This is a genomic window from Acinetobacter sp. MD2(2019) (assembly GCF_035615615.1).
GTDB lineage: Bacteria > Pseudomonadota > Gammaproteobacteria > Pseudomonadales > Moraxellaceae > Acinetobacter.
Genome location: NZ_VTDU01000006.1, coordinates 57,672 through 115,342, shown reverse-complemented (window position 1 = coordinate 115,342; position 57,671 = coordinate 57,672). Strand labels below are relative to the sequence as shown.

Here is a 57,671-nt window from a genome sequence, read left to right as displayed (position 1 = left end):
CCGCTGTTCCCAATTACCCCCATTTTAGGTTTTGTTTTCTGTGTCATTACGGGTATTAGTATGACCCAAGACAGCTCAATGCTGCCGGGCTTTTATAGCTGCATTATTTTTATTGCACTGTGTTATTTAAGCCATTTTGTATTTTATAAAAACAAGAGCTCTAACTAATTGTTAGACATTTGTTTTTTATTATAAAAGTGTAGCTAAGTGCTACACTTTTTTTATATGGGCTTATACTTTCAATAAAGTTCCCCCCATAGATTATTTGAATTTTGTATGAAAATTATTTTTATTCATGGCATCAATCAACAAAGCCTCGATGCGCACAGCTTTCAATCTTACTGGCTAAAAGTGTTTAATCTTGGGCTACAAAAGAATAATTTACCCTTAGATGTAGATGATCTTCAACTCGCCTTCCCTTTTTATGGCGATATTTTAACGCAACATAATCAAAAAAATGCCTTAGATATTAATACCATGCTTCCAAACTGGTCTTTTTTCGACAAGCTTCCTAAACTGCGTGAGCGCAATAGCCACAATATTAAAAAAGCCTTAGAAATTCCGCTACTGCCGCATTATGCCCAAGACCAACCCTATTCACTCAAAAATAAATTTTTCTTACTTTCACAATTGGCAAAAGACCGTGTTTTAAAAGAAATGGTGATTTTATTGAACCATTTTCCAGATTTTCACGAATCCTTAGTGCAAAAATTTATTTCTGAAGCCTATTTGTATTGGTATGACCCAACATTTAAACAACAAGTGCATGAACGTATTTTGTCGTGTTTTGAACCAAACGAGAAACACATTGTAATTGCGCATTCACTCGGTACGGTCATTGCCTACAATATTTTGCAAGAACTACCAGAACAGTACCAAATTGAGCGTTTTATTACATTGGCCTCACCGTTACCATTTAATGTGGTACAACGCCATCTTGAGCCTCCTATGCAACGTCCAAAGACACTATCTGGCGATTGGTATAACTTCTTTGCTCAAGATGATTATCTAACAACATTCCCAATGCAAGCGCCACTTTTTGATTTTCAACCTCCCGTGCACAATCAACTGATTACCACCTTTATTGATAAACCGCATGAAATTATGGGATACCTACAACATCCTTTGGTCATTCGCTGCATTCTTGAACAGTTATATGACTTTAGTTTTCATCCCGAATTTCAGTAAGTCAAATTTTTAAATTTGACTTAAATCATTAAAACTGCTGATATTTTCAGCAAAATCCATTTTTTTGCAGACAATGTGACATTTTTTAGGCACTCAAACCCCAAATATGCTTTTTATTTAAAAAAGTGTTTGACAGCTTTTTAGATTCACCCTAATATACGCCCACCTTCTGATGTGTCCCTATCGTCTAGAGGCCTAGGACATCGCCCTTTCACGGCGGTAACCGGGGTTCGAATCCCCGTAGGGACGCCACTTAAATTCAGAATACTCTAGAAGTCCCTATCGTCTAGAGGCCTAGGACATCGCCCTTTCACGGCGGTAACCGGGGTTCGAATCCCCGTAGGGACGCCAAATTCAAAAAAGCCCAACTATTTAATATTTGGGCTTTTTTTATGGCTTTAAACTTTTGCCGATTATCTTTAATTCGGTTATATCTATCAATTGGTTTATGTTTATCTCCGTAACCTGCTCTTTATCTATTTTAAAATTGATTATTTTCTTACATTACCGAGAGCGCTTAGCCCTTTAAATTAACCGTTCAAAGGGCTTGTATGACAAATTATAATAAGCCGAAATCTGATCGAATTTGGCTTTTTTCTGGTGTGCGGTTATATCGAATGACTCTAAATCCGGCTTCATTAACCAATGCATCTCTATTTGCATCGTTATTTTCACGCCCTTTATGTGATGAGTCATCTAATTCAACAATTGCCACAACATTAAAATTTTTATCAATAACAACGAAATCAGCCACTTTACGATTGAACAAGTTTCTTGTTGCATAACCTTTTGCCGTCATAAATGAACTAAATGCAACCTGTGCCAAAACACCATATTCGGGTAACGATTCGATTAAACGTATGAACATAGGTTGTTCATTCATGGTTAATGGTCTTTTTCCTGTTATCGGTGTGCGATTTCCTTTGCTACCTTGTTCATTTTTTAAGTTTTTCAAAAAAAATAATACAGCCCCAATAATTACTAAAAAAATTAGCATCCCCATGATGTTTACTCACTTATCAAAATTATCGCGAGCATTCTAAATGAGCTAAGCTATTATATTCAAAGTAAAATCAAATTTATTTGCTTTAATTTCAATTGATAAACATACTTTCCATACCGACATGGCCGTGAATTATGATGCCATTGAAGCAAAAATATTGAATAAAAATACGCAATACGATTTAAAGAAATCCAAATAAAGTCTCCCCCCCAAAATACATACTTACAGAATGGCTGTTTAGCTGTTAGAAAATCAACGGCCAAAATTCAAGTACCAATAAAAAGCCAGAAGCATCACTGCAAGGACGATTAGATCGCGGAGCATCATCACTTTAAGAATGCTTGGTTTACCTTCTGGTGCGTTAACCAGTTGCATCTTGTGTTCTTCTGCATGCATATTAGGATGTTTATTTTTAATTTTTTTGATGCAATTTACACAAAAGCGATAGTACAAGTCATTTCCAAAAAATCCAGAAAACACGCAAATAAGCAGACCAACGCTCAGCTCAAATTTCATGATTAATAGAATGCCTGCAAACATGACAAGGTTGCCCCACGTGCGCATGTTGCGATAGTAAAACCATGTAAATGTAAAAAAGAATGCGCCGATATTCAAAGAAGTGAGTTTACGCTGTCCGTACACACCGTCTTTAAACCATTTATGTTTGTAATATTCCTCATAATCGCTACCAATAAAATGATAAAGATCATCTTCGGTTACGCTAGAGTCAAAATCATTTTGTCTTGTGAGTACTCCAAATAGTTCATTGATGCGATCACGAATGTTGTTAAGATCTTGAGATAAAGACATATTTTAGAGATTCCTTTTTGGATTTTTATCATTCGTTCATTTAGTTTATTGCTGTTAAAAATCAAAAGACGCTGTACATTGCATCCTAAACTGAAAACTTACCACCGAGAAATCAATAAAAGAAGAATAGGAACTGAGCATGTATTTGGCAAGCGAAAAACTTTTAAGATTTTTGCTTCCGCTTTTAATCGACAAAAAAAATCTACCGACAGATAATCGGTAGATTTTTTAAAGCTTCAATGAATGTGCAGCATTTTAATTAGAACTGCAAAACATTCGCATTCACTTTAGTCCAAGTAATTTTTGCATTGGATAAATTCATATTACGCATGCTTGCAGACAATGGTTTCGATGCATTGGTCCCATTAAAAATGAATTTAGACGCACCATTCACCGTCACGTTGTTATAGTTCACATCGTGCCAATTGGCTTTGGTGCTGCCCGATTTTTTCTCATAAATCGTATCCATTACAATTGCATTAGGCACATTGGTCATGGTCACGCCAGTATAATTTACATTAGAGACTTCGCCTGAAGCAGAAGCATCACTCTTAATGCGTAAGCCATTGGTGGTACCGTTTAGCGTCAAGCCTTTCACATCAATGTTATAAACACCGTCTGTGGTTTCACTACCAATAGACAAACCATGACCCGCGCCAAAGTTATTGTCAATAAAGCTCATATTGCTTGATGAACCAGCGCCAGCATTGGCTTTAATTGCAACGTTGTCATCGCCAGTACTAATATAGCTATGCGCTACAGTCACGTTTTTCGATGAAATTGGATCGATACCATCGGTGTTACGCGCTGTTTTTGGCGTATTGATGGTGACTTTCCACGCAGTTAAACCATCACCTTGTTTAAACACCACATGGAAATTTGGTGAATCTTTTAAGGTGATTTTATATAAGGTAATATTTTTGCCTTTGTTAATTTGAACTAAGCGTGGTGCATTTTGCTTGCTGCCAGACGTTTTGGCTTGTTGCGCCAATGTCCACCAACTCACGTTTTTGTCAGTTAATGTCGCACCGCCTTGCCCATCAATGGTCCCTGCACCATAAATACCTGAATTTACATTAGAGTTCATCGTAATGAGTGCCGAGCAGCCATTGCCTTTTTTATCTAAGGTACCGCATGTGCCACTACCGTTATCAAAAGCACTGGCTTTATTTAATGCGCGTAAGCTTGCACCTTGATCGACCCATAAGCTCACGCCCGATGGAATCACTAACGCACCAGAATAAAAACTCCCTTGCGAGCCATTGGCAACTAATTTCACCGCTTGACCATTTGAGCAACTATTTAACGCTTTTTGGATGATTTGCGTTGCATCGTTACCGGTTGCTTTTAAAATTGTACATGCAGTTGGAATAACAGGTTCCGTCACTGTTCGGGTATCTGCAGCGAGCGCAGAATGCATGCTGGTTATGCTGGCGCACAACACAATCCCTGTTGAATAAATACGAGCATAATTAAACATAAAAGGAGATTCTCAAAAGAATAATAAGAGCGCTTGATCTTAGATTCACTTCTGATATTTTATTAAATATTTTTGTTATCTATTTGTTATTTATCATGAAAATTTATCATATTCAAATTATTGATTGCGTTAAATCACACATAACAATTTAAATTAAAAAAACCTCACTTATTTCGCATTAAATATTGATTGGCAAGCAACAATTGCTTGGTATATGCCATTTTTGGCGTATTAAACAATTGCTCAGTCGGTTGAAATTCAATCACCTGCGAACGATTCAGCACTAAAATATGTTGGCACATGGCCCGAACCAATTGCAAATCATGACTAATCACTAAATAGCTCATCTGCATTTGTTGTTGTAATCGTTTTAACAGCTGGACAATACTCCGTTGAGTGGTTTGATCTAACGATGATGTTGCTTCATCTAAAATTAACAACTTGGGTTTTAAAATTAATGCTCTGGCCAAAATTACCCGTTGTCGTTGTCCGCCAGATAATTCATGCGGATACCGATTCAAATATAAACTGGATAATTCAACCGATTCTAAAGCGGCAATCATTTGTGCATGACGTTGCTCTGCGGTTAAATGCTGAGTTAAGCTTAAGCCTTCATCCAAAATTTGTGCAACACTTAAGCGTGGATTCAAGCTGCTGTAAGGATCTTGAAAGACCATTTGAAATTGCGTGCGCTGTGGTCGTAATTGTTTTTCTTTTAACTGATTTAAATCTTGCCCTAAAAACAAAATTTCGCCCTGACTGATGACAAGCCTTGCAACCGCCAATGCCAATGAGGTTTTTCCCGAACCACTTTCTCCCACAATGCCAATGGACTCGCCTCGGTTTAGTTTTAAATCCATTGGTGCTAAGGCAATATGCGGCTTAGAATGTCGTTTAAACCATGTTTTTGTGTGAGGAAACTGAACCGTTAATTGTTTTAATTCTAATAATACATGCGATGGCGAATGAATTTTTTCGGCACGTCCAAAGTCGTGTTGTAAAAACTGTTGTGTATCGCTATGTTTGGGCTGAGAAAAGACGTCTTGCATCGGGCCTTGTTCAAGCGTTTTTCCTGCCTGCATCAGCAATACATCATCGGCATAATGTCGCACCAAAGCCAAATCATGGCTAATTAAAATAAGTGCCATATTGCGTTGTTGTTGCAACTGTTTTAATAAATTTAAAATTTGTATTTGCAGCAAGAAATCTAAAGCGGTGGTGGGTTCATCGGCAATCAGCACATCGGGGTTTTGTGCCAATGCCACTGCAATCATCACGCGTTGCCGTTCTCCCCCAGATAATTGATGCGGATAAAGCTTTAACTTTTGCTCGGCATTGAATAATCCGACCTGATTTAACAATTCAAGAACACGTTGTCGCACCGCTTTGGGCTTCATTCCATCATGTAAAAGCATTTCACCAATTAAATGTTCAACTCGGTGTAGTGGGTTCAGCGCCATGATTGGGTCTTGAAATACAAAGGCAATTTTTTTACCTCGAATATTTTCCAACGCTGTTGCAGATAAGCTCAGCAATTCGGTATTTTTAAAATATGCTTTACCCGAAACCTTTAATTGTTTTGGCAGTAAGCCTAAAATAGCCAATTGACTGAGCGTTTTTCCCGAACCACTTTCGCCAATAATCGCCAGTGTTTGCCCTGTATTTAATTCAAAATTTAAATCATCGACCAAAACTTGTTGTGCATGGTGTACGGTTAAATGTTCGACTTTTAATAGCACAGTATTAGTTTTGTTTTGGGTCAAAGGCATCACGTGCCGCATCTCCCATACAGATGAGTAAGGATAAAACCATGCTTAGCGTTAAAAATCCTGCAACGGCCAACCACGGGGCATGCAAATTATTTTTCGCTTGTAATAATAATTCGCCTAAAGAGGCGCTATCTGGTGCTAAGCCATAACCTAAAAAATCTAGTGCCGTTAGTGCACTAATATTGGCCGCAAAAATAAAAGGCAATTGCGATACGCTAGAACTGAGCACATTGGGCAGAATATGCCGCCAAATAATAACGTATTCAGCCACGCCTAAGGCTTTTGCCGCACGAACATAGTCTAGATTTCGACTACGTAAAAACTCAGCACGCACCAATCCAACCAAGGCCGTCCATGCAAAAAACAACATAATGAGGAATAACCAATAGATGTTTGGACTAAAACTATTCACTAAAATCATGACCATAAACAGCATGGGTAAACTGCCCCAGACTTCTAAAACACGCTGCCCGATTAAGTCGACCCAGCCTGCGTAATAGCCTTGTATCGCGCCAATCAATATGCCGAATACGCTTGAGGCAAGCGTCAGCGCAAACGCAAAAAGAATTGAGATACGTAAACCATATAAAATACGTGCCAAAACATCTCGACCTTGGTCATCTGTCCCCAACCAATTTTCTGCACTTGGTTTTGAAGGCACAGGCACATTCAAAGCCAAATTAGGCGTATCAGCAGCATAGCGAAATATTGGCCAAATCATCCATCCCTGTGCTTGAATTAACTGTTGCACCGCAGGGTCTCGGTAATCGGTTTCTGTGAAAAACACACCGCCAAACGTTGTTTCAGGATAAGCCTTAAACACTGGAAAATAATAGTGCTGCTGATAATGCACTAACAGCGGTTTGTCGTTGCTTATAAAGGTCGCGCCAAATGAAAGCAGCGAGATGCAAGCAAATAACATAAAGCTCAAAAAACCCAATCGGTTTTGCCTAAAGCGTGTAAAACCTGCATGCAGAATGGGTGACATTTAACTATTGTCCCCTATTGAATGAAAATGCAGCCGTGGATCAAGCCACAAATACAGCACATCCCCACATAAACGTAGGAGCATGCCGGTTAAGGTACAGACAAACAATAATCCAAAAATAACGGGATAATCTCGTTGCGATACGGCTTCAAATCCAAGTAAACCCAAACCGTCTAAATTAAATAAGATTTCAACAAATAATGTGCCTGCAAAAAAAACACCAATTAAAGTTTCAGGTAAACTGGCAACCAATACTAAAATCGCATTTTTAAAAATATGGCCAGTCCATACGCGGTTTTCGGTTAAACCTTTGGCACGAGCAGCGATTACATATTGTTTGTGCATTTCTTCAATAAATGAATATTTGGTTAAACCACTTAAGCTTGCTAAGCCGCCCAAAACCATGGTCAATAATGGCAGCGCCAAATGCCAAAAGTAGTCTTTTATTTTTCCAAAAACACTTAATTGGGCAAAATTTTCAGAAACTAAACCTTGTAATGGAAACCATTGAAAATATGAGCCGCCTGCAAAAAACACAATCAGCAAAATGCCAAAAACAAGCATGGGCACGGCGTAACTCATGGCTAAAAACAAAGATGTGGTTTGGTCAAAAATCGTGCCTTTGCGTTTGGCTTTTTGTATGCCTAAATAAATTGCCAAAGCATAAATTAGCAGACTGCTCCATCCACCTAACGACAAAGTTACAGGCATTTTTTCCCACAATAATTCACTGACTTTTTTGCCTTTAAAAAAGCTCTCGCCAAAATCGAAATGTGAATACGCCTTTAGCATCTGCCAAAAACGCACATACGCAGGTTGATCAAAGCCATATTGCGCTTTAATTTTTTCAATAATTTCTGGGCTTAAACCACGTGCGCCCTGATAATATTGCGCGGGGCTAGTTGTGCCGTTTTCATTGTTGCCCAATACACCAAATTGACCTTGTTCAATCTGTTGAATGCGTTGTTCTACAGGGCCGCCGGGTGCAATTTGCACAATGCAAAAATTAATCAGCAAAATAAAAAACAGCGTTGGAATCATTAACACCAGCCGTTTAAAAATGTATATCGCCATAATTTTTACCAAGCTTGGGTTAATGTTGATGCAAATAGTGCTGTATTTGCGCCTGTGCTGTTGGATCAGACCACCAATAATCTATGCCTGCCGATAACTTTGGCCGGCGCTGTGGCTGACGATACATATTCCAATAGGCATACCAAATTTCGCCGCTGCCATAACTGAGTATTTGATAATACCCCGCCCTTAACAGCCGATCTAACACATGCGTGGCAACCAGCAATTCAGCTCTATTTTTCGCATGCAGCATGGCTGAAATTGCAGCATCTATAGCCGGATTTTGTATTCCGGCATAATTATAATTTCCAATTTGTGTTGCAGCTTGGCCGCCCCAAAACTGCATTTGCTCACGCGCAGGGGTCAGACTTTGTGGCATATTATTCAAGCTTAAATCGAAATCGTAACGGCGCATTCGCTCTAAATATTGAGGCATATCTACCTGACGCAAATTGACCTGAATCCCCAATTTTTTCAGGTTACGCACAAAAGAGATTAACATGGTCGATGGATCATTTGAATTTAATAAAAATTCAAATTTCACCGCTTTGCCTGTTACGTCGAATAATTGCCCGTGTTGAATACGATAGTCCGCTTTATATAAAAGTTGTTGAGCCAAAATCAGATTTTTGCGATTAAAGCCTGTCGCATCAGACACAGGATAATGCAAATCGCTCAGTACGCCTTGTCGCATCACTGGATTTAATTTTGCCAACCACGGCTGCAATAGTTTCAACTCGGCGGGGCTAGGTTTACCTTTTGCTGCAAGTTCACTGTTGGCAAAATAACTTTCTAAGCGACGATATTGACCATAATATAACGCTTTGTTTTGCCATTCAAAATCGTAAGCGTAGGTCATGGCTTGGCGCAGATAAATATCATTCAGCGGGGCGCGACGTGTATTAAACACAATAGCCGGTGAACTAATTGGGTTTTGGTGAGAAAACGAATATTTCACCACTTTAGCTTGGCTAAGCGCAGGAAAATGGTACGCTGTGGCCCATCTACTCGCGTTATTTTCTTGTTGCAAAGTATATTCGCCGGCTTTAAAGGCCTCAAATGCCACATCTAAATTACGATAATAATTATATTGCAACTGATTAAAATTATAACGCCCGCGATTGACCGCTAAATCTTTACCCCAATAATTCGGATTACGCTTATAACGAATGCTACGTCCAGCATCAATATGCTCAATTAAATAAGGCCCTGAACCTAAAATGGGAAGCAACGACACCCGCTTAAAATCTTTATGTTGCCAGTCCATACGCGAATACAACGGTAATGTTGCCAAAATGGCCAACATTTCGGGATGATGTGCAGATTTAAAATAAAACTTAACCGAATATTTATCCACAACTTCGGTTTTGGCTAAGTCAGACAAATACATTTGCAAACCGAAATTCGACTGGGTTTGGTAGGTATCAAAACTGAATTTCACATCATTAGATGTTAAGGGCTGACCATTACTAAAATGGGCTTTGGGATTTAAATGAAAAATAACGGAGTCAAGCTGTTTGGGGTCGAAGCTTACCGCTTTAGCCACCAAGGGATAAAACACATTCGGCTCGTCTAATGATTTGCTCATCAAACTGTCGAACAACAAATTCACCCCTTCGGTTGAACTGCCCAAACCATTCATGCTGTTTAAATTATTAAATGTGCCAATACTGGCACGAATTAAATAACCGCCTTTAACCGCCTTGGGGTTGGCATAAGGCATTGCAGACAAGTGGCTATAGCGTGCAGAACCATCTAAGGCAATATAAGGTGTTGTGATCACTTTTGCCGTTGTCACTGAACTGAACAACAGCCATCCAGCAGTCACAACACCCCATATTTTCATGCCGACTTAACCATGCTGGTTTATTGATTCGGCACTTTTAAGGTTGTGCCTAAACGTAACGATGCACTCGGTTCTAAATTGTTCATATCCGCTAAAGTTTTAACATCGACATTGTATTTCGATGCCAAACGAATCAGCGAATCCCCCGATTTCACCTTGTAGCTTACAGTTAGTTTTGGCACATTAATTTTTTGTCCACGGCGTAAACTTGTTTTTGCGCTTAAACCATTTAAATCGGCCAAATCTTTAACACTTAAACTGTATCGACTCGCCAAACTGGTTAAGGACTCACCCGCCTGAACCGTATAGCTTTCGGTATTTTTCGGCAATGTGCTTGCCGCCGATTTTGAACTTGCTGTACTGGTGCTCGATGAGCGATCTGGCGCAGAGGCTTTATCTTCAGTTAATTTTAAAGATTGACCTGAATGCAACTTCGCAGATACTTTTAAGCCATTTAAATCGGCAAGATAGGCTTGTTTAAGATAATATTTTTTCGCAACACTGGCTAAGGTATCGCCAGATTTCACCACATAAGTTGAGCTATTGCTGTCATCGCTTTTATCGTCCGCAGGTAAATCTCCGGTTAATTTCAAACGCTGACCAACACGCACGCCCGAATTACGTTTTAAACCGTTTAACTTGGCAACATCGTCTAAATTTAAATTATATTGGCTAGCAATATTGGATAAATTATCGCCACTTTTAACCGTGTAAACATCGGGCACATTGGTGCCTTCAGGCACTTTCAACACCTGTCCAACACGTACATTGCTGCTGGTTTTTAGGTTATTGAGCTGGGCAAAATCGGCCAAAGACATTTTAGATTTTGCTGCAATGCTATTTAAAGTATCGCCACGTTGTACTTTATAGCTTTCTGTGGCAATTTTTTCAGCGCCACGTTTGCTGGTATCTGCTGTGGTTTTTTCAGCCTCTACCTCTTGCAACGGCACATTAATTTTTTGCCCAACCATTAAGGCGCTAGATGCAGATAATCCAGTGTTTAGATCGACCAATTCAGGCACAGATAACGCATAACGATCGGCAATTATTTTTAAATATTCGCCACGTTTTACCACATAAACTTTGGTTTTAACTTTACTCGATTTATTGTTTGCAGTCTGCGTTACAGGCGTGCGAGAAGATGTATCGGAGGGTGCTTTTAAACTCAGTTTTTGCCCAACCAATAAATTACTACTCACACTTAAATCATTCCAATCTGCCAACTGTTTGACCGTTAAGCCAAACTGTGAAGCAATACTGGTCAAGCTTTCGTTGGCTTTAACTGTGTAACTGTCTGGCACGGTATTTTTTGTGCTGCTATTGGCCTGTGGCTTTGCATCGTACAAATATAACTTGGTGCCTGTAAATAACGGCGCATCTGGATCAATCTGGTTCCACTTGGCAATATCGCGCCATGCCACACCGTTTTTCATTGCAATAATGGCTAAAGTGTCGCCCGCAATAACCGTATACGTGGTTCTTACACCTTTAGGTGCAACCACAACCACATCGGTATCGGTTTTAATAAAGTTTTTGCCTTGGTTCCGTTGTACATCTGGCGAAGTTGCAGGGGTCGCATCCACCAATTGCTTAGGATACGCAAAGCTCTTGCTGACTTCTTTACCCTGATTTTCCGCAACCGATAAACTGGTTTGAATGGCGGTTAACTTAATTTTTCCATCGTATGGATCGACAATTTCTGTCCCCGTTGGTGCAATGGATTTAATTTCATTGACCACTTGCTGTTGCTCGGCAGTCGATGCTACAGGATCGATTACTTTTTTGACCGTTTCATTTTTTAAATTGTCTGCGCGAATTTCAGACTCAATCCGCGTGCGCTCTTGCGATGAAATTGGCGGTTCAACCGAAATTGGCTTTTTCACCTCAGTTGCAGTTGCAACAGCAACAGGAATACGCGGTGCACTTGGCACATCGGCATTATTGGCAAACATTGCTAAAGCACTGGCATCTTGCGGTGTGTTTTTAAGCGCAGGTTTCACCGGATTAGCTGTACTTGGACGACTAATCGCTGCGGCTAAATTCGGATTGGTGCTCGGCGTGGTTGTAATCGGTGGCGGTGTCGTCTTACTTGGTGTCAAAACCGTTACATTCGATGTGGTTGCAGGTGAATTGTTGGCAAATAAGCCAGCACTTGAACCACTATAATTGGTTTTAAGCGCCGTGAGTTTTTTATCTACCGCTGGGCTAATATCCGATGGAATTAAAATGCGACCCGGACTTGCAGGGTCGATATTTTCGCCACGATAACCCGGATTTAATGAATACAATTCGGTACGGCTTAATCCAGTTAAGCTCGAAATATCATTTAAAGAAGCGCCGGCCGGCACTTTAACTTCACGAAAGTGTGGTCGGTTAGCAATTGGCGGTAAATTTACCCCATAAGCGCGCGGGTTTTTCACAATTTGCGCAACAGCTAAAAACCGCGGCACATAGTTCATGGTTTCGGCAGGCAGTTTTAAAGACCAATAATCGGTCGGTAAGCCTGCGGCGGCATTACGGTTAATCGCTTGTTGCACACGCCCCGGCCCCGCGTTATATGCCGCCAGTGCCAACTCCCACGACCCAAATTGATTATATAAACTGCCAAGAAATTCATAAGCTGCGCGAGTCGATTCAACCACATCACGGCGCGCATCATAAGAACCCGTTTGCTGTAAGCCGTAAATACGACCTGTACTTGGAATAAACTGCCACAAACCTGCAGCCGATGCAGAACTGGTCGCAGCTGGGTCGTATGAACTTTCAATCACTGGTAACAGTGCCAGTTCGGTCGGCATACCACGACGTTCTGCTTCTTTTACGGTGTGATATAAGTAACGACTGGCACGCGCACTTAAACGATCTAAATAAGGCTGCCGTGAAATAAACCAACTGCGCTGTGCATCAATACGTGGGTCCCAATGGTTTTCATCCATTTTAAAACCCACAGCAATCCGCTTCCAGACATCACCATGTTTTAAAATTAATAGGCGATCGCCTTCAACCGCACGCATGTCGGTTGCAGACAATAAGTCTTGCAAGGAATCTAAAGAAGATGCATCTAAATAATCACCACTACCCACTTGTTTGGATTTGGTTGGATTGGTTGTACTAGTAGTAGAACTACATCCTGTTGTAAATGCTAAAGCAGCGATTGTTGAACTTAAGAATGACAGTTTAAAAAATTGCGGTACAGACAGTTGCCACAATCCTGTGGTTGGTTTAAGCATATACGGTTCCAAACAAAGTCGTAAGAATTATAAGATTCACATAGCGCCATTGTATTGCAGCATATGCATCAGACAAGAACATAAATACTTCTGTTTTAGACATAAATGTTACAAGAAATTAAAAAATATCTATGAATGCTCGAATACAACGATTTTCGGTTTAGAATATTGCGTTTTCCTCTTGAATTGAGTTTGGATTTTGTATCATGTCACAAACAATCACACTATATGTTGATGGCGCTTGTCGCGGTAATCCCGGTTTAGGTGGTTGGGGTGCATACATTACCCATGCCGACCACGAACAAAAACTCTATGGTGGTGAAGCACACACGACCAATAATCGCATGGAACTAACGGCGGCGATTGAAGGCATTTTGGCGTGTAATGTGGATGCAAAACTCATTATTTGGACCGACTCTAAATACGTTAAAGATGGCATTACCCAGTGGATTCATGGTTGGAAAAAGAAGAACTGGAAAGATGTTAAAAATCCAGACCTTTGGCAAAAATTAGACCAAGTTTGTCATGGACGAGAAATTGAGTGGAACTGGGTTAAAGGACACGCGGGACATGCCGGCAATGAAATGGCAGATCATCTTGCAAACTTAGGTGCAGACCAAACCCACAAGCAGAATTCGACAAAGGAGAACAGCATGCAAGATACAAAAAAGCCTGAGTCGGATTGGTTGCTAGATGACCCTTTTGGTTTTGATACCAACGAAGATGCGCTTGCCGATGAAGAAATTGAGCTAAATACCGAAGCCGAAGCCGAAGCCGAAGCCGAAGCCTTGATAACAGCACCGGCAGCAGATGCAACTCAAACCAGCAGCATTCACCCTGCCATTAAGCTTACGCCTGCAAGCTACGAAGTGCATGGAAAACGCCAACTTATTTTGGATACAGAAACCACCGGTTTTTATTATCAAAATGACGACCGCATTGTTGAAGTCGGCGCGATTGAAATGATTAATCGCAAACTCACTGGTAGCTCAATTCATATTTATATTCGCCCAGACAAATCGGTTGGCGATTCGGTGGAAATTCACGGCATTACCGATGAATTTTTAGCAGATAAACCCGCCTATGCCGATATTGCAGCAACCTTATTTGACTACCTAAAAGGCGCAGAAATTATTGCCCACAATGCCACATTCGATATGAACTTCTTAAATATGGAGTTTCAACGCGTCGGCTTGCCAACGCTCTCATCGGTATGTGACGTCACTGACACTTTGGCACTGGCAAAAAGTAAACATCCGGGGCAAAAAAACTCGCTCGATGCCTTGGTACGCCGCTATGAAATTCCTGCGCGCGATCGTACTTATCATGGCGCACTCCTCGATGCCGAGATTCTCTCTGACGTGTATTTAGCCATGACGGGTGGTCAAGTTTCCTTTGATATGGACGCGTTGTCACACCACGAGCAAAATTCAAATCATCATGAGCAAAGCTTCACTTTAGATTTAAATTTGCCGGTCATTGAAGCATCAGCACAAGAACTTGAAGCACATCAACAATGGGTTGCACAATATGAGCAAAAACATGGCAAGCCGTGTTTCTTTGCAGAATAAATTCGCGTGAAAAGGCTTTAACTGGCGCTGCATTTAGTTATATGATTACTCAAAGTAGGCAGGAGAATTAAATCCTGCCTCATTACATGACTTAATCAAAAAACAGGGGTAGATTAATGTCTTATCAATCAGCGATTCATTTTGATTCAACCACATTACTGATTATAAAAAAAGAAATTGATAACTCAATAACACTTGTTGAATCAGCAGTGAATACACTTGTTGAAGAACAACAATTGCCATTTGGGATTGACGATGCATTATTGCAATTACAGCAATGTGGCAAAATTTTACACTTAATTGAATTGCCACTTTTAGCAAAAATGACGCAGTACAGCGCCGATTTAATGCAAAAAATTATGCAAGATCCACAGCACATTCAAGCCGCCGATGTTAAAACCTTAGGCGACGGCTTTGCTGTATTAAAGCGCTATATCGAATTTAGCTGTTTAGAGCAAGTGACCATTCCACAACTATTATTAGAAACGCTCAATCATTTAGAACTTGCGCTGAATAAACCGATGACTCGTGAAGGCCACCAAGTAGCGAGCCTACTTGAATGTGTTGAATTACAGCTCGATGTCGCGCCTGTCGTTCAACCACAACCGAGCCCATCGGTACATGCGCTGTATAAGCTGTGTTTATTGCATACATGCAAGCAAAAAAATAATGCGCTAGACTACGTCGGTTTTAAACTTGTTGGGCAGCATTTGGCATTTTTGGCGCAACATACCGAACACCAAATGTATTGGTCGCTGGTAAAGCTTGCGTTACAACATTTGGAAGAAAGCCAAATTCATCCATCTCGATTAAGAGCGCTGATTCAGCTAGAACAAAATATCGGGCGGTTTATTCAAAGTCCGACTTCTTTTGAAAGCAGCGTCGCAGATTTAGCCGATATAATTACAATTTGTCTTTCGCAAGATCATGCACATGCAGAGCAATTACGTCACCAATTAAATTTAAACGATGATATTTTGTCGGATAACCAATTACATTTTTATCGTAAAAAATTATTGGCTCCAGATCAAAAAACCATTCAAACCATTTGTAATTTATTAGACGCTGAAATTACAACGGTACGTAAAGAAATCGAATTTAATCATTTAAATTTAAGTGAAGAGCGTTTTAGCCATTTAAAACAACAGGTACAGACAATTATTGATATTTTAAAAATACTCAATATGAACAATACTGCCGCAGATATTCAAAAGCCATTTGAACAGTTGAATCACGCATCCGCGCTGCAAAACGAAGACTTAGCACAAATGCTAATGAACAGTTTATTGCAAGCACTGAACGACTTAGGTTTACTTAACCGTCAATCTCAATCGGATTTATTGCAATATCGTGTGCATAACAAGACTATTGCGCTCGACCGCCTAGACAATGCCCACGAAAGCTTGGCATTAGAACTCAAAGCGGTGATTGAGCTTGCAACACAAAGCCTTTTAAGCTACGAGCAAGCACCGAGTGCAGATTTACTAGAGAACCTACCTAATTTATTTAAAGAAATGTCAGGAGCGCTTTTGTTTATTTTAAACAACGCCAAAGCCGCGCAAGCCTTTAGTAATTGTGCCCAGTTTTTAGAACAGCAAATCAACGAGCAACATGCACTGAATCTTACACAAATTCAATATCTATTAGATGTGTGTGCCAGTGCGGACTTGCTCTTAGAAAATCGTGCAAATCAGCTCCCTGTGATGCCGCAGATGTTTGATGTTGCACTTGCGCATAGCCAACAACTTCAAAGTGCCGCTTAAATGACCCAGCTTTCTCTTGCCTATATCTTTCACGAGCAAAAATTGCTTGTCGATGATCAAATGCAATTGCCTCAAGTTGAAAAACTTGAGGATGATTTAAGTTTTCAATTGGGCGATCAAATCATCGCTCGAGATTTAAAACCCAATGAAAATCCCCCGCAAGGCTTCAGCTTTGTTCCGATTCGGCAACTGATTCCACAGTGGAACAACAGCCAGTTTGAACAAGCCAGCCGTGCCATGCAATTGCTTGAATGGCGACGTAATCATCGCTTTTGTAGCCATTGCGGTCATAAAACGGAAATTCATGCACGCGAATATTGCATGGTCTGCACGAATTGCCGCTACCACCAATATCCACGCATTAATCCATGCATTATCACCATCATCACCAAAGATGACAAAGAAGTTCTTTTGGCGCAGTCGGTGAAACATCAAGGCAAAATGTATAGCTTAATCGCAGGATTTGTTGAGGTCGGTGAAACGCTCGAACAAGCGGTTGAACGCGAGGCATTTGAAGAAGTTGGCGTACAACTGAAAAACATTCGCTATTTGGGCAGCCAACCGTGGCCTTTTCCAAGTAATTTAATGATTGCGTTTCATGCAGAATATGCAGGTGGCGACATTCAATTACAAGAAGAAGAAATCCGCGATGCGCAATTTTTCCCGTACGATCAACTACCTGAAATTCCAAGTGTCGGCAGTATTGCACATAAAATGATTATGCACATTACCCAGAAAAACCTGCGTTAATTTTTAAAAATGACAATCACTGCATGGCTTGCGTGCAGTGATTGAATACAACCTGTTTGCGCTTAAATTAAGCAGCATCTTGGTTATTTATTTAAGGCTTGCGCCAAACTGCTTAAAAGAATATTTCGCGTTTCAAAATAAGAACTAAAAAAGCGTGAAACACTGCCCACTAAAGTGACATGTCCAGTTTTAGGTACCGTATAAATACAACTACGATTCCCCACTTCTAGTAATTTTTGATGCATATCTAAGGTATTACTATTTGCAACCAAGCGATCATTTTCTGCCAGCAATAAAATATGCTCGATGTGATTCTTTTCCACAAAATAATACGGCATAACCTGTTGATAAGGAACCTTTGGGTTAAACGCTTGTTCTAAATAAACATCACCCAAATAATCAAAATGATAAGGCCCAGCCAAACCCACTAATGCCTTAATTTTGGCTTTACATGTTAAGTGGTTGGCATGCGGAGAATACACCGCAGACATGATGTTAAATCCACCGGCCGAATGCCCCATCAAAACCAAATTGTCTGTAGAAATTTTTAACTGATGTTGATGCTGATCGAGATAATTGAGCGCCAAAACCAAATCATTCACATAACTTGGAAAAATATGTTCTGGGGCAAGTTGGTAGTTAACAATGGCAACATCGAAGCCTTCTTGAGTAAAACTCTCAGCCAAAAATAAATAATCTTGTTTATCGCCATGCGACCAAGTGCCGCCATGCACAAACACAATTAATGACTGCTGTGTATTTTTTCTCGAGCTGGTGTATAAATCGAGTTGCTGACGTGGTTGATCGCCATAAGCAATATTTTCAAGCAAATGAAAACTATGTTTGGGTGTGAGTCGATTCAAAGATCGACTCGCTAAATCATATACTCGAAAATCAGCAATTTTAGTTTTGGCCTGCTGTTTTATATCGTTTAGATAGATCGAAAATCGCTTATTGAGCTGCATTATTTGGCGCTGCTGCAGGCGTTAAAGACGATTGATCGGTATATGGTGTTGTGGTTGTGGTCGGTGACATTTGTGTCGAATCAACCGCTACAGGCGTTTGCACCCCTGATGAATTTAACAACGTGTTATTGCCAGTTTGGTCGATATTATCCACCAAAGTCACAATTTTGGTCACATTGCCCACCTGCCCTAAAACATTATTTAAATCGTTAATTTCAGCCGTATTTAACCGCCCCATCACGTACAGAACAGCATCTTCGGTGTGAATCAACACTTTACTGTCTGAAATAACCGGCGCTTTGGCAATTAAACCGCGTACATTGGCGGTCACGGTTGCATCTTGCATAATGGTGCTATAACTAATTTGGTTGCCAACAGTAATATAATTATGGACCGCTTTTACATCACTCATGGCTTTTACGTTATCTTCAGCCAATTGTTTAAGCGCAGCATCTGGCACTTGTCCTGTAAGCAACACATTGCTATGAAAACTTTTAATATTTACGCGCGCTTGTTTAAAACGGCCATCGAGTTTATATAGATTAATATTTGCTGTGCGTTCAATCGATTTATCAATTAACACTTGCCCTAAAGAGCGGTTTCCGCTTTCTGTTCCTACAGGTGCCGTCCCTGTTCCACCAGCAACAAAACTTGCACAGCCCGATAGGCTAGCAGCACATAACAAGGCTAACATGATACGTTTAGACACTCAGAAGAACTCCTTTAAAATGGCAATCTTTCATTGGATTATTTAGACGCTGTTCACAGCTTACAGAACGCTCAATCTAAAGTAAATGCACTTTCAATCCAATCTAAATCATACGCGAGCTGAGAAAAATCTTGTTGTATTGATTTTGCAATTTGTTGCTTAAATTGAATACAAACTGCATCGAATCGGCAGTTATATTGCTGATAATCTGGATACACATCCAAAAAGCACAATGCAGTTTTAATCATTTTTTGTTGTTTTGCAGGTGTAATCATTTCAAGCGCTTGTCCAAATTGTGCGTTGGAGCGCGCTTTGACCTCTACAAAAATAAGCTCATGCTCACGGCGCATAATCAAATCTATTTCTCCAAACCGTGAATGAAAATTCTTGTGGAGTAAATCAAATCCGTGTTGTTGCAAATACGCTGCAGCTCGTTGCTCGGCCCAACGTCCTAGTCGCTCGGAACGGCTGTGTTTTTTATCTTGCTGTAACATATGTGTTTAACCTCGCCAGATCAAGCGAAAAGCACTGCACTAAGGGCAACAAATGCAGTAAACTAGTTGTTTTGGTTTTTGGTAGTTATTTATGAGTGCCCAGTTATTTGTTGTTGCGACCCCGATTGGGCATTTAGATGATATGACTTTTCGTGCCATTGAGGTGCTAAAGTCGGTGTCTTTAATTGCTGCTGAAGACACACGCCAATCGATTCAACTGCTCAAACACTTTAATATCAACACACCACTTACCGCTTGTCACGATCATAATGAATCTAACAAAATCAATCAATTGATTGATAAATTAAAAGCAGGTGAAAATCTGGCTTTAATTAGTGATGCAGGCACACCGTTAATTAGCGATCCGGGTTTTAAATTGGTTCGCGCCGCCCAAGAACATGGAATTCGCGTTATTCCTGTACCGGGTGCTTGTGCAGCCATTGCAGCGCTTAGTGCTGTCGGTTTACCGAGCGATCGCTTTAGTTTTGAAGGTTTTTTACCGTCTAAGTCATCGCAACGCTTAGCACAACTTGAAAAGTTAAAAGATGAAACCCAAACACTGATTTTTTATGAAGCACCTCATCGCATTTTGGCCTGTGTGCAAGATATGCAAAGTGTTTTTGGTGCAGATCGTCCTGTGGGTTTTGCGCGTGAAATTACCAAAACCTTTGAAACCATTAAAAAAATGACTTTGGCTGAATTAGCCACTTTTGTTGAAAAAGATCATCATCAGCAAAAAGGTGAAATTGTGCTGGTTGTGAGCGGGGCAAGCCAAGAAAAAGACCTTGAACAAGACAAACTCGACACGCTATTAACACGTTTATTGCAAGATTTATCGGTTAAAGCCGCATCGCAATTGGCAGCGGACTTAACGGGTGTGAAGAAAAAAATCGCCTATCAACGCGCTTTAGAGCTCAGCGCTCAAAACTAAGCGCTGCTTTAAAATAAAAAGCACTGTTCAACACAGTGCTTTTTACATTTTAGTCTTGTGCTGATTCGTCCGGCGGAACTTCAGTAATTCGGCCACCACGCGCTAAAAATGCGGCAACTTCATCTTCTAAGGCTTGGCGTTTTTTTTGCTTTGCGGTCACAGTTAAGCTTTCCGCTTCAGCCAAGTCAGTATCAGACAAAGATGGTTCTTCACTTTCAGATGCACCTTTCTCGGCAGCTTTGGCTTCATCTTCATCTACGCTTGCATCATCTGCATCTTCATAATGATCGATATCGCTCATTGTTTATTCCCCTATCTTACTTCTGCGAGGTGCTGTTTTTATCTCGCAATAATTAGGATGAAATTTACCAATCAATTGTCTTGCCGCAAAGGGGGCTTCAGTAATTTTTTTACAATTTTTCGTGTATTTCATCGCTTTTTTAATCAACTGCACGTCCTTTGGCATACCGTGTCGATTTTAACTGCGCCAAACCATTCGCTTGTTGCATAAATAGGTCTTTAAACAATGGCGTTTGCTCAACCCATTTTAAGCCTTGATTACGTGCCCAAACCACCGGTGTCAATGTTGTTTTTTCTAACCAACCAATCATGGACATGCTATGCATCATGGCTTGGTTTTGCCCTTTACGCGAATGTTCGTAACGGCGTAAGGTTTGAATATGCGCCCAACTACCCCGCGCTAAATCTTGCAATAAAACATCGCACAACACTGCCGCATCTAAACAACCAATATTTACACCTTGACCTGCCAATGGATGAATTACATGTGCCGCATCGCCCACCAAAGCTAAGCCGTCTTTGACATAATGCACCGCAGCGCGGGCTTTTAATGGAAAGTGTGCGCGTGATGCGACGGCCGTGACTTCACCTAACATATGCAAACTAGATTGCGTCAACAAATGCATAAAGGATTTATCGTCAAGCGCAGCATATTCTTCGGCAAAATCGCTCGGTAAGCTCCACACAATCGACTGCCAATGCCCTTGGCTCTGCTCATCTAAACTTACCATTGGCAGATAAGCCAGCGGCCCCGTCGGCAAGAAGATTTGCCGCGCCACATGTTGATGCGGCTGCGTGGTGCGAATGGCACAGCTCATAGCAATTTGTTGATAATCAAGCACATCTAAATCAATCATGGCTTGTTCACGCACAAAAGAATTGGCACCGTCTGCACCAATCACAAGTTTGGTCTGTAAGCGTTCGCCATTGGCTAAATCAATACGCCAACCTTGCGGTGTTTGTTCAATACGCGTGACTTTGGCTTGCGTACGATAATCTTGCAACTGTGCTTGTAACTGCTGCTGAATCGCCAAATTTAAAATACTTGGCTCAACCATCGAACCGAGCCATTGTTCACGAATCGGTGATCGTTCACTTGCTTGCCCAAAAACAATCTCGCCATAACCATTTTGGTTATAAACCTGCATTCCAGTATAGGGCATATGCCGTGCAAGTTTGTCCCAAACACCCACCTGTTCAAGCAAATGAATGGTGGCTTGGCTGAGGGCAAGAACACGTGGGTTCGGTGTCGCTAGTACTTTTTCTGCATCTAAAACGGGTGCGGCATCTAATACAACGGCTTGTACACCGCCTTTGGCCAGTAACAGCGCTGTTAAGCCACCGACTAAACCACCGCCAACAATGACAACATCGTGCATTTTGGTCATGCTTTTAACCCCATCGCATAATTGGCCACAAACGGTTTAATTCCGGGAATAAAATCAAAAGCAAGCAAGCCTGTATTACGCACTATTTTTAATAATGGATTATTGTTACTAAAGCCGCGTACCACACCATCACAGAATTTAATCACCCGTTGTTGATCTGGCAAGCGGGCTTTTTCATAGGCAGTTAAAATTTCAGGCTGCCCCAAATCATCAGAGATTGACTGCTGTTGAGTTAAAAAACGCAACAATACATCGGCATCACGTAAACACAAATTAAAGCCTTGCCCTGCAACAGGATGCAAGGTATGTGCGGCATTTCCCATCAGCACCACACGTCCAACGGCTTGTCGATGCGCCAGTACTTGTGCCAATGGAAAACAAAACCGCTGACCGGTTTTTTCAAAGCGACCGGCACGGTCACCAAACGTCTGTTGTAGCGCATCTAAGAAATGCTGGTCATTTTCAGCGCCCAACCATTCTTGTTCGGTGCCCTTTGTTACCGGCCAAACCACAGAACGGCGATATTCGCCGGGTAAAGGCAACAAAGCCAATGGCCCAAGTGGACTAAAGCGCTCAAACCCGACATGTTGATGTGGTTTTGAGGTTTGCACTGTGGTCACAATCGCCATTTGTTGGTAATCGTGCTCATCAACCCCAACACCCAATGCTTTACGGCAGAATGAATCGCGGCCATCTGCGGCAATTAATAACTGACTACGGAGTGTTAACTGTTCTTGATTGCGCTCCGCTTCGATATAAACCTGCGCATCATCTTGAGTCAGCTTTGTAACGGTAACGCCATCAATCAATTCAATTAAAGGTTGTTGATGAACTTGCTGAAGCAACACGCGCCCTAACCACGCATTTTCAATCACCTGCCCAAAGCTTTCGACCTGCTCTTGTTCGGCAATTAATCTGGCCTTACCAAAACTGCCTTGTTCGGTAATATGCACTTGCAAAATGGGCGTCGCATGTTGCTGTAATGCATCCCAAATACCTAAATGCTGATAAATTTGCACGCTTCGACGCGACAAGGCGCTATTACGTGCATCAAAACTTGAATGATATGGAATGCTGTTTGTATCTTGATATTCAGGATAACGAATGGCTTCTAAAAGTTTGACTGCAATTTTCGCCTTGGCAAGCATTAATGCCAAACTTAAACCGACCATTCCACCGCCAACAATAATTACAGGTTGTTGCATGTTCATGCCTCCTTAAGCATTTGGCGAGTGTGCTGACTGTGCCATTAAAGCTTCAATGTCTTCAATCGTTTTAACCACATTGGCGGTTAAAACACGTGGCCCATTTTTGGTCACCACCACGTCATCTTCAATGCGAATGCCAATGCCGCGCCATTTTTCATCTACGCTTTCATCTTGAGCAGAAATATATAAGCCCGGTTCGATGGTGATCACCATGCCTTCTTCAAACAACCGAGATTCTGCATCCATTTTGTAAGCACCCACATCATGCACGTCCATACCTAACCAATGACCTGTGCCATGCATATAAAATGGATGATAGGCCTCTGCTGCAATCAGCGCGTCTAATTCGCCTTTTAACAAACCTAAATCGAGTAAACCTTGCGTTAAAATTTTAACGGCAACTTTATGTGGTTCGTTGTAGCGGTTGCCCAATTGCACTGCATCAATCGCAGCGTATTGCGCTTTTAAGACCACGTTATACAGTGCTTTTTGGGCTTCCGAAAATTTACCATTCACAGGGAAAGTACGGGTGATATCTGACGCGTAATGTTGATATTCACAAGCCGCATCAATTAACACCAAATCGCCTGAGTTTAACGGTTGATTGTTTTCGACATAATGTAAAATACAGGCGTTTTCACCGCCACCGACAATGCTGTTATAGGCAGGCACACAGCCATTTTGACCAAAAATATAATTTAATTCTGCTTCTAAGGCATATTCCATCATATTCGGGCGAACTTTTTGCATGGCGCGCGTATGCGCTTCGGCACTAATATTGGCCGCAATTTGCATTAACTCAAGTTCTTGCTCAGATTTAATCACCCGCATTTCATCTAAAATGCGCTCAAGCTGCAGCACTTGTGAGGGTGAAACCGCGCCTTTTCTCTGTGCATTTTCGGCCGTTTTTAACCACGTATTCACCCGAGTATCAAAGGCTGCATCGTGTCCGATTCGATAATATAGTTTTTGTTTATGCTGTAATTTTTCGATAATTTCTTCATCTAATAAATCTATGGCATAAGCTTCATCGGCATCGTAATCTTCAATGGCACCATCAATGCCAGCACGATAACCATTCCAAATTTCCATTTCTGGATCACGTTCACGGCAAAACAAGCTATAACTATATTCATCTGCCGACTCAAAAGTTTCAATCACAGCAACCGCTTCAGGTTCAGCAAAACCAGTCAGGTAGTAAAAATGACTATCGGCACGAAATTTATAGTCTGCATCACGATTGCGATAAACCACTGGACTGGTGGCAATCAACATAATGCTATGTGGCCCCATTTTTTCTGCAAGTTCAGTTCGGCGCTGCTGAAAATCAATTTGAGTTAATGTCATGATTGGCTTCTTTTATCATCATTCGTGTTTGCATACAGTCGCTTTATTTCTTGTCACAGGATAAAAAATAAAGCGGCTGTAAACAACGTCTATTCGGTTTTAAGCTGTAAGTCACCATCTCCCAACGCATTGAGAGATGGCACTTTAAATTTTAACTTGGGCGATTTGGGGTAAACATTTCGACAATGCTTGCTGCACTGTGTTCCGTGTCAGCTTCAGCATGTTCTTGGTAATTTTTTAACAATGAACTTTCGCTCACTGCAATTTTTTTACGTCCAACAGCCAAACTCACTGGAATTAAGCGCACGAACTCATAAAGCTCGAAATAGCCATTTTCACCTTCCTCATCATCATCAGAATCGTCAAATTCAACGGCGGCAACATCTTGTAAATGATTAATTTGCTCAACTTCATCTTGACGAATATGTCCTGATGCTAAGCCAAAGCCCAATACAACACCTGCACACCAATCTGCTAACGCTTGTACTCGCTCACGCAGTGGATGTTCGTCATCGGGTAACATCGGTAAATAGTCCAGTTCATCTTCAGATAACGCATGTGCGACATCTTCTGTTTCTGTAACCAAAGTTTCTAAGGCGTCATCGGCTAAATAAGGAACACCCAGTGTATCTAAAATGTGTTGCCATTCCTGCTCACTTGGCGGTTCAGTCACACAAACAATACCTGTGAGCAGCCCATGTAACTCACTCGGGCTTGAAATCTCTTCAATCTTTGAAAATTGTTGTTCCCATTCCAACCAACCTGAAATATCGTCTTGCATTCGTTTATCCAATCTCTATACTGCATATATATTACCTTTGTTTGCAATACTGTGCGACCTTGTTATGTTAGAAGAATTAAAGCGCCTTCAGGTGCATATCACCACCTTAAAATCACGCTTGAACCATTTAGAAAGCGAAAATAGCACTTTGGTTGCCAATCAAACGCAATCTGAAGCGCAATTCCATGCTCAAATTGAGCAAAAAAATGCCACTATTGGCAGTAAAAATGCTGAAATACAACGCGAGCAAGAAAAGTTTGCCCTTTTAGAAGGCAAACATAAGCAACTCAATAACGATGCCACCACGTTGGCCAATCGTTATAATCGTTTAGAAAAAAGTTGTACCGATTTAAAAAATCGCTTCCAAGAAATTTTAAACGAGCGTAATGAACTTCGTGTTGCCAAAGAAAAGTTGCTCAATGATCAGCGCCATATTCAGCAAGAGCTTGCAGAACTGAAACAAGAGCGTGAACGTTTAATGCAGAAGAATGAACATGCGAAATCTAAAGTTGAAGCGATTATTCAGCGCCTCTCAACTTTAGGCACCGAGCAAGATCATCATGCCCAAGAAATTCAGCAATTGGCTCACCCTACAGAAACAAATGAGGAAGGATCAGCATGAGTGATGTTGTGACTGTTGAGGTTCGCTTAATCGAACAAGTTTTTCGTTTATCGACCACACCTGAAAAAAAAGCCGATCTTGAAAAAGCAGCAGAATTATTAAACGATAAGTTTCAAGAATTCCGCCGCAATGCGCCAAGAGTCGAGCACAACAAATTGGTGATTATGGTTGCGTTAGAGTTAATGCAAGAGGTTTTGGCATTAAATAAATCGTTACAAGAATATGCCCATTGCGAGCGTATTTTGAGTGCCATTTTAGAAGACGTTAAAGAGATTGTATAATCTGTAACATAATTTATGCACAATCATATTCTTTTGCATAAATCATCAACACTTACACAACATAGCCAAGCATCACCCGTTTGCATTAGTCGTGATATTGGCTATACTAATTTGAGTCTCTAAGATGTTCGCCAGCCGGTCTAATTCCCCTGAGCCGATATCAACACTTAAGGATTACGTTCTGTATATTTAGAGTGTATGCCTACCCCGAGTAGGAAACCCAGCAAGTATGCGTCGTGTCCACCTTGAACTTTAGGGTTCAAGGGTAATGACATGCAGCGGCATTTTGGAGCGTCTCTAACTTATTCTAGCTTTAAAAAATCATAATAAAAAGAATAGGCATTTCATTCACAATGCCTGATTAGTATTATTAAGACTGAATCTCTGCAATTTTAGTATCGGCACTAATATTTTTACCTAATTCAGCAAGCCTTGAAATTTTTCCAGTTTTATGTGCATAAATTGGGACTTCCATTTTCATCGCCTCCATAATTCCAATAGATTCACCTTCTTCAACATGCTGATTTTCACTAACTGTCCATTTGCTAACAACACCATTCATAGGTGCCATTAGGTCATTCTCATTAACTATTGCTTCTGCCTCAATGGTGTCACTTAAGTTTGAATTAGTCGTAAAACGTAGTAATTCCTCAGGTAAACCCACTTCATGCAACTTGCCATCAATTTCAATTGGCCAACGCTGTAATTTACGTGTTTGATCATATTTACTACGAGTAAATGGTTCAAAATTAGCGTCTAAATCTTGCTCAATCCAACGTGTATGAACGACAAAGTCTTCACAAAAATCAGGATGCTCGATAATGGTTCGATGAAAGGGTAAAACAGAAGCTAAACCTTCAATTCTAAAATGTGCTAAAGCACGTTTTGCCCTTTGAATTGCAATAGCTCGTGTTGGGCCTGTGACAATTAACTTAGCCATTAATGAATCAAAATGGCTTGAAATAATACTCTGACTCTCAATACCGGTATCTAGTCTCACACCAATTCCAGAAGGAAGGGTTAATTGAGTAATTTGTCCAAAAGCAGGAATAAAGCCACGGGCTGGGTCTTCAGCATTAATTCGAAACTCAATTGCGTGTCCTTGGGGCTTTGGTGTGCTATGAATAGATAGTGGATGGCCTAATGCAATAGAAATTTGCTCTACAACTAAATCGATACCTGAGGTTTGCTCTGTAACAGGATGCTCTACTTGTAAACGAGTGTTCACCTCTAAAAAAGAAAGTTTACCATCTCTACTTAACAAGTATTCAACTGTACCCGCGCCTACATATTTTGCTTCGCGACAAATGTTTTTTGCCGACTCAACCATTTGTTGCTCAATTACATCACTGATGAATGGTGCTGGTGCTTCCTCTACCAATTTCTGATTACGTCTTTGTAGTGAACAATCTCGTGTACCCACCACAACAACTTGACCATGTTGATCAGCAATAACCTGAGCCTCTAAATGTCTTGGTCGATCTAAGTATTGTTCAACAAAACATTCGCCGCGTCCAAATGCACTAGTAGCTTCACGTACAGCAGATTCATACATCTGCTCTACCTCGTCAATCTTCCATACAACTTTGAGCCCTCGCCCACCACCACCAAAAGCAGCTTTAATCGCAATCGGTAGACCATGTTCAATGGCAAAAGCATATGCCTCTTTAGCATTTTTTAGCGGTTCTGATGTTCCTTTAACCAAAGGTGCACCGACTTTTTCAGCCAGCTTTCTGGCTTCAATTTTATCTCCCAATTGCTGAATACTTTGTGGACTAGGTCCAATCCAAATTAATCCTGCATCTAAAACCGCTTGTGCAAACTCAGCACGTTCAGACAAAAAACCATAACCTGGATGCAGCATTGTTGCACCGGATTTTTGAGCAATTTGAATAATTTTTTCAATATTTAAATAGGTTTCTTTGGCTGTTAAACCATTTAATGCCCATGCTTCATCTGCTAATTGGGTGTGCATACTTTGTAAATCTTCATCAGCATAAATTGCAATTGATGCTATAGACAAATCTTTACACGCCTGAATAATGCGAACTGCAATTTCACCACGGTTTGCAATAAGTACTTTATGCTGTACTGTTTTCATAATGACTGATCCATAAAAACCGAAATTTGTTTAAATCGTATTGAGCATCCTGCTGGAATCTGAGCGACTAAATCTAGATGATAATTTGCAACAGCAGCAATCACAGGATAACCACCTGTTAATGGATGATCATTCATAAATAAAACAGGTTGACCATTTGGTGGCACTTGTAATGCACCTATACAGGTTCCCTCACTAGGCAATTCATGTTGTATAAAGCGCTGTAATGGCTTTTCCCCTTTTAATCGCAGCCCAATACGATTAATTTCATTACTCACTTCCCATGTCTGATTAAATAAGGAGTCTAGGCTTTGTTCATCAAACCAATCAGTTCTAGGACCAAGAATAATATCCAATTCCACAACATCACCTATTTTAGGTAACTCAGGCAATGTACTGTTTGGTACTGCAACAGCTTGAACTGGCATATTGGCAGCATATAATCGATCTGTACTTTTTAAGGGCGGTGTGCCTAATTCAGCAAGCGTATCAAAGCCTTTGCTTCCTAAAATAGACTCGGCTTCAATTCCTCCCCGAATCGCTAAATAATTACGCAATCCATGAGTTGGAGGTAAAATATGCAATTTATCTCCAGTATCTAATGCAATTGCAGTTGCAGAAGGTAAAGTTGCTTTACTATTGTCTGCATAATTGACCTGAATCTGACTTTTTGCACCTGTAATAGCAATCACCGTGGGTTTTAAAATCCTTACAGAGAAGCCGCCATTTAAAATTTCCAGTACAGCTGCGTGAGCTGGATTTCCAACACAAAAATTTGCATCGTGCATTGCAGATTGATCTAAAGCCCCACCGATACCAACACCGAGTGAAAATTGCTTTAATCGCCCAGCATCTTGCAACAAAGTTTGCATCCCCGACTTTAAAACTTCCAATACTGGAGTCGATTGTGGCTCTATCTCATTTGCTTTAGATAATGTTTTTAAAACACTCACAGAGACAGGATTGGATGTTTTATCACAAAAAACAATTCGATTACCCGGCATCAAAAGTGCTGGCGATTCACGATTCACATCCCACATTTGTGCTTGAGTCCGGCCAATTAACTGCCAACCGCCAGGGCTTTCCTTGGGATAAACACCGCTATATTCACCAGCTAACCCAACTGAACCTGCTGGGATTTTTTTACGAGGAGAATCTAGTCTTGGCACACTACCAAAAGGTAAATCTGAACGGACTAAATAACCAAAACCAGGTGCAAAACCAATAAATGCCACCTGCCAGTCTTTTTCAGTATGTCGATGAACCAGTTCTTTCCTGAATAAGCCTATTCGTTCAGCAACAGAATCTAAATCTTCGCCATCGTAATGAACATCTAGAATAATTTCTCTACCATCAACAACAACCTCTGAATCTAACTTTTGTTGTGTAATCCAGTCAATTAAAGCTTCTTTTGCAAAAATCATCGGATTAAATTGCACTAAAATGGTTTTTGCTGCTGGAATCATATCAACAATTGCCATATGGTTACTGGCTTGTAAATGACGAAATAGCAGCATGGTCTCTTTAAGATCACTAAGCTCAATTAAAAAACTGTCTAAATTAACTGGTAAAAAACGCATAGTTAATCCTATTTCATCCATTCCCGATCTGGGATATCAGTAATTAACATGTGCCCTGGTGCATGACTAATCGCAAAAGGAATTTTAGAGTTCATCACAGCAGCCTGCGGTGTAACTCCACATGCCCAAAAAACTGGAATTTCATCTTCAAGTATTCTGGGTGCATCGCCAAAATCTGGTTTAAAAATATCTTGAATTCCAATTAAATGCGGTGCTCCGATATGGACGGGCGCGCCATGTACTTGAGGGACTTTTGCGGTAATTTGAACAGCATCAGAAACTCTCGAGGCAGCAATTGGACGCATAGAAACGACTAAATTACCAGAAATACGGCCTGCAGACTGACAAGGAATATTCGTTAAATACATCGGGACATTTCTTTGATCTTGAATATGACGTATTTCTATTCCTGCATCAATAAGTGCAGTTTCAAAAGAAAAACTACAACCAATTAAGAATGTCACCAAATCAGGATGTTGATCCCAAACTTCAGTTGCATCTGTTATTTCATCTGTACATTCACCATCTTGCCAGATGCGGTATTTTGGAAAATCTGTTCGAATATCGATACCAGATCCCAATCTAGAGTGAATTTGACCTTGTTCAATCACCTCTAGAACTGGACAACTTTGTGGATTACGCTGCGCATACAGTAAAAAATCCCACGCCCACGACTGAGGTAAACTAATCATATTCACTTGTGTTAATCCTGCAGCCATACCCGCAGTAGGAAGATCGTAGCCTTGGCGTATTTTCATTCTTGCATGTTGCGCAGCTTCAAGCTGTTCTGCTGTCGCCTGATACATTTGTTTTAACATTTTATTAGCCTATTTTTTATTTAATCAAGACAAGAGCGTACAACAATTTGGTGTGCATTTAATTCTGCTTGAATACGCTGAGCCATCAATAATGCACCTGCGGTATCTCCATGCAAACAAATGCTATCGGCTTGTATCTTGGTAAAGACACCATCGATAGACTCAACACCACCATGTTGAATCATGGAAACAACACGCCGAGCAACCCAATCAGAATCATGTAACACAGCACCCTCTAAACGCCGAGAGACCAAAGAACCATCTTGATGATACGCACGATCAGCAAATGCTTCAGAAATTACGTTTAAGCCTTGATCTTTTGCAAATTGTATTAAGGGAGAACCTGCCAATCCAACCAAAGCAAGTTGAGGATTAAATGCTTGTACAGCATCAATCACAGCTTGAGCCTGATCTAAATTGTGTGCAATGGTGTTATACAGTGCCCCATGTGGTTTCACATATTTCACTGTTGTTCCAACGCTTCTTGCCATTCCATCTAAGGCTGCGATTTGATACAACACATCAGCGTATAATTCATCATAAGATAAATCCATATTTCTTCGCCCAAATCCAACCAAGTCTGGATAAGACACATGTGCGCCAACGCATACCTTAAATTGCACTGCCTTTTTTAAGGTAGTCAAAATACCAGCAGGATCACCAGCATGAAAACCACAAGCAATATTCGCACTACTTACAATAGGTAAAATTGCTGCATCATTGCCCATTTTCCAAGATCCAAAACTTTCGCCAAGATCACTATTTAAATCAATCTGCACGACTTATATCCTTATAATGCTTTTAAATAATTAAAAATGGTTGTGAATGATACGTAACCCATGTACCAAGTTAAGATACAAGTCAGTACACCTAAGATGGTGAGCCATTTTGGATACGCATAATTACCCAGTAAATCTTTTCGACACGCTCCAACATAAACAAATATAGTCAAACCTATCGGTAAGACTAATCCATTTAATCCTCCAACAAAAACCAATAAACTTGCAGGAGTCGCGCCTAAAATGACAAACAATAGAAGTGCTGCAGCAATAAAAATAATAGTGCACACATTGCGTTGTTTCAGGGTAATATCTTTTTTAAATGCACTAAAGAAAGTTACTGATGTATAGGCAGCACCAATAGAACTACTAATACCAGCAGCCCAGAAAATGAGTCCAAATAACTTAAACCCAAAAGTACCTGCTGCATATTGAAAAGCTTGTGCCGCTGGATTAGCATTTTTACTTGCCAAATCAATCGTTGCACCGCTCACAACAACACCTAAAATCGCCAAAAATAAAATATAACGCATGACACCAACGACAAGAATGCCTTTAGTTGCCGCTTTAGATACCTCTTGAATATGTTCAGGTCCAACTGTACCTTTATCTAATAATCGATGTGCGCCCGCATAACAGATGTATCCCCCCACTGTTCCACCAACAATCGTGGTAATGCTTGCGAAATCAACATGACTCGGTAAAATTGTTTGATGAAATGCATCTGCAACAGGTGGTGCGACAATAACGGCCACTATAATAACCAATATGATTTTTAAAATTCCTAGAATAATCATACTTTTATCTACAACCAAACTGGCTTTTCGTGAAGCAAAAATTAAAATTGCAATCGCACCACTAATTACACCACCCCATTTCGTATCTAGGCCAAATAAGGCATTTAACCCAAGGGCTGCACCAGCAATATTACCAATATTAAAAAAGAACCCACCAAAAATTACCATTGTGGCAAGCACATAACCACTGCCTGGTAGAGCGGCATTTGCAACTTCTGGTGCTCGCATTTGCGTGAGCGTGACGACTCTCCAAATATTTTGTTGTACGACGTAATCAATTAGAATTGACAGCAAAATGCCAAACCCGAATGCAGCACCCATTTTCACTGTAAATGTTGCAGTTTGTGTCAAAAAACCCGGCCCCATAGCGGAGGTTGCCATAAGAAAAATTGAAGCAACAATGGACCATTGTCGTTCACTAAAAAAACCTTGCTTACCAGTTTTGGTCATATATCACCCCATTCATTAGATAAAAATCCAGCATCGTGATTATTCAAGCTTCAATTTTTTTAACTACTTCATCAAAAAGATCGTGCCGTTCAAATAATTAAACACAACATCGGCAATAGAACAATTAATAACCGCACAAAACACCAAAACCTAAGATATTGTTTTAATTTGCATTTTTTCCATGAAAAAATATATTAATTATTCTTATTTATATTAATTAGTGTTTCTAATTTATTAATACAGTAGTCATTTTTAACTGCATATTCTAGGTGCAAAAAGTGTTTTGTTATCGTGCAAGCATCATCGAAACTGTGCAACATTTTGATTATCTCTTTTAGCTTTACGGTCTAAAAATAAAATCCTCGTGACTAAATTGCTGTTTTAATTTCCAAACACATTCTTTGGCAGTAGCTACCGCTAGATCCGCCAGTCGTTGCTTTATCATTTCATCACGGCCATCTGTATATACACAAGAAAATTGATAAGGACGTAAGGGTATATCCGTAGGTAAAATCAAGAGCCTTTTTTCTCTTAATTCTTTCAAAACTGAAAAATAAGGGATAATACCCACCCCCATACCCTCTTCTGTCATTTTTACAAGTGTTGCTAAAGAATAACTGGTAATTGTTTTGGGTTCATGTACTCTAAGACGATTAAGTTGCTGTTTTAAATCAAGATATGGATATGTGTTTTTAGGGTATGTAATAATCGTATTACGTGTTAAATCTTGAAATGAGAAAAATCCTGAAGCAAAACGTTTTGCCAATCGGGGCGAAATTAATAAAGCATGGTCATAATGGCATAAAGGAATTTCAATACAATCAAAATCACAACCAATATCAAGCATAAAAACCATGTCTAATTCACCAGTTTTTATGGCTTCTTTTAAAACAGGCGTGACATTCACAATAATATCAATGGTGACATGAGGAAACTCTTCATACACTTTTTCAATAAAATTAACCAACCAAGAATGCACAATCGTTTCAGCAACACCTAAGCGAATTGTTGTTTCAATCGCAGATTTCTTCGAAACTTCTTCTAATAATTGATGATTTAATTCAATAATTTTCTCTGCATATTGAAATGCAACTTGGCCAGAGTCTGTGACTTGAATTGTTCTAGATGTACGCTCGAGCAACCGAACAGCTAATTCTCTTTCAATTGAGGCAATCCGTTGTGATATAGCGGATTGTGTCAGATTTAACTTTAACGCAGCCTTATTAAAACTATTAAGCCGAACAACCCAATAAAAACACTCCAATCCTTTATAATTCAAATTATTTGCCCTTCACTCATTTTCGTTCAGTATAGTGTATGAGTAGACTCACTTTTCTTTGCATACTCTCAAATATTGTTACTGAAACAATCTATTACACACCATTAACACCACGCGCGCCAATCTTGAGCTTCTTGCCAAACGCGAATAGCATCCACGGTTGCACGAACATCATGTGTACGCACAATGCTAGCCCCTTGCTGAATTGACAACAAATGCCCTGCAACACTTCCTGAAATTCGATCTACAGCTTCACTCTGCTCTGTTACTGCACCAATAAAACGTTTGCGCGAAAGCCCCGATAGTATCGGATAACCCAATTGCTGCAATTGCCACAACTCGTTTAATAACTGTAAATTATGTGCCGTATTTTTGGCAAAACCAAAACCAGGATCAATCACAATATTTTCAGACAACACCCCAACCTGCAAAGCACAATCTATTCTCTGTTTTAGTTCAATTAAAACTTCATTGGTCACATGTTGATAACATGCCAATTGATTCATCGTGGTCGGCTCACCACGCATGTGCATTAGCACCACAGGTATTTTTAACTGTACAGCCATCGCTAAAGCACCATCACGGCTTAAAGCACGGACATCATTCCAAATATGCGCACCCGCTTGTACCGCGTGTTTGATCACTTCAGGCTGACTGGTATCTACCGACAATATCACATCATGATTTGCCAATGCTTCAACGACAGGTATAACACGCTCTAACTCATCTTCCAAAGAAACTGTCGCTGCACCAGGACGAGTAGATTCTCCACCAATATCGATAATACTGGCGCCATCCGCAATCATTTGCTCGGCATGTTGAATTGCAATATCTACATGGTGATATTTGCCACCATCACTAAACGAATCGGGGGTGACATTTAGAATCCCCATTACCTGAGGCTTGGACAAATCTAGAAACTGATTTCCACATTTTAACTGTTGTTGTGGAAGGTTCTTTAATTGCATGTTTGATTTCCAAATCTATAGATACGATAAAAAAGAGCCACCTTGTGGTGACTCTTTATTTTAGCTCATTGCAGGCAATGGTGGCGGTGTAGATGGGCCATCTTTCGGTGGTTCTAAATCTACAATCGGATTTTCAGCAACATAGACTTTTGGTGGGCGTGGTTCACGACCTTCCATAATATCTAACACTTGCTCACGATCAATCGTTTCCCAATCCATTAAAGCTTTAACCATAACATGTGCTTTATCCTTGTTATTTTCAAGAATATCCCATGCCACTTTATATTGCTCATCTAGAATACGGCGCACTTCTTGGTCAACTTGCTGTTGTGTTGCCTCAGAAATGGTACGACTACCCACATTACCGAAGAAACCATTTTGGTTTTCATCTTCATAAACCATGACGCCTAAACGATCGGACATACCGTATTTGGTAACCATCGCTCGAGCAATTTTGGTCGCACGTTCAAAGTCATTCGATGCACCAGTAGATTGCTGGTTAATGAAAATTTCTTCAGCAATACGACCACCAAACAAAATCGAAATTTCATTCAGCATTTTGTGCTTATAGTTACTAATTTGGTCTTGTTCAGGCAACTGCCAAGTCACGCCCAATGCCCAACCACGCGGCATAATGGTAACTTTATGTACTGGGTCTGTTCCCGGCAAAATTTCAGCAACTATGGCATGACCAGATTCATGATAAGCCGTTGCACGACGTTCCTCATCACGAATCATCATCGATTTACGCTCAGGACCCATATAAATCTTGTCTTTTGCATCTTCAAAGTCATGCATATCAACCGTATTTTTATTACGGCGCGCAGCAAACAATGCAGCTTCGTTAACAAGGTTGGCCAATTGCGCACCCGAAAAACCAGGCGTACCACGTGCCAGCACTTTTAAATCTACCCCTGTCACCGAAGGTAGTTTTTTCAAATGCACATTTAAGATTTGTTCACGGCCATTAATGTCTGGTAAACCAACCATGACTTGACGGTCGAAACGTCCCGGACGTAACAATGCTTTATCGAGTACATCAGCACGGTTTGTCGCAGCAATTACAATAATACCTTCATTGCCTTCAAAACCATCCATTTCAACCAACATTTGGTTTAGTGTTTGCTCACGCTCATCATGACCGCCGCCTGTACCTGAACCACGATGACGACCAACAGCATCAATTTCATCGATGAAGATAATACATGGCGCATGGCGTTTGGCTTGTTCAAACATGTCACGAACACGTGAAGCACCGACACCTACGAACATTTCAACAAAGTCTGAACCAGAAATACTAAAGAATGGAACTTTTGCTTCACCAGCAATGGCCTTCGCAAGTAAGGTTTTACCTGTACCTGGAGGACCCACCATCAATACGCCTTTAGGAATAGATGCACCTAAACGCTTAAATTTAGCCGGGTCTTTTAAGAAATCAACGATTTCGACCACTTCTTGTTTTGCCTCGTCACAACCTGCAACGTCAGCAAATGTAATTTTAATTTGGTCTTCAGAAAGCATTTTCGCTTTTGATTTACCAAAGCTCATTGGGCCGTTTTTACCACCTGCTCCACCGCCCATGTTACGCATAAAGAACATAAACAATAAAATGATGAGCAAGACTGGGAAACTTGCAATGAGTAATTGCATCAAGACACCTTGGCGTTGTGGTGCTGTACCTTCCACAACTACATTGTTCTTGATTAAGTTTGGCATAAGTTCAGGGTCTTGCACCGCAGGGCGAATACTTTCAAAATCTGAACCGTTCTTTTTCTCGCCAAGGATTCTTTCGCCATCAATCGTGACTTGCTTAATTTGGCCCGCATTCACCGCCGAAACAAACTCTGAGTAGTTCATTTGCGATGGTTTATTGTGATCACTGATATTGCTGAATATTAAAATCAGCACCCCAAGTATCACAAGCCACAAAACGGCGTTTTTGAAGAGATCGCTCAAAGCTTTATTCCCATATCAATCTAATGTAATCATGCCTGTTCAACATGATCTATTATTTAACTACAAGTTAGTACTCAATGTACTCAAATTGTACAAAATGCACAATTTTTAATGCATTGGCAAGTCAACTTTTTTATCGCAGTGCTTTTTTCCGACCTTGTCCAATCAGAAAAACCTCTTTTGAACGTGCACGAGATGCAGCAGGTTTAATTGTTTTGAGTACATCAAAACCATCTACAACCTGTTTACGGAATTCGTCAAATCCTGTTCCTTGGAACACTTTGACGACAAATTGCCCTTGAGGTCCTAAAACCTTTTGCGCAAAATCTAATGCAAGCTCACATAAATAGATTTGTCGAGGTTGATCAACAGCCCTATTACCTGATGTATTGGGGGCCATATCTGAAATTACAATGTCTACTTCGCGTCCATTTAAAATATTTAACAATTTTTCAAAGACTTCTTCTTCACGAAAGTCACCTTGCAAAAAGGTTACATCAGGCAAAGCATCCATTTCCAAAATATCAGATGCAATCACAAGTCCATTACTTCCGACCAATTTACCTGCAATTTGTGACCAACTTCCTGGTGCTGCGCCTAAATCGACCACAGTCATGCCGGGTTTAATCAGCTTGTATTTTTCTTGGATTTCAAGAAGTTTATATGCTGCACGTGCGCGATAACCCTCTTTTTGTGCTTTTTTCACAAAAGGATCATCTAAATGCTCTCTCATCCACGCACGACTACTTTTAGACAGTTTTTGGTTGGTAATGCGTGTTGCCATAATCATCTATAATATAAAAACATCAATCAACTATTGTACGCAAAAAAAAAGCAACTTGCAGTATTCTCATCCAGATATCGCATGAGTTTTTTTAATGATTCACATCTGCTAAGCAATTTGATACAAACCAAGCGAAATTTATGCCGCATTTGTGGTTTTATTTAAATTTTAAGCCAAAAGCCGTGTTTAATCTCTGCGTTTTTAATGAATATTTGCTATACTATTAGGCTTTTTAAAATTCAGGTTTATTCACAATGGCAAATTTATCTATTCAGGAACGCAAGCGCTTACGTCAAATTGGGCATGCATTAAATCCAGTAGTAATGTTAGGCGGACAAGGTTTAACGGAAAGCGTGATTGAAGAAACCTTACGCGCTTTAAATGACCACGAACTGATTAAAATTAAATTTGCAGGTGAAGACCGCGAAGAACGTGCGGCGTTAATTGAAGAACTTGCACAAGCAACGCAAGCTGAAGTGGTTCAAAAAATTGGTAAAATTGCGTTAATTTACAAAAAAGCCGCGAAGCAAAATCCAAAATTATCTAACCTTGTTCGTCACGCGCACTTAGCAAACTAATTTAAACGAGCAGATCGTTATGGCGAGTTACGAACTTCAACCGTACCATCGGTTTCACGATATTTTTTTAGTCGGTGCAATTGAGCAACAATTGCCGGCTATTTTAAATGTTGGTTTTTGGATCCGTGATCCTTTGCAATTGGTTCAATGGCCAAGCCTTGCACAAAATCACCCAAGACAAGATTTCCTTTGGGAAAAAACCTGTTTTGAGGTGTTTATTGGTGTTAAAGATGAAGATTATTACCGTGAAATAAACCTATCTCCTTCTCAAGCATGGCAAAGCTATCAATTTGAAGAATATCGCTATCCTGAACAGATGCCACCCTTGGCGGCCAATGATATCGATCTGCTTGAGTTAAAACGCACACATTACGGTTTGAATGTAACACTTGATCTAAGCAAATTTATGCAAACCCATCAATTAAAGTGGGACGATTTGTTTATTGGACTTTCTGCAGTGTTAGACACACCGCAAGGTCAGCAACTGTATGCCATGCAGCATAGCGGTCGCCAAGCAGACTTCCACAATAAAAGAGATTGGTTGCATTTCTTTTAAAGCAAATAAAAAGCGGATCACAATGATCCGCTTTTTATTAGGGCGAGATATTAAGCGCCGGTCTTCTCTTTTTCAGTATCTTTCTTTTCGTCACTTTCTTTGACTTTATTCCAAGCCTCGACTGCACTGGCTTTGGTTTTTTGCAAAGTTTCGGTCACGTGATCTTTATGTTTAGCCGAAAGCTGAGAAACATCTTCTTTAACTTCTTTGGATAATTTGGCAATTTCATCCACAATCGAAGCAAATTCAATTTTCACCACTTCTTTTAATTCAATCAGATCATCTTGTGAAAAGGTGAATTTTTCTTTGATTTCATTAAATCGAGTAATAAAATCATCTTTTAAGTGCGTTAGCTGATCTTGAAAAGAACTATTGGCTTTTTGCGCCTCAGACTCAAGCTCTGAAATATTTTGCTTGATCTGCTCTTTCGATTCTTCAAGCTGTTCTTTCGCCTGACTTTTCACATCTTGCACTTTTTCTTTCACGTCTGCAGCGGTGTCGAGCACTTTATCTTTAACTTCACTGACCTTTTGCTCTAATTCATCTGCTGCTTGTTTCGCTTGTTCTTCGAGATTTTTTTTTGTGACCATAGTAAAATTCCTTTAATAAAAAATGATGAAAGGATAACTATTTCACTCTAACAAACTGGCCTTTTTTTAGCCATAATTTTGTCGGTTTTTTAAAATTTGCTAACAATTGAATAACATTTTCATCAAAATAAAAATAATCGCAAATCCACACTGAATCTTGATAAATTGCGTGGACTTTTAGCAGTTGCATGCGTACAATACGTTTTTAAGTTACGAGCGAGCAGACGAAGGGAGTGCATGTTTTTTAGACAGCCGCCTTTTTTTTTGTCTACTCGTTTTTTTACAGCTTAAAAATTCAGGAGCTTTGGTTTGAGCACCCCCGCCATTTTAGCCCTCGCAGACGGAACCATCTTTAAAGGTATTTCTATCGGCGCTACGGGATCAACGACTGGTGAAGTCGTTTTTAATACCGCAATGACTGGCTATCAAGAAATCTTGACTGATCCAAGTTATGCACAACAACTGGTTACTTTAACTTATCCTCATATTGGTAATACTGGCTGTAATTCAGAAGATGCTGAATCGGGTCGTATTCATAAAGTATGGGCCAATGGTTTAATTATTCGCGATCTTCCTTTATTGCATAGCAATTTCCGTGCTGAGCAATCGTTAGGAGATTACCTAAAACAGCATAATGTTGTCGCAATTGCCGATATTGATACTCGTAAATTGACACGTATTTTACGTGATAAAGGCGCGCAAAATGGCTGCATTTTGGCGGGCGAAAATATTACTGCAGAAGAAGCTATTGAAAAAGCACGTGCTTTTGGCGGTTTAAATGGTTTAGATCTTGCCAAAGAATGCTGCGATCCAGCAGGTTTTGAATGGACTGAAGGTTCTTGGACATTGGGCCAAGGCTTTAGCCAACCTGAATTTAAATTTCACGTTGTAGCATACGACTACGGTGTCAAAACCAACATCTTGCGTATGCTTGCAGATCGCGGCTGCAAATTGACTGTTGTTCCTGCTCAAACACCAGCAGAAAAAGTGCTTGCCTTAAATCCAGATGGCGTATTTTTGTCGAATGGTCCTGGCGATCCAGCCGCATGTGACTATGCCATTGAAGCTGTAAAAACCATTGTTGAAACAACCAATATTCCTGTATTTGGTATTTGTTTAGGTCACCAAATTTTAGCACTCGCATCAGGCGCTAAAACCATCAAAATGGGTCATGGTCACCACGGTGCCAACCATCCTGTACAAAACATCCAAGATGGTACAGTGATGATCACCTCGCAAAACCATGGTTTCGCAGTCGATGCCGATACTTTGCCTGCAAATTTAACTGCGACGCATAAATCGTTGTTCGATCAAACCTTACAAGGCATTCATCGTACCGATAAACCTGCGTTTAGCTTCCAAGGTCACCCTGAAGCAAGCCCAGGCCCACACGACTGTGCCCCACTATTTGATCATTTCATCGAACTTATTGAAGCCGCTAAGAAGTAATTAAGGAGCGAATAATGCCTAAACGTACGGACATAAAAAGCATCTTAATTATTGGTGCTGGCCCTATTGTGATTGGTCAAGCCTGCGAGTTTGACTACTCTGGCGCGCAAGCGTGTAAAGCACTTCGTGAAGAAGGCTACCGCGTTATTTTGGTGAACTCAAATCCTGCCACCATTATGACCGACCCTTCAATGGCGGACGCAACGTATATCGAGCCAATCACTTGGCAAACCGTTGCTCAAATTATTGAAAAAGAACGTCCAGATGCGGTTTTACCGACTATGGGCGGACAAACTGCATTGAACTGCGCACTTGCGCTAGATGCCAACGGCGTACTTGAAAAGTACAATGTGGAATTGATTGGTGCATCAAAAGAAGCGATTGAAAAAGCAGAAGACCGTAAACTGTTTGATATCGCTATGCGTAAAATTGGGCTTGAATGTCCAAAAGCTGACATTGCCGAGTCAATGGAAGAAGCTTTAGCAATTCAAGCACGTTTTGGCTTCCCTGTGATCATTCGTCCATCATTCACCATGGGTGGTTCAGGCGGTGGTATTGCCTATAACAAAGAAGAATTTATTGAAATTTGTGAACGCGGTTTCGATCTTTCTCCAACCAAACAATTATTGATTGATGAATCGTTAATTGGTTGGAAAGAATACGAAATGGAAGTTGTGCGTGACAAAAACGACAACTGTATCATTGTCTGCTCGATTGAAAACTTCGACCCAATGGGCGTTCACACCGGCGACTCAATTACTGTTGCCCCTGCACAAACATTAACCGATAAAGAATATCAGTTAATGCGTAATGCATCGGTTGCGGTACTTCGTGAAATTGGCGTTGAAACTGGTGGTTCAAACGTACAGTTTGGTATTTGTCCAAATACTGGCCGTATGGTCATCATCGAGATGAACCCACGTGTATCACGTTCATCTGCCCTTGCATCAAAAGCAACTGGTTTCCCAATTGCAAAAATTGCTGCGAAATTAGCAGTGGGTTACACCTTAGATGAATTGAAAAATGACATCACAGGCGGCGTAACTCCTGCATCATTCGAACCTGCAATTGACTACGTGGTAACAAAAATTCCTCGTTTTAACTTCGAGAAATTCCCACAAGCAGAACCTGTATTGACTACACAGATGAAATCTGTGGGTGAAGTGATGGCAATTGGTCGTAACTTCCAAGAGTCAATGCACAAAGCGCTGCGTGGCTTAGAAGTGGGCGTGTGTGGCTTCGATGAAAAACTTGAACTTGGCGCAGACAATGCCAAAGACAAGATTTTACAAGAACTTAAAGTGCCAGGCCCTGAGCGTATTTGGTACGTTGCCGATGCCTTCCGTCATGGTTTTAGCTTAGACGATGTTTTTGAAGCGACTAAAATTGACCGTTGGTTCCTCATCCAAATTGAGGACATCATTAAAACTGAAGCGCAAATTAAAGCCTTAGGTTTTGGCGATTTAACCGCAGAAAATATCCGTGGCTTTAAACGTAAAGGCTTATCTGACTTACGTATTGCCAACTTGATGGGTATTTCACAAAAGCAATTCCGTAAGCACCGTTGGAACTTGGGCGTTTATCCTGTTTACAAACGTGTCGATACCTGTGCGGCTGAGTTTGAATCTGACACCGCGTACATGTACTCGACTTACGATGAAGAATGTGAAGCCAATCCATCTGCCAAAGATAAAATTATGGTGATTGGTGGTGGTCCAAACCGTATCGGTCAAGGTATTGAGTTTGACTATTGCTGTGTACACGCGGCGCTTGCAATGCGTGATGACGGTTACGAAACCATTATGGTCAACTGTAATCCTGAAACAGTTTCAACCGACTACGACACTTCAGATCGTTTGTACTTCGAACCAATTACCCTTGAAGATGTGTTAGAAATTGTTCGTACTGAAAAGCCAAAAGGCATTATTGTTCAGTACGGCGGTCAAACCCCATTAAAATTGGCGCGTGCTTTAGAAGAAGCAGGCGCGCCAATTATTGGTACATCACCAGATGCCATTGACCGTGCTGAAGACCGCGAACGTTTCCAACAAATGATTCAACGTTTACAACTTCGTCAACCCAACAACAGCATTGTAAAATCTGCTGAAGAAGGCATGGCAGAAGCGGCGAAAGTGGGTTATCCATTGGTTGTCCGTCCATCTTATGTATTGGGTGGTCGTGCCATGGAAATCGTGTATAACGATGACGAATTAAAACGCTATTTACGTGATGCGGTTCAAGCATCAAATGAATCGCCAGTACTGCTTGACCACTTCTTAGATTCAGCGATTGAAGTAGACGTTGACTGCGTATCTGATGGTAAAAATGTGGTGATTGGCGGCATTATGCAGCACATTGAACAAGCAGGTATTCACTCAGGTGACTCAGCGTGTTCAATTCCACCGTATTCATTGTCGGATGAAATCCAAGATGAAATGCGTCGCCAAACCATTGCTATGGCAAAAGAGTTGGGCGTTGTGGGCTTAATGAACGTACAGTTTGCAGTAAAAGGCAACGACGTTTACGTTTTAGAAGTGAATCCACGTGCTTCGCGTACTGTGCCATTCGTTTCAAAATGTATTGGTGAGTCTTTAGCAAAAGTTGCAGCACGTTGTATGGCGGGACAATCGCTTGAATCTCAAGGATTCATGCAAGAAATTATCCCAACCTACTTCTCTGTAAAAGAAGCAGTGTTCCCATTTGCTAAATTCCAAGGTGTAGACCCAATGCTTGGGCCTGAGATGAAATCTACAGGTGAAGTCATGGGCGTAGGTAAAACCTTTGGTGAAGCATTCTATAAAGCTGTACTCGGCTCTAACGAACGCTTACCAGGCTTACCTACCGAAGGCGAAGTGAAACATGCATTCTTGTCAGTGCGTGATTCAGATAAGCCACATGTGGTTGATATTGCAAAACGCTTAATTGCATTTGGCTTTAAGTTAGTAGCAACGGGTGGTACATATAAGGTGATTCATGAAGCTGGTTTGGCATGTGAACATGTCAATAAAGTGACAGAAGGTCGTCCACATATTGTTGACCGCTTGAAAAATGGTGAAATACACCTTATTGTCAATACAACTGAAGGCAAGCAAGCGCAATACGACTCTGCAATGATTCGTCGTGCAGCATTACAAGGCAAAGTGTATTACACCACCACAATTAATGGTGCGGAAGCTGTTTGCCAAGCATTTGCAATTCAATTGCCAATGGACGTATATCGCCTGCAAGACTTACACCACGCAGGTTAATTCTTTAGCGATAGGTCCCGTCACCTGATCGGTGGCGGGATTTTTATTTTTTATACGCTATTTTCCCATTCAATTTAGAGGGACTAAAATGCAACGTTATCCAATGACTCCCGAAGGCAAAATTGCCCTAGAAGCTGAATTACAACAGTTAAAAACTGTTGAACGTCCACGTATCATTCAAGCGATTGCTGAAGCACGTGAACACGGTGACTTAAAAGAAAATGCAGAATATCATGCTGCGCGTGAGCAACAAGGCTTCTGCGAAGGTCGTATTCAAGACATCGAAGGTAAACTTGGTGCAGTACAAGTCATTGATGTTCAAGAGCTTGAAAAAAATGGTCGTGTGGTATTTGGCGTGACCGTGACCATCGAAAATTTAGACACCGAAGAGCGCAAAACCTATAAAATTGTAGGTGATGACGAAGCTGATTTTAAAATTAATAAAATTTCAGTGAATTCACCTATCGCACGTGGCTTGTTAGGCAAGTACGAAGGCGATGAGGCAAAAATTGTGACGCCACAAGGTGAAGTCGAATATGAAGTTGTAAGCGTTGAATATCTTTAAGCGCATACAAAGGCCTCCTAAATTGGAGGCTTTTTTAATTCATCATTTTGTAATTTACATAATCATTCAAAATGTTATAGTCGACGCTATACTCCATGAGCAAAGGCATTCCGATGAATTATCAACATATTTTAGTTGCCATTGATAGCACAGCAACAGCACATCAATTGCTTGACCATATTAAAGGGATTGCAACTGCCCTACACAGTAAAATTACCGTTGCGCAAGTCTTAAAACTCGACCCAATTACAGCACGAGAATATGTTCAAACGGGCGAAAGTAACTTATTTATTGATCGCTCACGAGAAGAAATTTTAGCAACACTTTCGGAAATCCAAAGCCATTATGCGACAAGTGAATTACCTATTGAGATTTTATTGCTTGAAGGTTTTTCAATTGCAGACACCATCACGCAAGCAGCAACAGATTTAAATGCCGATTTAATGGTGATTGGCTCGCATGGTTATACCGGATTATCAAAGCTGATTTTAGGCAGTATTTCCCAAAAAGTGCTCAATAAAACCGCGCTTCCTGTATTGATTGTGCATTAATCTATAAACAACCAATCATCCTTTAAAGGTTTTTTATTGCTAATCAATATACTTTCAACCATTCATTGAAGCTGTTGAAAGTACTGACCCTGTTAATTTTGTTGAGTTAATCGAATTTCTCTTTGGCATTCACCCCACGATGCCAAGAAAAAACCACCCGTTTGGGTGGTTAGTAAACTAGAAATTATTAGGATTTTCTAATTGTTTCATTTCGATAATTTTACTTGGGTCATGTAATGTGGTAACGCCATCATCTGCTTTCACATCCGACAAATGCTCGGGATTATAAACCAAAATGGTTTCTTGACCTTGCGCATCTTCACCAACAATATACTTAATCCCTGTGCGATTCATCTTGTGGCATAACCGCTGATACCAACCTTTAAAGCCAGTGGTTTCTTCGTTCGGATTATAGTAAAAGGCATTCATAACCGCCGGCAAACCTAAACCACAGACTAAACCCGACATCAATACACTAATAAATGTATAGCCAATTAAAATACTACTATACGGGCTTAACGTAGGATGGTTCGCCACCGCTAAAATTAATGCCAGAGAAATACCACCACGTACTCCACCCCAACTAATAATGGTCAAACTGCCGTTATAACTTTTTTTGCGAAAGCTTGGGAAGAATACAAAGGATAAAAAGTTCGCGGCAAAACGTGAAATATGCAAAATAATAAATGCGACCATTCCACCTAAAATCATGCTGAAATTTAAGTCAAGAATGAACAATTCTAAACCAATTAAGGTAAATAAGAAGGAGTTAATAATGCCTTCAACGGTGTGCCAAAAATGGTTGATTTCACGTATCGCATAATCACTTAAAATTTCATTCCATTTATTGCCAACCACTAAGCCACCAATCACACAGGCAATAGGAGCAGATGCGTGGGCAAATAATGCGACCAAATACGATCCACAAGCCAATAATGCTGTGGTTAAAATCAGTGATTCTGGTTCATGTTTGCCGCGTAAAATACGTAAAATTGATTGTCCAAATCCCCAACCAATCAGCACAGCAACGGCAATTTCGTAGAGTAAGGTTTCAATGGTACCAGATAAATTAAAGTTTTTACCCTGAATCACATTTAACAAGGTCATGAATACGGCAATACACATGGCATCGTTAAATAACGATTCGCCCTCAAGTTTGACCATTAAATGATGTGGCGCACGAACCGAACTTAATACGCCTTTTACACCAATCGGATCTGTTGCACCCAAGGCCGAGCCCAATAATAACAGCACCACAATTGGCACAGGGTTGCCAATTAAAAACTGGAATCCATAAAGCATGCCACCGAATAGAATTGCACATAAAACCAATGAAATACTGGCTAAAATGCTAATCGGTTTCCAATAGTTTCTTAAGTCTGAAATTTTAAATTTTAATGCCGATGAGGTCAGGATAAAACAAATCACCCCATTAATTAAGAAGTCATAAAAATCGATATGACGTACTGCGCTTTCTATATTATGTAAATTAATGGTAATAAATTGATTTCCGCTTAATAAGCTGGCAGCCCATTGCAGCACAAAGACCAATACCGCAGAAACAATAGGAACGCCAATGGCCTGAGGAAAACCTAAAATACGCTTATTAAACGTTGTCGTAATAATCGATAAGGCAAAAACAACTGTAAAAAGCTGTAAAATAAAATAATTTCCCATGAGCTCCCTTATAAAAACTATTAAAAATCGGCACGTTTATTCACAAGAGGAAATGAAAAAAAATCATCCCCACTTAGAATTGAGGCCTTAAACTTTCATTAAAATTAAACCGAACCCTGTGTAAACGTATTACATTGGTTTAAATCACCCGACTCAAAACCACGTTTAAACCATGTCATGCGCTGCTGACTGGTACCATGAGTAAAACTGTCTGGAACAATTTGCCCTGTAGAACGCTTTTGCAAATAATCATCACCGATTTTTTGTGCAGCATCCATGGCTTGGTCAATATCACCCGTTTCTAAAAAATGCGTGCGTTCATCATTCGACTTGGCCCAAATGCCAGCAAAGCAATCTGCTTGTAACTCTTGACGCACGGACAATTGATTGCCTTGAGCTTGGCTGAGCTGACGGCGTTGATTCAACACTTTATCAGAAATACCGAATAAATTTTGTACATGATGCCCAACTTCGTGTGCAATCACATAAGCTAAAGCAAAATCACCGGCCTGATCATTTCTCGACAATTCAGTGTGATTCTGATTGCCACTAATGCCTAATTCTTGGCGCATTTCAACAAAAAATTGTGTGTCTAAATAAACTGTTTGATCGGATGGGCAATAAAATGGGCCCATGGCCGCTTGCCCTGTTCCACATGCCGTTGGCGTTACACCACTGTATAACACCAATTTCGGTGCTTTATATTGCATTTGATGTGCTTTAAAAATTGCTGACCAAGTGTCTTCGGTATCGGCTTGAATGGTGGAAACAAATTGTTTTGCTTCTTGTTGCGCTTGCGTTGGATGTTCTAAAGACTGATTCGATGGGGTTTGTTGTTGCGTGACTTGCTTAGTCACTTGGTAGGCTTGCTGCGGATCGACACCAAAAAACTTCCACGCCACAAAGGCAACCACTAGCCCAAGAATACTAATGCCACCGGCTTTAACCCCGCCACCACGACGATCTTCTAAGTTATCACTTTCTCTACGCCCTTTCCAACGCATCGGACACCTTCCTTTTATGCTATTTTTTAAATAGCTTCTGAGATAAAGACACCACCAACAATACAATGATCCCTGCTGCAAAACCAATCAGCATATTTAAACTTGTAGGTGCAACACTGCCTAAAATTTGCCCCACTGTTGGAATCACTTGTGCTTGATCCACCGTATGTTCGGTAAAATGGTGCACAAACGGAACAGCATGATTAATAATACCACCACCCACAAGGAACATGGCAATCGTACCGACCACAGACAAGGTTTTCATTAATTGAGGTGCAAAGCTTAATAAGAATTGCCCTAAACTTTGTTGCCATTTTTTAGCTTGCTTGACTAAGAACAGTCCCGCATCATCAATTTTAACAATCAATGCGACAAAACCATAAACACCCACGGTCATAATAAAGGCAATTAGGCTCATCACCACAATTTTATTCATTAATGGCGCGCTAGATACGGTACCTAAAGTAATCACCACAATTTCAGCAGATAAAATAAAATCGGTACGAATCGCCCCTTTGACTTTATCTTTCTCGTAAGTATCGATATCTATACTGTCTTGCGTGGTATTTTCGGCATCGTCTACAGGCTGATGCTTTTTATGCATGAACAGATGGATAACTTTTTCGGCGCCTTCATAACACAAGAACAAACCACCTAAAACCAACAACGGATTGATCAACCATGGCGCAATCACGCTAATGAGTAATGCCAAGGGAACGAGAATACATTTATTCAGCAATGAACCTTTCGCAACTTGCCAGACCACAGACAATTCTCGATCTGCACGCACGCCTGTTACCTGTTGAGCATTTAAGGCCAAGTCATCCCCTAGCACTCCCGCTGTCTTTTTCGCAGCGGTTTTACTCATTAAAGCAACATCATCTAATACCGTTGCAATATCATCCAGCAAAACCAAAAGGCTACTTGCCATATAAAAATGACCTCTTATTCGTTTATTTTATGGTTATTGTAAAGGTATTTTTAAGCTTGGTATGCAACAACTTCAAAGCATTTGTATTATTTAGTCGTTTAAAGTGAAGAATAGAACTTTTTCTTACGATATACCGTACAATAACCGCATTCATTTACATGATCATTGATAAAGTTTCAGGATATCCCATGACAACAGCAGATCAGCGTCCAATTATTTTGACTGGCGATCGTCCAACTGGACAATTACATTTGGGGCATTTTGTGGGTTCTTTGCGTTCGCGTGTTGGCTTACAAGATTCTCATCATCAGCATATCTTATTGGCAGATGCTCAAGCACTGACCGACAATGCCGACAATTTCGAAAAAGTACGTCGTAACATTTTTGAAGTTGCGCTGGACTATTTAGCTGTTGGGATTGACCCAAGCAAAACCACTATTTGTGTGCAATCACATTTGCCTGCACTGAATGAATTGACCATGTTGTATTTAAATTTTGTTACGGTTGCACGTTTAGAGCGTAACCCGACCATTAAATCTGAAATTCAAATGCGTGGTTTTGAACGAGATATTCCGGCAGGTTTCTTATGTTATCCGGTTGCGCAAGCTGCCGACATTACCGCGTTTAAAGCAACCGTTGTGCCTGTGGGTGAAGATCAAATCCCAATGATTGAACAGACCAACGAAATTGTACGTCGTCTTAATCGACAAATTAATCAAAATCTTTTACCTGAATGCAAAGCGCTGTTATCGAATACTGGCCGCTTACCTGGTTTTGATGGAAAAGCCAAGATGTCGAAATCTTTGGGCAACACCATTGTTTTAAATGCCTCAGATAAAGACATTAAAAAAGCCGTTAATGCCATGTATACCGATCCAAATCATCTACGCATTGAAGATCCAGGTCAGGTTGAAGGCAATGTTGTTTTCACATATTTAGATGCTTTCGACCCAAATAAAGAAGAAGTTGAAGAGCTCAAAGCGCATTATCGCCGGGGTGGTTTGGGGGATGGAACCGTAAAAAAACGCTTAGAAGCGGTTTTAAAAGACATTATTGCGCCAATTCGTGAACGACGTAATGAGTTAGAGAAAGACCCTGACTATATTATGGATGTTCTGAAAACCGGAACTGACAAATGTAAAATTATCACTCAGTCAACTTTAGATGAAATTAAGCATGGCTTAGGCATGTTTCACTTCTAATTGTTTTTAAAAACACAAAAGCTCATATTTTGATTAAATATGAGCTTTTTTTTATATAAAAATGCACTTTTTTTACACGAAGTCTCAACATCGTTACATAAAAACCTACCACGCCAGTCAACTTTAAGATATTATATTTTTAGACCGTTTGGTTAACTTATCAAAAGGTCGTTTCTCCTTTTACGAAACTGTGTATTTCAGCTTTTCGTTATTCAGCGCAGTGGATACCCCAACCACTGCGCTTTTTTTGAATTAAAGCATCAAGTGCAATTTTAAAAGTAATAAACATCAAGCTATCTGGCTTGTTGTAATACCTTAAATACCGTTTGACCAATTTCAGCTGGACTACGCGTATAAGCCATTCCTGCTTTTTCAAATGCCTGAAATTTTTCTTCAGCCGTTCCCTTGCCACCAGAAATAATTGCACCTGCATGCCCCATACGCTTTCCTTTGGGTGCTGTCACTCCAGCAATATAACCCACCACAGGTTTGGTTAATTCAGACTGAATAAACTCGGCTGCTTCTTCTTCTGCTGTACCGCCAATTTCACCAATCATAACAATGGCTTCGGTATCGGGATCATTTTGAAATAATTTTAACGCATCAATTTGGTTCATTCCCGAAATTGGATCACCACCAATGCCTATACAAGTTGATTGCCCAAGGCCCAATTTAGTCGTTTGGGCAACGGCTTCATAGGTTAATGTGCCGGAGCGTGAAATAATGCCAATCTTTCCAGCTTGATGAATGCGCCCAGGCATAATGCCAATTTTACACTGCTCGGGGGTAATAATTCCGGGGCAATTCGGACCAATGAGACGGGCTGTACCGCCATAGGTTTCTAAATAACGCTTTGCCTTTAACATATCTAAAGTTGGTACGCCTTCGGTAATCACTACCACCAATTGCACACCGCTATCTAATGCTTCGACAATCGAATCGAGCACATACGGTGCAGGAACAAAAATCACCGAGGCATCGGCGTGGGTTTCTCGCACAGCATCTTTCATGCTGTTAAATACAGGTAAATCTAAATGGGTTTGCCCACCTTTACCCGGTGTAACACCTCCAACCACTTTGGTGCCGTAATTGAGTGCTTGAACTGCATGGAATGTTCCATTTTTTCCAGTAAACCCTTGTACTAAGACCTTGGTATCTCGATTAATCAGAACACTCATGACTGGTTTCCTTTGGTATGATTGATTTGTTGTTTTGCAGCAAATACCACTTTTTCGGCCGCATCGGCTAAACCATTGGCAGAAATTAAATCTAATTCAGACTCATCTAAAAGTTTTGCACCCAATTCGGCATTATTGCCCTCTAAACGTACCACAACAGGAATATTCAACTGAATTTCGTGTATGGCGGAAATAATAGCTTCTGCAATCATGTCGCAACGGACAATGCCACCAAAAATATTAATCAAAACCGCCTTCACTGCATGATCATCTAAAATAATTTTAAACGCTTCAATCACACGCTCTTTGGTTGCACCTCCCCCAACATCTAAAAAATTTGCGGGTCGACCGCCATAAAGTTGGATAATATCCATGGTCGCCATGGCAAGCCCTGCCCCATTCACCATGCAGCCAATATTGCCATCTAAGGCAACATAATTTAATTCATGTTCAGAGGCTTTGAGTTCACGTTCATTTTCTTGTGTTGTATCGCGTAAATGTGCAATTTCAGGAATACGATACAGGGCATTGGCATCGATATTAATTTTTGCATCGACACATAAAATTTCACCGCTTTCACGAATAGACAGCGGATTAATTTCAAGTAAAGCAAAGTCATTTTCAATAAAAGCACGGTAAGCGTTATGCAATAATTCAGAAAATTGTTGAATTTGAAGGTCGTCTAAATGCAGTGCATATCCCATTTCCTTGGCTTGAAAAGGCAATAAACCCAGCAACGGATCTATTTCTATTTTTATAATTTTTTCTGGAGTTTCACTGGCGACTTTTTCAATTTCAACACCGCCTTCGGTTGAAATCATAAACACAATACGCCTTGAAGAACGATCGATTACAGCACCTAAATAAAGCTCTCTTTCAACGGGATAAACATCCTCGCACACCAACAAACTATTTACTGGTTGACCTAATTCATCGGTTTGATAGGTTACTAAATGTCGACCCAATAGTTTTTCAGCGCTTTGTATGGCTTCTTCTTTAGATTTAACCACTTGTACACCACCAGCTTTACCTCGACCGCCTGCATGAACTTGTGCTTTTAACACTGCACACTTTCCAGCTAATTTTTTATACGCGATGCCTGCTTCTTCTGCGGTGGTTACTAAAATGCCTTCTTGAATGGGCAGTCCATATTGCTTTAATAACGCCTTAGCTTGATATTCATGCAAATTCATTATGTATCCTTTTCTTGCATTAATAAATTATTATTCAATTCGGTATATCGTTTTTATATCATTGAATCTTGTATAAAATTTACACTAAGAACCGTGTAAAGCAAAATCATTTAAATGTATCTTTTTATTATTTAAAAATAAGCCTTTTTTTATTTATAAAAAAAAGGAGTGGTCGAAACCACTCCTTTTCGCTTTTTTTTAAAACTTATTTGCGTTTGCGTTGAATCGCATGGATGGCACGACCATCTACCGCCAAAGCCGCCTCATGCACCACTTCAGAGAAAGTTGGGTGACCAAAAGTCATCAATTGTAAATCTTCAACTGAAGATACAAATTCAAGTGCAATCATCCCTTGGTGTACGATATCAGACGCAGCAGGTCCAATCACGTGCATACCCAATAAACGATCAGTTTTGGCATCTGCAACGAACTTCACGAAACCTGCGCCTTCACCAGCAGCCAATGCACGACCATTCACCGCAAAACCGAATTGACCGGTTTTCACTTCGTGGCCTTTTTCTTTGGCTTGTTCTTCCGTTAAGCCAACCCATGCCGCTTCAGGATGCGTATAAATGACTGAAATAATGGTGTCGTAGTTTACTTGGGCAGCGTGACCGTGAATACGCTCAACCGCCATTACACCTTCTTCCATCGCTTTATGCGCAAGCATTGGACCACGGACTAAGTCACCAATTGCATATACGCCTTCAACTGAAGTTGCACACCAATCGTTCACTTCAACTAAACCACGTTCAGTCAATTTAATGCCGCAATCATCTGCCAATAAACCTTCAGCATAAGCACGACGGCCTACACAGACGATTAACTTATCAAAAGTTTGCGTTTTTTCTTCGCCGCCTTGGGTGTATTTAACAGTCACTTCACGACCATTAATTTCAGTACCAGCAACTTTTGCACCAACACGAATGTCTAAACCTTGTTTAGTCAACAGTTTTTGGTAGTCTTTCGCAAGTGCTTTATCTGCCATTGGCAAGAACGCATCCATCGCTTCAAAGACCACCACTTCAGCACCTAAACGACGCCAAACCGAACCTAACTCTAGGCCAATTACGCCTGCACCAATCACACCTAAACGTTTTGGTACTTCTTGGAACTCAAGTGCGCCTGTTGAATCTACGATAAGATCTTGATCAACCGGTGCAACTGGAATATTTACAGGCACAGAACCTGTGGCAAGAATGACATATTTCGGTTCTAAAACTTGGGTTTCGCCCTCGTGGGATACAAACTCAACTTTTTTACCTGCCAATAATTTACCAGTACCTTTCAACCACTCAATGCCATTGCCTTTAAGCAATTGGTCAATACCACCGGTTAATTGGTCAACAATTTTATCTTTACGTGCCAGTAATTTTGCTAAATCAAAATTCACTTCGCCTGTGCTAATACCGTGATCAGCCAAGTGATGCACCGTATCTTCATAACGATGTGATGAATCGAGCAATGCTTTCGATGGGATACAACCCACGTTTAAGCACGTTCCACCTAAAGACGGCTTGCCTTTATGAATACGTTTTTCAATACATGCCACTTTAAAACCAAGTTGAGCTGCACGAATTGCCGCTTCATAACCACCCGGTCCACCACCAATCACAACAAGATCAAATTGCTGAGACATATTTATCTCCGTGTCCCCAAACAGAGCAGCACTCTGCTTGGGCGAATTATTATCCGTAAAAATTAAAGGTCTAAAATCAGTTTTGCTGGTTCTTCAAGCAATTCTTTGATGGTTACCAAGAAGCCAACTGCCTCTTTACCATCAATCATGCGATGATCATAAGAAAGCGCCAAGTACATCATTGGTAAAATTTCAACTTGACCATTCACCGCCATAGGACGTTCTTGGATTTTATGCATACCCAAGATACCCGTTTGTGGCTGGTTCAAAATTGGCGTTGAAAGTAACGATCCAAACGTACCACCATTAGTAATGGTGAATGTACCGCCAGACATTTCTTCAATAGTCAATTTACCTTCACGCGCTTTACCTGCATAAGCTGCAATGCCTGATTCAACTTCTGCATAGCTCATACGGTCGGTGTCACGTAATACTGGAACAACCAAACCACGCTCGCTCGATACAGCAACACCGATGTCGTAGTAACCGTGATAAACGATATCATCACCATCGATAGATGCATTCACCGCAGGATAACGTTTTAACGCTTCTGTTACAGCTTTAACAAAGAATGACATGAAGCCTAAACGGGCACCATGACGTTTTTCAAAGATGTCTTTGTATTGCTTACGCATTTCCATGACAGGTTTCATGTTGACTTCGTTAAATGTGGTCAACATTGCCGTTTCTTGAGTTGCAGAAAGCAAGCGCTCAGCAACACGTTTACGTAAACGCGTCATTGGAACGCGTTTTTCAATACGCTCACCTACAGCTACGCTTAATGGTGTTACAGCTGCAGCTGGTTTTGCTTGATGATTAGTTACATCTTCTTTGGTAATACGTCCGCCACGGCCAGTGCCTTGTACGTCATCTGCATTCAAACCAGTTTCAGTCAATGCTTTACGTACCGCTGGTGCTTGGTCAGTGACAGCTTGTGAACGTTCAACAACTGCTGCTGGACCTGCTTGCGTACTTGCCGATGCTTGTTCAACTTGCTCAGCTGGTGTTGCAGAAGCTGCTGCACCTTCTTCAAATTGTGCAATGACTTCAGCCGATAAAACGGTATCGCCTTCATTTTTAACAATTGCAACCAAACTACCATCGGCAGGTGCAACCACTTCTAATACGACTTTATCTGTTTCGATATCACAGATGACTTCGTCACGTGCTACCGCTTCCCCAACTTTTTTATGCCATGTCGCAACGGTTCCGTCTGCTACAGACTCTGGAAATACTGGTGCCTTAATTTCGGTTGCCATTTCTTTAATCTCTCCTGATTTATTCAGCGTCAAACGCAAGCGCGTCTTGAATTAACTGAGCTTGTTGTTTTGCATGCAAATATGGTGAACCAACCGCAGGTGCAGCCGAAGCTTCGCGTCCTGCATATTGAATACGCATCGATTTTCCAACCACTGCTAGAGTTTCATATAAACGATGCGCAATAAAGTGCCATGCACCTTGGTTTTGTGGTTCTTCTTGACACCATACCAATTCGTCAACATTTGGATATTGCTTAAGCACTTCAGCCAAACGTTGTTCTGGATATGGATACAACTGCTCAATACGTACAATGGCAACATTGTTAAGGGCTAACTCACGACGTTTTTCAAGCAAATCATAATACACTTTACCGCCACAAAGGACTAAACGAGTCACTTCTGCGTGGTTTAATGTATCAATTTCATCAATAACCGTTTGGAATTGACCTTGCGCAAGCTCATCTAAAGTTGAAGTTGCTAATTTATGACGCAACAACGATTTAGGTGACATCACAATCATTGGTTTACGGATTGGACGAACCGCTTGACGGCGCAACGCATGGAAAATTTGCGCTGGTGTGGTTGGGGTAATCACTTGCATATTGTCTTCAGCACACAGCTGTAAGAAACGCTCTAAACGTGCAGATGAATGCTCAGGACCCTGACCTTCAAAGCCGTGTGGTAACAGCATAGTTAAACCACAAACGCGCTCCCACTTGGTTTCACCCGATGCGATAAATTGGTCAATCACCACTTGCGCACAGTTTGCAAAGTCACCAAATTGCGCTTCCCAAACAATTAAGCTATTTGGCAACGTGGTTGCATAACCATATTCATACGCCAACACTGCCATTTCTGACAATAATGAATCCCAAAGCGCAAAACGCGGTTGGTTTTCTTTAACATGACATAATGGAATGTAAACCGAACCATCTGCTTGGTTGTGCAATTTTGCATGACGATGTGAGAACGTACCACGCCCCACGTCTTCACCACTAATGCGCACCAAATAACCTTGATCTAACAATGTCGCATACGCCAGTGTTTCTGCGGCACCCCAGTTCAGTGGCATATCACCAGTTTGCATTTTTAAACGTTCGTCAATCACTTTTGAAACTTGACGCTGCATCTCAAAGCCTTCTGGCAATTCACGCATTTTGCGACCAAGTTCTTTTAAACGCTCAAGATCAAACGAGGTATCCCAATCATCGGTATAGTCATGATCTAAATAGGGTTTCCAATCCACAAACATTTTTGTGTTTGGTTCTAACACCAACGCATTCGCAACATGCTTACCTGCTTCTAAATCAGCACGGTAATCTTCAATCATTTTGTCCGCTTCAGCGCGATCGAGCACTTTTTCTTGGACTAAAACGTCTGCATATAATGTACGTGTGGTTGGTTGCTTATTGATGATTTTATACATCATTGGCTGTGTTGCCGATGGTTCATCCGCTTCGTTATGACCACGACGACGGTAACAGAACAAATCAATCACAACATCTTTACGGAAGGTATGACGGAAGTCATGTGCAAGCTGTGCAATAAACACTACCGCTTCAGGATCATCCCCATTCACATGGAAAATTGGCGCCTGAACCATTTTGGCAATATCGGTACAGTATTCAGTCGAACGCGCATCGCGTGGGTCTGATGTTGTAAAGCCAACTTGGTTGTTCACCACAATATGAACCGTACCACCCACGGTATAACCACGAGTTTGCGACATTTGGAAGGTTTCTTGGTTTACACCTTGACCTGCAAATGCAGCATCACCATGTACAATTACAGGTAATACGTCATCACCACCAATATCTTTACGACGTACTTGGCGCGCGCGAACAGAACCTTCAACCACTGGTCCAACAATTTCTAAGTGCGATGGGTTAAATGCCAACGCCAAATGCACTTCACCACCTGGGGTCATCACATTCGATGAATAACCTTGGTGATATTTCACATCGCCAGAACCTTTTTTGTTGAGCGCTTTACCTTCAAACTCACCAAAAAGATCGGCTGGGTTTTTACCCATAATATTCAC

The 57,671-nt window shown here is 40.7% G+C and carries 48 protein-coding genes, 2 tRNA genes, 1 other RNA gene and 1 pseudogene (2 of these 52 cut by a window edge); 18 read left to right on the top strand and 34 right to left on the bottom strand.

All coding sequences use genetic code 11. The features are described from left to right. From I2F62_RS05225 to I2F62_RS05210, 4 genes are all read left to right on the top strand, one after another. Positions 1 to 168: the 3' end of an amino acid permease gene (locus I2F62_RS05225; RefSeq protein ID WP_324625967.1), read on the top strand. It extends 1,257 nt beyond the left edge of the window; the window shows 168 of its 1,425 coding nt (coding positions 1,258-1,425); its start codon lies off the left edge, out of view; the stop codon is at positions 166 to 168. Positions 169 to 276: 108 nt separating this feature from the next. Continuing rightward, positions 277 to 1,188 (top strand): hypothetical protein, encoded by a 912-nt coding sequence (locus I2F62_RS05220; RefSeq protein ID WP_324625966.1) that lies wholly within the window; start codon positions 277 to 279, stop codon positions 1,186 to 1,188. Between the two features lie 176 nt (positions 1,189 to 1,364). Continuing rightward, positions 1,365 to 1,440 (top strand) — tRNA-Glu (locus I2F62_RS05215). Positions 1,441 to 1,463: 23 nt separating this feature from the next. Then, positions 1,464 to 1,539 (top strand) — tRNA-Glu (locus I2F62_RS05210). A 214-nt stretch (positions 1,540 to 1,753) separates the two neighbouring features. Here the strand turns inward: I2F62_RS05210 and I2F62_RS05205 are convergent. From I2F62_RS05205 to I2F62_RS05170, 8 genes and pseudogenes are all read right to left on the bottom strand, one after another. Continuing rightward, positions 1,754 to 2,191: pseudogene (locus I2F62_RS05205) on the bottom strand (DUF2726 domain-containing protein); the annotation flags it as partial. Positions 2,192 to 2,443: 252 nt separating this feature from the next. Beyond that, positions 2,444 to 3,001 (bottom strand): hypothetical protein, encoded by a 558-nt coding sequence (locus tag I2F62_RS05200; protein WP_324625965.1) that lies wholly within the window; start codon positions 2,999 to 3,001, stop codon positions 2,444 to 2,446. A 259-nt stretch (positions 3,002 to 3,260) separates the two neighbouring features. Then, on the bottom strand, positions 3,261 to 4,481 hold the full coding sequence (locus I2F62_RS05195; RefSeq protein ID WP_324625964.1) for a glycoside hydrolase family 28 protein: 1,221 nt from the start codon (positions 4,479 to 4,481) through the stop codon (positions 3,261 to 3,263). A gap of 164 nt (positions 4,482 to 4,645) precedes the next feature. Next, positions 4,646 to 6,250, bottom strand: coding sequence for a dipeptide ABC transporter ATP-binding protein (locus tag I2F62_RS05190; protein WP_324625978.1), 1,605 nt, complete (start codon positions 6,248 to 6,250; stop codon positions 4,646 to 4,648). Next, positions 6,225 to 7,238, bottom strand: a complete 1,014-nt coding sequence (locus I2F62_RS05185; RefSeq protein WP_324625963.1) for an ABC transporter permease — start codon at positions 7,236 to 7,238, stop codon at positions 6,225 to 6,227. Before I2F62_RS05185 ends, I2F62_RS05190 begins: the two co-directional genes overlap by 26 nt. Beyond that, positions 7,239 to 8,312: an ABC transporter permease subunit gene (locus tag I2F62_RS05180; protein ID WP_324625962.1), complete on the bottom strand. Its 1,074-nt coding sequence runs from the start codon at positions 8,310 to 8,312 to the stop codon at positions 7,239 to 7,241. It abuts the gene before it with no gap. A gap of 19 nt (positions 8,313 to 8,331) precedes the next feature. Next, on the bottom strand, positions 8,332 to 10,158 hold the full coding sequence (locus tag I2F62_RS05175; protein ID WP_324625961.1) for an extracellular solute-binding protein: 1,827 nt from the start codon (positions 10,156 to 10,158) through the stop codon (positions 8,332 to 8,334). Between the two features lie 20 nt (positions 10,159 to 10,178). Next, positions 10,179 to 13,388, bottom strand: coding sequence for a LysM peptidoglycan-binding domain-containing protein (locus I2F62_RS05170; RefSeq protein ID WP_324625960.1), 3,210 nt, complete (start codon positions 13,386 to 13,388; stop codon positions 10,179 to 10,181). A 206-nt stretch (positions 13,389 to 13,594) separates the two neighbouring features. Here I2F62_RS05170 and dnaQ point away from each other — a divergent pair, with 206 nt between their 5' ends. From dnaQ to nudC, 3 genes are all read left to right on the top strand, one after another. Then, a complete protein-coding gene (dnaQ, locus tag I2F62_RS05165; RefSeq protein WP_324625959.1) occupies positions 13,595 to 14,959 on the top strand; it encodes a DNA polymerase III subunit epsilon in 1,365 nt (454 codons plus the stop codon). Between the two features lie 116 nt (positions 14,960 to 15,075). Further along, positions 15,076 to 16,722 (top strand): chemotaxis protein, encoded by a 1,647-nt coding sequence (locus I2F62_RS05160; protein WP_324625958.1) that lies wholly within the window; start codon positions 15,076 to 15,078, stop codon positions 16,720 to 16,722. Next, positions 16,723 to 17,472, top strand: coding sequence for an NAD(+) diphosphatase (gene nudC / locus I2F62_RS05155; RefSeq protein WP_324625957.1), 750 nt, complete (start codon positions 16,723 to 16,725; stop codon positions 17,470 to 17,472). Between the two features lie 83 nt (positions 17,473 to 17,555). Here the strand turns inward: nudC and I2F62_RS05150 are convergent, their stop codons facing one another. The 3 genes from I2F62_RS05150 to I2F62_RS05140 all read right to left on the bottom strand — a co-directional run bounded on the left by I2F62_RS05150 (position 17,556) and on the right by I2F62_RS05140 (position 19,640). Then, positions 17,556 to 18,437, bottom strand: coding sequence for an alpha/beta hydrolase (locus I2F62_RS05150; protein WP_324625956.1), 882 nt, complete (start codon positions 18,435 to 18,437; stop codon positions 17,556 to 17,558). Continuing rightward, entirely contained in the window at positions 18,424 to 19,146 is a 723-nt protein-coding gene (locus tag I2F62_RS05145; protein WP_324625955.1) for a BON domain-containing protein, read from the bottom strand. Before I2F62_RS05145 ends, I2F62_RS05150 begins: the two co-directional genes overlap by 14 nt. 71 nt (positions 19,147 to 19,217) lie before the next feature. Continuing rightward, positions 19,218 to 19,640, bottom strand: coding sequence for a YraN family protein (locus I2F62_RS05140; protein ID WP_324625954.1), 423 nt, complete (start codon positions 19,638 to 19,640; stop codon positions 19,218 to 19,220). Positions 19,641 to 19,731: 91 nt separating this feature from the next. Between I2F62_RS05140 and rsmI the strand changes: the two genes are divergently transcribed. Further along, on the top strand, positions 19,732 to 20,571 hold the full coding sequence (rsmI, locus tag I2F62_RS05135; RefSeq protein ID WP_324625953.1) for a 16S rRNA (cytidine(1402)-2'-O)-methyltransferase: 840 nt from the start codon (positions 19,732 to 19,734) through the stop codon (positions 20,569 to 20,571). Positions 20,572 to 20,620: 49 nt separating this feature from the next. Here the strand turns inward: rsmI and I2F62_RS05130 are convergent, their stop codons facing one another. The 5 genes from I2F62_RS05130 to I2F62_RS05110 all read right to left on the bottom strand — a co-directional run bounded on the left by I2F62_RS05130 (position 20,621) and on the right by I2F62_RS05110 (position 25,595). Next, positions 20,621 to 20,872 carry a hypothetical protein gene (locus I2F62_RS05130; protein WP_324625952.1) on the bottom strand — a complete coding sequence of 84 codons (252 nt, stop codon included), beginning with the start codon at positions 20,870 to 20,872 and terminating at the stop codon, positions 20,621 to 20,623. Positions 20,873 to 21,011: 139 nt separating this feature from the next. Next, on the bottom strand, positions 21,012 to 22,259 hold the full coding sequence (locus I2F62_RS05125) for an FAD-dependent monooxygenase (RefSeq protein WP_324625951.1): 1,248 nt from the start codon (positions 22,257 to 22,259) through the stop codon (positions 21,012 to 21,014). Further along, on the bottom strand, positions 22,256 to 23,464 hold the full coding sequence (gene ubiH, locus I2F62_RS05120) for a 2-octaprenyl-6-methoxyphenyl hydroxylase (protein WP_324625950.1): 1,209 nt from the start codon (positions 23,462 to 23,464) through the stop codon (positions 22,256 to 22,258). Before ubiH ends, I2F62_RS05125 begins: the two co-directional genes overlap by 4 nt. Positions 23,465 to 23,476: 12 nt before the next feature. Beyond that, complete coding sequence (gene pepP, locus I2F62_RS05115; RefSeq protein WP_324625949.1) at positions 23,477 to 24,814, bottom strand: Xaa-Pro aminopeptidase; 1,338 nt, start codon at positions 24,812 to 24,814, stop codon at positions 23,477 to 23,479. Between the two features lie 151 nt (positions 24,815 to 24,965). Next, the gene (locus tag I2F62_RS05110; protein WP_324625948.1) at positions 24,966 to 25,595 is read right to left on the bottom strand and encodes a UPF0149 family protein; all 630 of its coding nucleotides are present in this window, start codon (positions 25,593 to 25,595) and stop codon (positions 24,966 to 24,968) included. 64 nt (positions 25,596 to 25,659) lie between these two features. Here I2F62_RS05110 and I2F62_RS05105 point away from each other — a divergent pair, with 64 nt between their 5' ends. The 3 genes from I2F62_RS05105 (at position 25,660) to ssrS (ending at position 26,795) form a co-directional block, all read left to right on the top strand. Next, positions 25,660 to 26,217 (top strand): hypothetical protein, encoded by a 558-nt coding sequence (locus I2F62_RS05105; RefSeq protein WP_324625947.1) that lies wholly within the window; start codon positions 25,660 to 25,662, stop codon positions 26,215 to 26,217. Continuing rightward, on the top strand, positions 26,214 to 26,498 hold the full coding sequence (locus I2F62_RS05100) for a cell division protein ZapA (protein ID WP_324625946.1): 285 nt from the start codon (positions 26,214 to 26,216) through the stop codon (positions 26,496 to 26,498). Before I2F62_RS05105 ends, I2F62_RS05100 begins: the two co-directional genes overlap by 4 nt. 113 nt (positions 26,499 to 26,611) lie before the next feature. Further along, a non-coding RNA gene (ssrS, locus tag I2F62_RS05095) (6S RNA) lies at positions 26,612 to 26,795 on the top strand. Positions 26,796 to 26,868: 73 nt separating this feature from the next. On the opposite strand, the gene I2F62_RS05090 is transcribed toward ssrS, so the two are convergent. The 9 genes from I2F62_RS05090 to rlmE form a co-directional block, all read right to left on the bottom strand. Further along, positions 26,869 to 28,599: an acetyl/propionyl/methylcrotonyl-CoA carboxylase subunit alpha gene (locus I2F62_RS05090; protein ID WP_324625945.1), complete on the bottom strand. Its 1,731-nt coding sequence runs from the start codon at positions 28,597 to 28,599 to the stop codon at positions 26,869 to 26,871. Beyond that, entirely contained in the window at positions 28,596 to 30,179 is a 1,584-nt protein-coding gene (locus tag I2F62_RS05085) for a 5-oxoprolinase/urea amidolyase family protein (RefSeq protein ID WP_324625944.1), read from the bottom strand. The genes I2F62_RS05090 and I2F62_RS05085 overlap by 4 nt, the downstream gene beginning before the upstream one ends. An 8-nt stretch (positions 30,180 to 30,187) precedes the next feature. Next, positions 30,188 to 30,985, bottom strand: a complete 798-nt coding sequence (locus I2F62_RS05080) for a putative hydro-lyase (protein WP_324625977.1) — start codon at positions 30,983 to 30,985, stop codon at positions 30,188 to 30,190. A 32-nt stretch (positions 30,986 to 31,017) separates the two neighbouring features. Beyond that, positions 31,018 to 31,776, bottom strand: a complete 759-nt coding sequence (locus I2F62_RS05075) for a 5-oxoprolinase subunit PxpA (RefSeq protein ID WP_324625943.1) — start codon at positions 31,774 to 31,776, stop codon at positions 31,018 to 31,020. 11 nt (positions 31,777 to 31,787) lie between these two features. Beyond that, positions 31,788 to 33,023, bottom strand: coding sequence for an NRAMP family divalent metal transporter (locus I2F62_RS05070; protein ID WP_324625942.1), 1,236 nt, complete (start codon positions 33,021 to 33,023; stop codon positions 31,788 to 31,790). A 340-nt stretch (positions 33,024 to 33,363) separates the two neighbouring features. Next, positions 33,364 to 34,302 (bottom strand): LysR family transcriptional regulator, encoded by a 939-nt coding sequence (locus I2F62_RS05065; protein ID WP_324625941.1) that lies wholly within the window; start codon positions 34,300 to 34,302, stop codon positions 33,364 to 33,366. A 104-nt stretch (positions 34,303 to 34,406) separates the two neighbouring features. After that, a complete protein-coding gene (folP, locus tag I2F62_RS05060) occupies positions 34,407 to 35,270 on the bottom strand; it encodes a dihydropteroate synthase (protein ID WP_324625940.1) in 864 nt (287 codons plus the stop codon). 60 nt (positions 35,271 to 35,330) lie between these two features. After that, positions 35,331 to 37,226, bottom strand: coding sequence for an ATP-dependent zinc metalloprotease FtsH (gene ftsH / locus I2F62_RS05055; protein ID WP_324625939.1), 1,896 nt, complete (start codon positions 37,224 to 37,226; stop codon positions 35,331 to 35,333). Positions 37,227 to 37,359: 133 nt separating this feature from the next. Further along, positions 37,360 to 38,010, bottom strand: a complete 651-nt coding sequence (gene rlmE / locus I2F62_RS05050; RefSeq protein ID WP_324625938.1) for a 23S rRNA (uridine(2552)-2'-O)-methyltransferase RlmE — start codon at positions 38,008 to 38,010, stop codon at positions 37,360 to 37,362. 254 nt (positions 38,011 to 38,264) lie between these two features. Here rlmE and I2F62_RS05045 point away from each other — a divergent pair, with 254 nt between their 5' ends. Both I2F62_RS05045 and I2F62_RS05040 read left to right on the top strand, forming a co-directional pair. Next, the gene (locus I2F62_RS05045; protein WP_324625937.1) at positions 38,265 to 38,588 is read left to right on the top strand and encodes a YhbY family RNA-binding protein; all 324 of its coding nucleotides are present in this window, start codon (positions 38,265 to 38,267) and stop codon (positions 38,586 to 38,588) included. Positions 38,589 to 38,607: 19 nt separating this feature from the next. Next, entirely contained in the window at positions 38,608 to 39,144 is a 537-nt protein-coding gene (locus tag I2F62_RS05040) for a DOMON-like domain-containing protein (protein WP_324625936.1), read from the top strand. A 50-nt stretch (positions 39,145 to 39,194) separates the two neighbouring features. On the opposite strand, the gene I2F62_RS05035 is transcribed toward I2F62_RS05040, so the two are convergent. Continuing rightward, complete coding sequence (locus tag I2F62_RS05035; protein ID WP_324625935.1) at positions 39,195 to 39,734, bottom strand: hypothetical protein; 540 nt, start codon at positions 39,732 to 39,734, stop codon at positions 39,195 to 39,197. Positions 39,735 to 40,043: 309 nt separating this feature from the next. Between I2F62_RS05035 and carA the strand changes: the two genes are divergently transcribed. From carA to I2F62_RS05015, 4 genes are all read left to right on the top strand, one after another. After that, the gene (carA, locus tag I2F62_RS05030; protein WP_324625934.1) at positions 40,044 to 41,183 is read left to right on the top strand and encodes a glutamine-hydrolyzing carbamoyl-phosphate synthase small subunit; all 1,140 of its coding nucleotides are present in this window, start codon (positions 40,044 to 40,046) and stop codon (positions 41,181 to 41,183) included. 14 nt (positions 41,184 to 41,197) lie between these two features. After that, positions 41,198 to 44,431 carry a carbamoyl-phosphate synthase large subunit gene (gene carB, locus I2F62_RS05025; RefSeq protein ID WP_324625933.1) on the top strand — a complete coding sequence of 1,078 codons (3,234 nt, stop codon included), beginning with the start codon at positions 41,198 to 41,200 and terminating at the stop codon, positions 44,429 to 44,431. 88 nt (positions 44,432 to 44,519) lie between these two features. After that, entirely contained in the window at positions 44,520 to 44,996 is a 477-nt protein-coding gene (gene greA, locus I2F62_RS05020) for a transcription elongation factor GreA (protein WP_324625932.1), read from the top strand. A 113-nt stretch (positions 44,997 to 45,109) separates the two neighbouring features. Then, positions 45,110 to 45,547, top strand: a complete 438-nt coding sequence (locus tag I2F62_RS05015; RefSeq protein WP_324625931.1) for a universal stress protein — start codon at positions 45,110 to 45,112, stop codon at positions 45,545 to 45,547. Between the two features lie 177 nt (positions 45,548 to 45,724). Here I2F62_RS05015 and I2F62_RS05010 read toward each other — a convergent pair whose 3' ends face one another. From I2F62_RS05010 to I2F62_RS05000, 3 genes are all read right to left on the bottom strand, one after another. Further along, positions 45,725 to 47,224 (bottom strand): cation:proton antiporter, encoded by a 1,500-nt coding sequence (locus I2F62_RS05010; protein ID WP_324625930.1) that lies wholly within the window; start codon positions 47,222 to 47,224, stop codon positions 45,725 to 45,727. Between the two features lie 104 nt (positions 47,225 to 47,328). After that, a complete protein-coding gene (locus I2F62_RS05005) occupies positions 47,329 to 48,228 on the bottom strand; it encodes a neutral zinc metallopeptidase (protein WP_324625929.1) in 900 nt (299 codons plus the stop codon). Between the two features lie 19 nt (positions 48,229 to 48,247). After that, a complete protein-coding gene (locus I2F62_RS05000) occupies positions 48,248 to 49,159 on the bottom strand; it encodes a DUF808 domain-containing protein (RefSeq protein WP_324625928.1) in 912 nt (303 codons plus the stop codon). Between the two features lie 188 nt (positions 49,160 to 49,347). On the opposite strand from I2F62_RS05000, the gene trpS reads away from it, so the two are divergent. Further along, positions 49,348 to 50,361 (top strand): tryptophan--tRNA ligase, encoded by a 1,014-nt coding sequence (gene trpS, locus I2F62_RS04995; protein ID WP_324625927.1) that lies wholly within the window; start codon positions 49,348 to 49,350, stop codon positions 50,359 to 50,361. Between the two features lie 293 nt (positions 50,362 to 50,654). Here trpS and sucD read toward each other — a convergent pair whose 3' ends face one another. From sucD to I2F62_RS04970, 5 genes are all read right to left on the bottom strand, one after another. Beyond that, the gene (gene sucD, locus I2F62_RS04990; protein ID WP_324625926.1) at positions 50,655 to 51,539 is read right to left on the bottom strand and encodes a succinate--CoA ligase subunit alpha; all 885 of its coding nucleotides are present in this window, start codon (positions 51,537 to 51,539) and stop codon (positions 50,655 to 50,657) included. Next, positions 51,536 to 52,732 (bottom strand): ADP-forming succinate--CoA ligase subunit beta, encoded by a 1,197-nt coding sequence (gene sucC, locus I2F62_RS04985; RefSeq protein ID WP_324625925.1) that lies wholly within the window; start codon positions 52,730 to 52,732, stop codon positions 51,536 to 51,538. Before sucC ends, sucD begins: the two co-directional genes overlap by 4 nt. A gap of 205 nt (positions 52,733 to 52,937) precedes the next feature. After that, positions 52,938 to 54,371, bottom strand: coding sequence for a dihydrolipoyl dehydrogenase (gene lpdA, locus I2F62_RS04980; RefSeq protein ID WP_324625924.1), 1,434 nt, complete (start codon positions 54,369 to 54,371; stop codon positions 52,938 to 52,940). Positions 54,372 to 54,433: 62 nt separating this feature from the next. Continuing rightward, positions 54,434 to 55,630 (bottom strand): 2-oxoglutarate dehydrogenase complex dihydrolipoyllysine-residue succinyltransferase, encoded by a 1,197-nt coding sequence (odhB, locus tag I2F62_RS04975; protein ID WP_324625923.1) that lies wholly within the window; start codon positions 55,628 to 55,630, stop codon positions 54,434 to 54,436. Between the two features lie 19 nt (positions 55,631 to 55,649). Then, positions 55,650 to 57,671, bottom strand: partial view of a 2-oxoglutarate dehydrogenase E1 component gene (locus tag I2F62_RS04970; protein WP_324625922.1) — the 3' portion only. It continues 801 nt past the right edge of the window; 2,022 of the gene's 2,823 nt are visible here — the last part of the coding sequence; the start codon falls outside the window, past its right edge — the gene reads right to left on this strand; it ends in the stop codon at positions 55,650 to 55,652.

What these genes read in the sequence shown, in the direction of transcription:
- I2F62_RS05220 (WP_324625966.1), top strand. Translation starts at nt 277, where the DNA reads ATGAAAATTATTTTTATTCATGGCATCAATCAACAAAGCCTCGATGCG.
- I2F62_RS05200 (WP_324625965.1), bottom strand. Translation starts at nt 3,001, where the DNA reads ATGTCTTTATCTCAAGATCTTAACAACATTCGTGATCGCATCAATGAA.
- I2F62_RS05195 (WP_324625964.1), bottom strand. Translation starts at nt 4,481, where the DNA reads ATGTTTAATTATGCTCGTATTTATTCAACAGGGATTGTGTTGTGCGCC.
- I2F62_RS05190 (WP_324625978.1), bottom strand. Translation starts at nt 6,250, where the DNA reads ATGCCTTTGACCCAAAACAAAACTAATACTGTGCTATTAAAAGTCGAA.
- I2F62_RS05185 (WP_324625963.1), bottom strand. Translation starts at nt 7,238, where the DNA reads ATGTCACCCATTCTGCATGCAGGTTTTACACGCTTTAGGCAAAACCGA.
- I2F62_RS05180 (WP_324625962.1), bottom strand. Translation starts at nt 8,312, where the DNA reads ATGGCGATATACATTTTTAAACGGCTGGTGTTAATGATTCCAACGCTG.
- I2F62_RS05175 (WP_324625961.1), bottom strand. Translation starts at nt 10,158, where the DNA reads ATGAAAATATGGGGTGTTGTGACTGCTGGATGGCTGTTGTTCAGTTCA.
- I2F62_RS05170 (WP_324625960.1), bottom strand. Translation starts at nt 13,388, where the DNA reads ATGCTTAAACCAACCACAGGATTGTGGCAACTGTCTGTACCGCAATTT.
- dnaQ (WP_324625959.1), top strand. Translation starts at nt 13,595, where the DNA reads ATGTCACAAACAATCACACTATATGTTGATGGCGCTTGTCGCGGTAAT.
- I2F62_RS05160 (WP_324625958.1), top strand. Translation starts at nt 15,076, where the DNA reads ATGTCTTATCAATCAGCGATTCATTTTGATTCAACCACATTACTGATT.
- nudC (WP_324625957.1), top strand. Translation starts at nt 16,723, where the DNA reads ATGACCCAGCTTTCTCTTGCCTATATCTTTCACGAGCAAAAATTGCTT.
- I2F62_RS05150 (WP_324625956.1), bottom strand. Translation starts at nt 18,437, where the DNA reads ATGCAGCTCAATAAGCGATTTTCGATCTATCTAAACGATATAAAACAG.
- I2F62_RS05140 (WP_324625954.1), bottom strand. Translation starts at nt 19,640, where the DNA reads ATGTTACAGCAAGATAAAAAACACAGCCGTTCCGAGCGACTAGGACGT.
- rsmI (WP_324625953.1), top strand. Translation starts at nt 19,732, where the DNA reads ATGAGTGCCCAGTTATTTGTTGTTGCGACCCCGATTGGGCATTTAGAT.
- I2F62_RS05130 (WP_324625952.1), bottom strand. Translation starts at nt 20,872, where the DNA reads ATGAGCGATATCGATCATTATGAAGATGCAGATGATGCAAGCGTAGAT.
- I2F62_RS05125 (WP_324625951.1), bottom strand. Translation starts at nt 22,259, where the DNA reads ATGACCAAAATGCACGATGTTGTCATTGTTGGCGGTGGTTTAGTCGGT.
- ubiH (WP_324625950.1), bottom strand. Translation starts at nt 23,464, where the DNA reads ATGCAACAACCTGTAATTATTGTTGGCGGTGGAATGGTCGGTTTAAGT.
- pepP (WP_324625949.1), bottom strand. Translation starts at nt 24,814, where the DNA reads ATGACATTAACTCAAATTGATTTTCAGCAGCGCCGAACTGAACTTGCA.
- I2F62_RS05110 (WP_324625948.1), bottom strand. Translation starts at nt 25,595, where the DNA reads ATGCAAGACGATATTTCAGGTTGGTTGGAATGGGAACAACAATTTTCA.
- I2F62_RS05105 (WP_324625947.1), top strand. Translation starts at nt 25,660, where the DNA reads ATGTTAGAAGAATTAAAGCGCCTTCAGGTGCATATCACCACCTTAAAA.
- I2F62_RS05100 (WP_324625946.1), top strand. Translation starts at nt 26,214, where the DNA reads ATGAGTGATGTTGTGACTGTTGAGGTTCGCTTAATCGAACAAGTTTTT.
- I2F62_RS05090 (WP_324625945.1), bottom strand. Translation starts at nt 28,599, where the DNA reads ATGAAAACAGTACAGCATAAAGTACTTATTGCAAACCGTGGTGAAATT.
- I2F62_RS05085 (WP_324625944.1), bottom strand. Translation starts at nt 30,179, where the DNA reads ATGCGTTTTTTACCAGTTAATTTAGACAGTTTTTTAATTGAGCTTAGT.
- I2F62_RS05080 (WP_324625977.1), bottom strand. Translation starts at nt 30,985, where the DNA reads ATGTATCAGGCGACAGCAGAACAGCTTGAAGCTGCGCAACATGCAAGA.
- I2F62_RS05070 (WP_324625942.1), bottom strand. Translation starts at nt 33,023, where the DNA reads ATGACCAAAACTGGTAAGCAAGGTTTTTTTAGTGAACGACAATGGTCC.
- folP (WP_324625940.1), bottom strand. Translation starts at nt 35,270, where the DNA reads ATGCAATTAAAGAACCTTCCACAACAACAGTTAAAATGTGGAAATCAG.
- rlmE (WP_324625938.1), bottom strand. Translation starts at nt 38,010, where the DNA reads ATGGCAACACGCATTACCAACCAAAAACTGTCTAAAAGTAGTCGTGCG.
- I2F62_RS05045 (WP_324625937.1), top strand. Translation starts at nt 38,265, where the DNA reads ATGGCAAATTTATCTATTCAGGAACGCAAGCGCTTACGTCAAATTGGG.
- I2F62_RS05040 (WP_324625936.1), top strand. Translation starts at nt 38,608, where the DNA reads ATGGCGAGTTACGAACTTCAACCGTACCATCGGTTTCACGATATTTTT.
- I2F62_RS05035 (WP_324625935.1), bottom strand. Translation starts at nt 39,734, where the DNA reads ATGGTCACAAAAAAAAATCTCGAAGAACAAGCGAAACAAGCAGCAGAT.
- carB (WP_324625933.1), top strand. Translation starts at nt 41,198, where the DNA reads ATGCCTAAACGTACGGACATAAAAAGCATCTTAATTATTGGTGCTGGC.
- greA (WP_324625932.1), top strand. Translation starts at nt 44,520, where the DNA reads ATGCAACGTTATCCAATGACTCCCGAAGGCAAAATTGCCCTAGAAGCT.
- I2F62_RS05015 (WP_324625931.1), top strand. Translation starts at nt 45,110, where the DNA reads ATGAATTATCAACATATTTTAGTTGCCATTGATAGCACAGCAACAGCA.
- I2F62_RS05010 (WP_324625930.1), bottom strand. Translation starts at nt 47,224, where the DNA reads ATGGGAAATTATTTTATTTTACAGCTTTTTACAGTTGTTTTTGCCTTA.
- I2F62_RS05005 (WP_324625929.1), bottom strand. Translation starts at nt 48,228, where the DNA reads ATGCGTTGGAAAGGGCGTAGAGAAAGTGATAACTTAGAAGATCGTCGT.
- I2F62_RS05000 (WP_324625928.1), bottom strand. Translation starts at nt 49,159, where the DNA reads ATGGCAAGTAGCCTTTTGGTTTTGCTGGATGATATTGCAACGGTATTA.
- trpS (WP_324625927.1), top strand. Translation starts at nt 49,348, where the DNA reads ATGACAACAGCAGATCAGCGTCCAATTATTTTGACTGGCGATCGTCCA.
- sucD (WP_324625926.1), bottom strand. Translation starts at nt 51,539, where the DNA reads ATGAGTGTTCTGATTAATCGAGATACCAAGGTCTTAGTACAAGGGTTT.
- sucC (WP_324625925.1), bottom strand. Translation starts at nt 52,732, where the DNA reads ATGAATTTGCATGAATATCAAGCTAAGGCGTTATTAAAGCAATATGGA.
- lpdA (WP_324625924.1), bottom strand. Translation starts at nt 54,371, where the DNA reads ATGTCTCAGCAATTTGATCTTGTTGTGATTGGTGGTGGACCGGGTGGT.
- odhB (WP_324625923.1), bottom strand. Translation starts at nt 55,630, where the DNA reads ATGGCAACCGAAATTAAGGCACCAGTATTTCCAGAGTCTGTAGCAGAC.